At 46.3% G+C, this 57,671-nt stretch carries 48 protein-coding genes (2 of these 48 cut by a window edge); 46 read left to right on the plus strand and 2 right to left on the minus strand.

Going from position 1 to position 57,671, the window contains the following annotated elements:
- From B1728_RS30685 to B1728_RS30715, 7 genes are all read left to right on the plus strand, one after another.
- Positions 1 to 427, plus strand: the 3' portion of a protein-coding gene (locus B1728_RS30685) for a CDP-alcohol phosphatidyltransferase family protein (RefSeq protein ID WP_079914322.1). Its footprint begins 122 nt before the window's first position; 427 of the gene's 549 nt are visible here — the last part of the coding sequence; its start codon lies off the left edge, out of view; its stop codon occupies positions 425 to 427.
- 215 nt (positions 428 to 642) lie between these two features.
- Positions 643 to 1,080 (plus strand): 3-hydroxyacyl-ACP dehydratase FabZ, encoded by a 438-nt coding sequence (fabZ, locus tag B1728_RS30690; RefSeq protein ID WP_079914236.1) that lies wholly within the window; start codon positions 643 to 645, stop codon positions 1,078 to 1,080.
- 46 nt (positions 1,081 to 1,126) lie between these two features.
- The gene (locus B1728_RS30695) at positions 1,127 to 2,833 is read left to right on the plus strand and encodes a phospho-sugar mutase (protein ID WP_079914237.1); all 1,707 of its coding nucleotides are present in this window, start codon (positions 1,127 to 1,129) and stop codon (positions 2,831 to 2,833) included.
- Between the two features lie 19 nt (positions 2,834 to 2,852).
- Positions 2,853 to 4,910 carry a DUF5693 family protein gene (locus tag B1728_RS30700; RefSeq protein ID WP_079914238.1) on the plus strand — a complete coding sequence of 686 codons (2,058 nt, stop codon included), beginning with the start codon at positions 2,853 to 2,855 and terminating at the stop codon, positions 4,908 to 4,910.
- A complete protein-coding gene (csaB, locus tag B1728_RS30705) occupies positions 4,883 to 6,007 on the plus strand; it encodes a polysaccharide pyruvyl transferase CsaB (RefSeq protein WP_144028060.1) in 1,125 nt (374 codons plus the stop codon). Before B1728_RS30700 ends, csaB begins: the two co-directional genes overlap by 28 nt.
- Before the next feature lie 47 nt (positions 6,008 to 6,054).
- Positions 6,055 to 6,747 carry a WecB/TagA/CpsF family glycosyltransferase gene (locus tag B1728_RS30710; RefSeq protein ID WP_079914323.1) on the plus strand — a complete coding sequence of 231 codons (693 nt, stop codon included), beginning with the start codon at positions 6,055 to 6,057 and terminating at the stop codon, positions 6,745 to 6,747.
- Positions 6,748 to 6,875: 128 nt separating this feature from the next.
- The gene (locus B1728_RS30715; RefSeq protein ID WP_079914240.1) at positions 6,876 to 7,985 is read left to right on the plus strand and encodes an MraY family glycosyltransferase; all 1,110 of its coding nucleotides are present in this window, start codon (positions 6,876 to 6,878) and stop codon (positions 7,983 to 7,985) included.
- A 115-nt stretch (positions 7,986 to 8,100) separates the two neighbouring features.
- On the opposite strand, the gene B1728_RS30720 is transcribed toward B1728_RS30715, so the two are convergent.
- Positions 8,101 to 8,538 carry a hypothetical protein gene (locus tag B1728_RS30720; RefSeq protein WP_079914241.1) on the minus strand — a complete coding sequence of 146 codons (438 nt, stop codon included), beginning with the start codon at positions 8,536 to 8,538 and terminating at the stop codon, positions 8,101 to 8,103.
- Between the two features lie 384 nt (positions 8,539 to 8,922).
- Between B1728_RS30720 and B1728_RS30725 the strand changes: the two genes are divergently transcribed.
- The 39 genes from B1728_RS30725 to B1728_RS30915 all read left to right on the plus strand — a co-directional run bounded on the left by B1728_RS30725 (position 8,923) and on the right by B1728_RS30915 (position 57,009).
- Complete coding sequence (locus tag B1728_RS30725) at positions 8,923 to 12,789, plus strand: S-layer homology domain-containing protein (protein ID WP_079914242.1); 3,867 nt, start codon at positions 8,923 to 8,925, stop codon at positions 12,787 to 12,789.
- A gap of 469 nt (positions 12,790 to 13,258) precedes the next feature.
- Positions 13,259 to 16,627 carry an S-layer homology domain-containing protein gene (locus B1728_RS30730; RefSeq protein WP_179136270.1) on the plus strand — a complete coding sequence of 1,123 codons (3,369 nt, stop codon included), beginning with the start codon at positions 13,259 to 13,261 and terminating at the stop codon, positions 16,625 to 16,627.
- Between the two features lie 99 nt (positions 16,628 to 16,726).
- Positions 16,727 to 17,329 carry a hypothetical protein gene (locus tag B1728_RS30735; protein WP_079914244.1) on the plus strand — a complete coding sequence of 201 codons (603 nt, stop codon included), beginning with the start codon at positions 16,727 to 16,729 and terminating at the stop codon, positions 17,327 to 17,329.
- A gap of 87 nt (positions 17,330 to 17,416) precedes the next feature.
- The gene (locus B1728_RS30740; protein WP_079914245.1) at positions 17,417 to 17,683 is read left to right on the plus strand and encodes an alpha/beta-type small acid-soluble spore protein; all 267 of its coding nucleotides are present in this window, start codon (positions 17,417 to 17,419) and stop codon (positions 17,681 to 17,683) included.
- A 200-nt stretch (positions 17,684 to 17,883) separates the two neighbouring features.
- Entirely contained in the window at positions 17,884 to 19,089 is a 1,206-nt protein-coding gene (gene metK / locus B1728_RS30745; protein WP_079914246.1) for a methionine adenosyltransferase, read from the plus strand.
- Positions 19,090 to 19,390: 301 nt separating this feature from the next.
- Complete coding sequence (locus tag B1728_RS30750; protein WP_144028061.1) at positions 19,391 to 22,009, plus strand: stalk domain-containing protein; 2,619 nt, start codon at positions 19,391 to 19,393, stop codon at positions 22,007 to 22,009.
- A gap of 122 nt (positions 22,010 to 22,131) precedes the next feature.
- Positions 22,132 to 23,286 (plus strand): sensor histidine kinase, encoded by a 1,155-nt coding sequence (locus tag B1728_RS30755; RefSeq protein WP_079914247.1) that lies wholly within the window; start codon positions 22,132 to 22,134, stop codon positions 23,284 to 23,286.
- Positions 23,287 to 23,289: 3 nt separating this feature from the next.
- Positions 23,290 to 24,015 (plus strand): response regulator, encoded by a 726-nt coding sequence (locus tag B1728_RS30760; RefSeq protein WP_079914248.1) that lies wholly within the window; start codon positions 23,290 to 23,292, stop codon positions 24,013 to 24,015.
- A 55-nt stretch (positions 24,016 to 24,070) separates the two neighbouring features.
- Entirely contained in the window at positions 24,071 to 24,469 is a 399-nt protein-coding gene (locus B1728_RS30765) for a glycosyltransferase family 2 protein (protein ID WP_079914249.1), read from the plus strand.
- Positions 24,470 to 24,485: 16 nt separating this feature from the next.
- Positions 24,486 to 26,372 (plus strand): ATP-dependent helicase ComFA, encoded by a 1,887-nt coding sequence (locus B1728_RS30770; RefSeq protein ID WP_079914250.1) that lies wholly within the window; start codon positions 24,486 to 24,488, stop codon positions 26,370 to 26,372.
- Positions 26,369 to 27,166, plus strand: coding sequence for a ComFC family protein (locus B1728_RS30775; RefSeq protein ID WP_256865586.1), 798 nt, complete (start codon positions 26,369 to 26,371; stop codon positions 27,164 to 27,166). Before B1728_RS30770 ends, B1728_RS30775 begins: the two co-directional genes overlap by 4 nt.
- A gap of 120 nt (positions 27,167 to 27,286) precedes the next feature.
- On the plus strand, positions 27,287 to 27,712 hold the full coding sequence (locus tag B1728_RS30780; RefSeq protein WP_079914251.1) for a flagellar protein: 426 nt from the start codon (positions 27,287 to 27,289) through the stop codon (positions 27,710 to 27,712).
- 102 nt (positions 27,713 to 27,814) lie between these two features.
- Positions 27,815 to 28,087: a flagellar biosynthesis anti-sigma factor FlgM gene (gene flgM / locus B1728_RS30785; RefSeq protein WP_079914252.1), complete on the plus strand. Its 273-nt coding sequence runs from the start codon at positions 27,815 to 27,817 to the stop codon at positions 28,085 to 28,087.
- 30 nt (positions 28,088 to 28,117) lie between these two features.
- Entirely contained in the window at positions 28,118 to 28,618 is a 501-nt protein-coding gene (locus tag B1728_RS30790) for a flagellar protein FlgN (protein ID WP_079914253.1), read from the plus strand.
- Between the two features lie 33 nt (positions 28,619 to 28,651).
- Positions 28,652 to 30,223 (plus strand): flagellar hook-associated protein FlgK, encoded by a 1,572-nt coding sequence (flgK, locus tag B1728_RS30795; protein ID WP_079914254.1) that lies wholly within the window; start codon positions 28,652 to 28,654, stop codon positions 30,221 to 30,223.
- Positions 30,224 to 30,248: 25 nt separating this feature from the next.
- Positions 30,249 to 31,145 carry a flagellar hook-associated protein FlgL gene (gene flgL / locus B1728_RS30800; RefSeq protein ID WP_079914255.1) on the plus strand — a complete coding sequence of 299 codons (897 nt, stop codon included), beginning with the start codon at positions 30,249 to 30,251 and terminating at the stop codon, positions 31,143 to 31,145.
- 14 nt (positions 31,146 to 31,159) lie between these two features.
- Positions 31,160 to 31,732 (plus strand): DUF6470 family protein, encoded by a 573-nt coding sequence (locus B1728_RS30805; protein ID WP_079914256.1) that lies wholly within the window; start codon positions 31,160 to 31,162, stop codon positions 31,730 to 31,732.
- Positions 31,733 to 31,836: 104 nt separating this feature from the next.
- The gene (gene fliW, locus B1728_RS30810; RefSeq protein WP_179136271.1) at positions 31,837 to 32,268 is read left to right on the plus strand and encodes a flagellar assembly protein FliW; all 432 of its coding nucleotides are present in this window, start codon (positions 31,837 to 31,839) and stop codon (positions 32,266 to 32,268) included.
- Positions 32,269 to 32,300: 32 nt separating this feature from the next.
- Entirely contained in the window at positions 32,301 to 32,534 is a 234-nt protein-coding gene (csrA, locus tag B1728_RS30815; RefSeq protein ID WP_079914258.1) for a carbon storage regulator CsrA, read from the plus strand.
- Positions 32,535 to 32,743: 209 nt separating this feature from the next.
- Positions 32,744 to 33,520 carry a flagellin N-terminal helical domain-containing protein gene (locus tag B1728_RS30820; RefSeq protein WP_079914259.1) on the plus strand — a complete coding sequence of 259 codons (777 nt, stop codon included), beginning with the start codon at positions 32,744 to 32,746 and terminating at the stop codon, positions 33,518 to 33,520.
- Positions 33,471 to 35,522: a glycosyltransferase gene (locus B1728_RS30825; RefSeq protein WP_144028062.1), complete on the plus strand. Its 2,052-nt coding sequence runs from the start codon at positions 33,471 to 33,473 to the stop codon at positions 35,520 to 35,522. Before B1728_RS30820 ends, B1728_RS30825 begins: the two co-directional genes overlap by 50 nt.
- A 12-nt stretch (positions 35,523 to 35,534) precedes the next feature.
- Complete coding sequence (locus B1728_RS30830) at positions 35,535 to 37,418, plus strand: tetratricopeptide repeat-containing glycosyltransferase family 2 protein (protein WP_079914261.1); 1,884 nt, start codon at positions 35,535 to 35,537, stop codon at positions 37,416 to 37,418.
- 93 nt (positions 37,419 to 37,511) lie between these two features.
- Positions 37,512 to 37,889 (plus strand): flagellar protein FlaG, encoded by a 378-nt coding sequence (locus B1728_RS30835; protein ID WP_256865587.1) that lies wholly within the window; start codon positions 37,512 to 37,514, stop codon positions 37,887 to 37,889.
- An 18-nt stretch (positions 37,890 to 37,907) separates the two neighbouring features.
- On the plus strand, positions 37,908 to 39,356 hold the full coding sequence (fliD, locus tag B1728_RS30840) for a flagellar filament capping protein FliD (protein WP_079914262.1): 1,449 nt from the start codon (positions 37,908 to 37,910) through the stop codon (positions 39,354 to 39,356).
- Positions 39,357 to 39,380: 24 nt separating this feature from the next.
- Positions 39,381 to 39,776, plus strand: coding sequence for a flagellar export chaperone FliS (gene fliS, locus B1728_RS30845; protein WP_079914263.1), 396 nt, complete (start codon positions 39,381 to 39,383; stop codon positions 39,774 to 39,776).
- A complete protein-coding gene (gene fliT / locus B1728_RS30850; protein WP_079914264.1) occupies positions 39,769 to 40,107 on the plus strand; it encodes a flagellar protein FliT in 339 nt (112 codons plus the stop codon). The genes fliS and fliT overlap by 8 nt, the downstream gene beginning before the upstream one ends.
- A 346-nt stretch (positions 40,108 to 40,453) precedes the next feature.
- Complete coding sequence (locus tag B1728_RS30855; protein ID WP_079914265.1) at positions 40,454 to 40,651, plus strand: cold shock domain-containing protein; 198 nt, start codon at positions 40,454 to 40,456, stop codon at positions 40,649 to 40,651.
- Positions 40,652 to 41,022: 371 nt separating this feature from the next.
- On the plus strand, positions 41,023 to 41,565 hold the full coding sequence (gene hpf, locus B1728_RS30860; protein ID WP_079914266.1) for a ribosome hibernation-promoting factor, HPF/YfiA family: 543 nt from the start codon (positions 41,023 to 41,025) through the stop codon (positions 41,563 to 41,565).
- A gap of 164 nt (positions 41,566 to 41,729) precedes the next feature.
- Positions 41,730 to 44,243: a preprotein translocase subunit SecA gene (gene secA, locus B1728_RS30865; RefSeq protein ID WP_079914267.1), complete on the plus strand. Its 2,514-nt coding sequence runs from the start codon at positions 41,730 to 41,732 to the stop codon at positions 44,241 to 44,243.
- Between the two features lie 121 nt (positions 44,244 to 44,364).
- A protein-coding gene (gene prfB / locus B1728_RS30870; RefSeq protein WP_144028064.1) for a peptide chain release factor 2 occupies positions 44,365 to 45,481 on the plus strand; the annotation gives its coding sequence in 2 pieces (ribosomal slippage) (positions 44,365 to 44,436 and positions 44,438 to 45,481; 1,116 coding nt in all).
- A 416-nt stretch (positions 45,482 to 45,897) separates the two neighbouring features.
- Positions 45,898 to 46,788, plus strand: coding sequence for a YitT family protein (locus B1728_RS30875; RefSeq protein ID WP_079914269.1), 891 nt, complete (start codon positions 45,898 to 45,900; stop codon positions 46,786 to 46,788).
- Positions 46,789 to 46,982: 194 nt separating this feature from the next.
- On the plus strand, positions 46,983 to 48,032 hold the full coding sequence (gene argC / locus B1728_RS30880) for an N-acetyl-gamma-glutamyl-phosphate reductase (RefSeq protein WP_079914270.1): 1,050 nt from the start codon (positions 46,983 to 46,985) through the stop codon (positions 48,030 to 48,032).
- Between the two features lie 27 nt (positions 48,033 to 48,059).
- Complete coding sequence (gene argJ / locus B1728_RS30885) at positions 48,060 to 49,286, plus strand: bifunctional glutamate N-acetyltransferase/amino-acid acetyltransferase ArgJ (RefSeq protein ID WP_079914271.1); 1,227 nt, start codon at positions 48,060 to 48,062, stop codon at positions 49,284 to 49,286.
- Between the two features lie 99 nt (positions 49,287 to 49,385).
- The gene (gene argB / locus B1728_RS30890; RefSeq protein WP_079914272.1) at positions 49,386 to 50,168 is read left to right on the plus strand and encodes an acetylglutamate kinase; all 783 of its coding nucleotides are present in this window, start codon (positions 49,386 to 49,388) and stop codon (positions 50,166 to 50,168) included.
- A gap of 46 nt (positions 50,169 to 50,214) precedes the next feature.
- Positions 50,215 to 51,405 (plus strand): acetylornithine transaminase, encoded by a 1,191-nt coding sequence (locus B1728_RS30895; RefSeq protein ID WP_079914273.1) that lies wholly within the window; start codon positions 50,215 to 50,217, stop codon positions 51,403 to 51,405.
- A gap of 171 nt (positions 51,406 to 51,576) precedes the next feature.
- Positions 51,577 to 52,530: an ornithine carbamoyltransferase gene (argF, locus tag B1728_RS30900; RefSeq protein ID WP_079914327.1), complete on the plus strand. Its 954-nt coding sequence runs from the start codon at positions 51,577 to 51,579 to the stop codon at positions 52,528 to 52,530.
- An 89-nt stretch (positions 52,531 to 52,619) separates the two neighbouring features.
- Positions 52,620 to 53,858 (plus strand): argininosuccinate synthase, encoded by a 1,239-nt coding sequence (locus B1728_RS30905; protein WP_079914274.1) that lies wholly within the window; start codon positions 52,620 to 52,622, stop codon positions 53,856 to 53,858.
- 172 nt (positions 53,859 to 54,030) lie between these two features.
- Positions 54,031 to 55,446 carry an argininosuccinate lyase gene (gene argH / locus B1728_RS30910; RefSeq protein ID WP_079914275.1) on the plus strand — a complete coding sequence of 472 codons (1,416 nt, stop codon included), beginning with the start codon at positions 54,031 to 54,033 and terminating at the stop codon, positions 55,444 to 55,446.
- Positions 55,447 to 55,605: 159 nt separating this feature from the next.
- Positions 55,606 to 57,009: a YcdB/YcdC domain-containing protein gene (locus tag B1728_RS30915; protein ID WP_079914276.1), complete on the plus strand. Its 1,404-nt coding sequence runs from the start codon at positions 55,606 to 55,608 to the stop codon at positions 57,007 to 57,009.
- A 97-nt stretch (positions 57,010 to 57,106) separates the two neighbouring features.
- On the opposite strand, the gene B1728_RS30920 is transcribed toward B1728_RS30915, so the two are convergent.
- Positions 57,107 to 57,671, minus strand: the 3' portion of a protein-coding gene (locus B1728_RS30920; RefSeq protein WP_256865588.1) for a VanW family protein. Its footprint extends 992 nt past the window's final position; only the last 565 of its 1,557 coding nucleotides appear in the window; the start codon falls outside the window, past its right edge; its stop codon occupies positions 57,107 to 57,109.

Below are 57,671 nucleotides of genomic sequence, written 5' to 3' on the forward strand. Positions count from 1 at the left end.
GGATGTGCTGGACGGTTATATCGCGCGTAAAAAGAAGCTGGTCACCCAACTGGGCAGCATGCTCGATCCATTGGCGGACAAGATGATGATGATAACCGTCATTCTTTCCTTGGTGTGGTCTAGGATGATTTCGTGGGAGGCTGCCTTGGCCATGTTCTTGCGCGATGCTGGAATGATAGTGGGGTCAGCGATTTTTCACTTTCGCGGCAAACAGACGGTACCGGCTAATGCTATGGGTAAACTGACAACGGTTTTATACTATGCAGCCATTCTGCTTATTATTTTTCAGCTTCCTTATGCGAATGCCTATTTATGGTTTGTTATTATTGTTTCTTTCGTTACATCGACGATTTATGCCTTTCAATTTTACTTTCTCAATAAACCCGAAGATAAGGTGGCCGTTGAGCCGCAAAAGCCCAACATATGAAGAGGCCATGCCGCACTTCTGGAGCAAGAGTGGATGTGCAGCCTCGTTAACCCTTATACTGTAAAAAGAGCTTAGGCCCAAGCTGGCATACATCGGCAAGCCTGGACATAAGCTCCCTTATATCAACCTTCACTACTGCAGGTCATGAAGGGACAGTTATATTGTAAGTTGAAAGAAAAATTTTTATACCCAATCTTGAGAGGAGTCACATTACTGTGCTGGATGCTGTACAAATTCAAGAAATTATTCCTCATCGACACCCATTTTTGCTTGTAGACCGAATCTTAGAGGTGGAAGCCGGCGTCAAAGCGGTGGGTCTTAAAAATGTAACGATGAACGAGCCTTTTTTTGCAGGCCATTTCCCGGGATATCCGGTGATGCCAGGAGTCCTGATTGTTGAAGCGTTAGCTCAAGTCGGCTCAGTTGCAATGCTGCTGGTAGAAGCCAACCGGGGCAAGCTGGGGTTTTTCGCCGGCATTGATGAGTTTCGTTTCCGCGGCCAAGTTGTGCCTGGTGATACTTTGATCCTGGAAGTAGAGATTACACGCCTCAAGGGCTCCATTGGGAAAGGACAGGCCGTAGCCAAAGTAGGCGACAAGGTGGTTGCCGAAGGAACCCTTATGTTCGCTTTGTCCGACCCTGCCAAAAAGTAACGGTTTTATTTCTTACTATTATATAGGTCTAAAAAGGAGATGGATTATGAGCACGCAAAACCGAGTGGAAGAACAATACAAACTATGGTTGAACGATCCTGCCATCGATGAAGAGACGAAGAATGAATTGAAAAGCATCGCAGATCAGCCGAAGGAAATAGAGGACCGCTTTTACCGTGATCTCGAATTCGGAACCGGAGGACTTCGCGGTGTTATTGGAGCGGGAACGAACCGCATGAATAAATATACGGTGGGCCGGGCCACACAAGGCCTTGCACAATTTATTAATAAAAGAGGTTACACTAATCCGTCGGTAGTCATAGCTTATGATTCGCGGAATCAGTCGCCGGAGTTCTCTCTGGAGGCAGCCAAAGTGTTGGCCGGTAACGGAATTAAGGCTTATGTTTTTGAATCGCTGCGTCCTACGCCTGAGCTTTCCTTTGCCGTAAGAGCCTTGAAGGCATCCGCAGGCATCGTAGTGACAGCCAGTCACAACCCGCCTGAATACAATGGATACAAGGTATATGGCTCCGATGGCGGACAGCTGGTTCCTGATCAAGCGGAACAAGTGATCGGCGAGATTCAGCAGGTCCAGTCCTTCAGCGATGTGAAACGGGAAACGCGAGCCAACGCGGAAGCATCCGGTCTTCTGCAGTGGGTTGGAGAAGAACTGGATGAGCAGTATGTTCAGGCTGTTACGGCCGTCAGCTTGAATAAAGAAATCGTAAGAACAATGAGCGATAGCTTCCGCGTCGTGTACACTCCGCTTCATGGAGCTGGGAACTTATCGGTTCGAGCGGTCTTGAGCGCTGTTGGCTTTAATCATGTTGAGGTTGTGGCCGAGCAAGAGCTGCCGGATTCTAAATTCTCTACAGTCAAGTCCCCCAACCCGGAAGAAAAGGACGCTTTCACTTTGGCGATACGGCAAGCGAAGGAAGTCGATGCCGACATCATCATCGGTACCGACCCGGATTGCGACCGGATGGGTGCGGTAGTCAAGGATGCGAACGGGGAGTATTTTGTCCTGACAGGCAATCAGTCGGGTGCCATCATGGTTGATTATTTGTTAAGCAATCTGAAGGAGCGCGGCGAGCTGCCTTCCAACGGGGTTGTAGTTAAAACCATTGTTACCAGCGAGATGGGCGCCGTTATTGCCAAGCATTATGGCGTGGAAACCTTGAATACTTTAACCGGATTTAAGTACATCGGGGAGAAAATGACGCAGTTCGAAGCTTCTAAAGAAGCGGAATTTTTGTTCGGTTATGAGGAAAGCTATGGCTATCTGGCCGGCAACTACGCAAGAGATAAGGATGCGGTCATTGCTTCCATGCTTATTTGTGAAGCAGCCGCTTATTATAAGAATCAAGGAAAAACCTTGTACGAGGTTCTTCAGGAGCTTTATGAGCGCCACGGGTATTTCTTGGAATCGCTTGAGTCCCGGACTATGAAAGGCAAAGACGGCGTAGAGCAAATTCAGGGCATTATGAGAGACTGGCGTGAAAATCCACCTACTGAAGTGAACGGCCAAACGGTTGTCAAAGTCGAAGACTTCTCCCTCGGCTTGTATGGATTGCCGGTTGAAAATGTATTGAAATATACGTTAGCGGACAATTCGTGGTTCTGCTTGCGTCCATCCGGCACAGAGCCGAAGATTAAAGTATATTTTGCTGTCCGCGGCAATTCAGCGCAAGCAGCCTCCGACGCGATTCATGGCCTGGTTAACGCCGTCATGAGCCGGGTTGACCAAAAATAACGGTAGGAGTTGGAACGTGTTGACTGGGCGTTACTCGCACTGGAATCGGAAATGTATCAAATGGTTATGGTGGCTTGTTATTCTTGGGCTGTTGGCTTCGCTGCCCATTGCTTATGAAAGAAACGAAACCGAACAACAAACGGCGCGCAAGGTTGAAATTGTGTTTGATTATCGGGATTTGCTTGAAATTTCCGATACCCAGACAGATCCGCGTCAATTTGTTATGACTCAGCTTAAAGAGCTGAAAAGCGCAGGCGTACAATCCATGGCGGTCTATGAGTCTACGTTAAGCGAGCTTAGATTAAGCCGGAGGATAGAGGTGTTTTCATCTCATGAAGCGACTGCGCTGACCCAGAGCCCAATCTCACCGAACGAAAACTTTACTTATATTTTGTTTGCTGAGAAGGATGCTCAGGATAAGCTCCAGCCGCTGATTACCCAGACCTTTAACAGTCTGAATGTAAAAACACGCCCATGGAGCTTCAAAAACCAAAACGGTATGATTATCGAAATGGGACTGGATGAAGCGAACCTCAAGCCTATGGACCCGGATCCGATCACGCTTTCGATGCTGAAGGAGCAAGGATTCCAAATCGTTATGAGGATGTCCAACCGGAGACCGTTCGATGAAGCTCGGATGGACGGACTGCTCGGCCAGCTTCAACAGTTAGGTGTTAAGCGATTTATCATCGATGGAGAGACGGTTCCTGGCTACGTCAGTGAGACCAAGCCGGAAAACATCGAGATTATGGCTGAGCTGATGAAAAAGCATCATATGGGCCTGGCCAATATCGAGCTGCAGAAAACGCAGCAAAAAGGATTTAACCGGCTATCCAAGCTGATCGATTATAACGTCGTTCGTCTGCACTCCTTCACCGAGAAGGATGGAGAGAAGCTGACGGAGAACTTGACGGAGCAAGAATTGAAGGATCGCATTCAAGGTGTCTCGGATCGCTTTGTGTTGGCGGTCAAGGATCGCAATATCCGCATGGTTTTCCTAAATGCACGGGCAGTTAAGAATCTGGATAAAGGAAAAATTCTTAATCCGCTCGATTCCATCAAAGAAAGCTTGCGGGGCGAAGATGGAGCGATTCCTCGTATTAAGGAAGCAGGCTATACCATGGGGATAGCAGAACGCTTCTTCCCTTTCCATTCCGGATGGCAGAAGGCAGCCAAGGTCGTATTGTTCGTTGGAGCGATTGCTTTGGTTGCATTGACCGTATCGGCTTTTATTCCGGAGATAACCTTGTTTATCTTTATTATCGGCTTGATCGGTGCAGCAGGATTATACGTTCTCTCACCGAATTTGTTCGCTCAAGCTCTGGCTTTGGCCTCGGGAACTTGCGCCCCTACATTGGCCATTATTTACGCACTTCGTTCGGCAAAAGCCAAGTATCAGGCGCGCACAGGCAACCGTCTTGGCTATGCGATTTGGCTGCTGCTGCGAACTTCGGCTATCTCGGTTATTGGCGTATGCTTTATCGTGGGGCTGTTAAATCAGATCATTTACCCGCTGGTGTTAGACCAGTTCAGGGGCGTCAGCGTACTGCATTTGCTGCCGATTGTCCTGGTCGCACTTTACTGGCTGCTGTTTAATGAAGATTTATCTCATAAAGAAAAGCTGGCCAAAGGGAAAAAGCTGCTGTCATCGTACATTAGCGTATTGTGGGTTATCGGTGCCGCCGCCATTGTCGGTGCCGGGATGTACTACTTATCAAGAACGGGAAACGAAGGACAAGCTTCAGCGTTTGAACGTTTGTTCCGCTCATTCCTGGAGAACACTTTAGGCATTCGACCTAGAACCAAGGAATTCTTGATTGCCCATCCGCTATTCCTGCTTGGAGCTTACTTGTGCATGAAATATCGCAATGCACTGCTGCTTATCCTGGTAGGTGTCGTTGGTCAGGCTTCAATTGTCGATACCTTTGCTCATTTGCATACCCCGCTGATGATTTCGTCGATTCGAATCGTATACGGCTTGTCGTTCGGGATCCTAATCGGACTTGGTTACATTATTGTTTGGGAGATCGTAGTAAGGAGTTGGCGTCGTTGGACCCCGTTATTACTAAAAGAATAGTCTTATCCGGCTATTATGGCTTTGATAATAGCGGTGATGAAGCTGTACTCCAATCTATCTTGCTGGCATTGGATGAACAAGGAAGGGCGAACGGCGTAAGATTCGTGCCGGTCGTTCTTTCGATTCAGCCTGAGAAAACAAGCAGAATGTACGGAGTCGAATCCGTTCATCGGATGAAGCTCGGCCAAGTGATTAGCGCCATTCGCGGAGCGGATGGGCTTATCAGCGGCGGAGGCAGTCTTCTCCAGGATGCCACCAGCGCCAAAACGATTCCGTATTACCTGGCCATTCTGAAAATCGCGCAATGGTTTGGGAAACCAACCTTTATTTACTCGCAAGGAATCGGTCCGGTCAGCCGCGGTTTGTATTTTGGCTGGATCCGTTCTATTTTTAATAAAACGCAATATATATCGGTTCGAGACCAGGAATCTAGAGAATTGCTTCAGAGGATGAAGGTGTCGAAGGAAATCACCGTGGTACCGGATCCGGTGATGGGGATGCCGCTTGGCTCTTATGAAACGGAAGGGCACCGGTCAGAGGAAAAACCCGTTATCGGCGTGTCCGTTCGCTATTGGAACCAGGACCGTTCAGAGCTGAAGGCTCTTGCCGAGGCACTGCGCCTTATGTTGGAGCAAAGTGAAGCGGTTGTCAGATTTTTACCGTTTCACTTGCCATTAGATACGGATGCTTCCGACGAAGTTCGCAGTCTCATCGGGGACAAGTTTAGCTCCCGGATCACTACGGCAGAGAATGTTATTAACCCGCAGCACATGCTGGCTGAAGTCGGCCGGTGCCAGCTGTTAATAGGAATGAGACTTCATTCGCTGATCTATGCCGCTTCACAGGAAGTGCCTATGCTCGGAATTTCCTATGATCCAAAGATCGATCAATTTATGAAACGGCTGCAAATGCCGGTCGTTGCAACGACCAAGAGTATTCAGCCGGAACGAGTGGCTGAAGAAGGGCTGCAGCTGCTTGCCAATCGTTCTTCCTGGCGTGAAGAGAAAAAAGGGCTTATTAGTCAGCTGAAGAACGAAGCACAAAAGCCTGCACAATATATGGCTTCATTTTTCACCAAAGGAAGGGATTCCAAGTGACGATACCGAAAGTGTCCATATTCGGCGTACCGTTCTCCAAACTCAATATGAAGGATACGATCACACAAGTTGCTCGGATGATCGATTCCGGACACCCGCATCAAATCATTACGGCTAACCCGATTATGGTCATGTCAGCCTTGGAAAACACGGCTTATCTAGAGATGATGAAAAACGCCGACTTGATCGTCCCTGACGGGGCGGGGGTCGTATGGGCCTCTCAATATGTCGGCAACCCTGTGGCCGAACGGGTAACAGGCTTCGATCTGATACATCATCTTATGGATTTGGGGCAATCCAAAGGGTGGAAAGTATTTTTGCTCGGAGCATCCCCCGAAATTATTGAGGCTGCTGCGAACCGTTTAAAGGAGAAGTTTCCGAACCTCCAGCTAGTCGGATATAGGGATGGCTATTTCAAGCCGGAAGAGGATCAAAGTGTCATCGAGAATATTAGATCACATCATCCGGACATCCTATTGGTAGGAAGATCGGCGGATACCCAAGAGCCCTGGATCGCCAAGTACAAGGAACAGCTTCAGGTTCCGGTTATTATGGGGGTTGGGGGAAGCTTTGATGTCATGTCCGGCAAATTAAAGCGGGCACCGAAGTTGTTCCAAAAGCTGAAATTGGAATGGTTTTACCGGCTGCTTCAGGAACCTTGGCGGTACAAACGTATGCTTGTCCTGCCGAAGTTTGCTTTGAAAGTGATTAGAGAGAAGGATACCGTACAGAGACCTTGAAAAAAACTATGAAAACTTACTGATAACCGCCTGATTTCCTTAAAATTAGTGTGGTGTTGCGGTGTCAAACGGAGTATAATCTGAAGTGTTTGAGGTTTTTATAGATAAAAGGGGCTGTGAAAACAAAAATGAATGTATTATACGGAATTGGATTTGCTGTCGCATGCATAATTGCCCTTCTAATGACACCTTTGGTAAAAAAGTTTGCTTTCTGGGTAGGCGCTGTTGATGCACCCAATCATCGGAAAGTACATAGTCGCATCATGCCAAGGCTAGGCGGTTTGGCCATTTTTGTTGGATTTGTAGGCGCTTATTTCGTCATTTCTCCCGCCATTGACTCGTTGAACGGAGATGTAGCGCTGGGCTTGCTTATCGGAGGCGCTATTATTGTACTGGTTGGCGCTTTGGATGACCGGTTTGATTTGTCCCCCAAAGTGAAGCTGCTTGGGCAAATTCTCGCCGCGTGCGTTGTCGTTTATTCCGGAGTCGTGATTGATCTATTGAACGTTCCGTTTGGCGACACAACCATTTCGTTAACTTGGCTTGCTGTTCCACTGACTATTTTCTGGATTGTCGGAGTGACGAATGCGATTAACCTGATTGATGGTCTGGATGGATTATCTGCAGGCGTATCAGGGATCGCAACGACAACGATTCTTATCTTGGCCTTGATGATGGGGAACATAACCGTTGTTCTGCTCAGTATCATTTTGCTTGGCAGCATTGTCGGATTCTTATTTTATAATTTTCACCCTGCCAAAATCTTTATGGGCGATTCAGGCGCACTCTTCCTTGGGTTCAGCTTGGCAACGCTGTCTGTCCTAGGCTTTAAGCAGGCTACTGTCTTATCCTTACTGGTGCCTATCATGATACTTGGGGTACCTTTATCTGATACATTCTTTGCCATTTTGAGACGATGGGTTAATAATTTGCCTATCTCCAAACCGGACAAGAGCCATCTGCATCACTGCTTGCTGCAATTAGGCTTCAGTCACCGTGTAACCGTCTTGATAATTTACGGGGTAGCTTCCCTATTTGGGGGCGCGGCCGTTCTGCTCTCCTATATGTCCGAGCAGCAGGCGATATGGGGAATGGTTTTATTGATCGTCGTTCTTATCGCGGTCCTTGTACTAGGGGCGGAAGCGATAGGTATCATTAGTCAGACGAAGAAGCCTGTGCTTCAATTTATCCAAAAAGTCAAGATGCTGGTCAGCGCGAGGTCGCGCATGACGAAATAAAACAAAGTGGTGTCGGATTAACCGGCACCACTTTGTTATTTTTGAGTTCCAAAGCTAGGCTGAATGATAAAAACAGCCGGAACGGCTTGTACCATTTCCGGCTAGAAATAACACCTTATTTTATAGTGAAATTAAAAGTATAAGGGTTATAGTAATCATAATCCCCGAGGGATGAGATTCTTATAAAAAGAGTATCTCCGGGTTGAACAGCAGTCACGGTAAATCCGTCGATTTTTCCAGGACCGTTGTCATTTGCATATATGGTTTGCTCTGCAAAAGGAGTAACAAGAAATCCTCTAATATCATAGTTTTTGTTACCTGGCGAAGCTAATGAGGTTTGAATAGTTTTCGTACTTCCAGTATTGTTTGTCCATTTGAACCAATCTATATCGGAAGCCGTTTCTAATTTCCAAGTAATAGTTTGATTAAACTTTAATTCAACTGGATTGCTACGAGAATCACCCAAGCCAACTGTGGCGAAAGCAGACTGGGAAAATGCTAGCAAAGAAATAGATAGAGAGGCAACGAGAACTGTTTTTTTTAGTTTCAGCACTTTATCCTATCCTTTCATTTCTAAAAATATGATAAGATTAACGGCCGTTTAATCTACTTTAATATAACATAATAGGAAAATACTTACAAGTAATTTCTAAATATTGTAAGAATCATCTGTTATTTTTAGCTTTCATAACATTAGCCCCGTAGGTTAAGACATTCTGTCTTTACTATTGGGGCTTTTTGTTTATGCATTTTTTAGGATTCGGCTAAATTTTTTGCCTCGTATAACCGATAAATAAAAGTACACAAGACTTTTTAGGGGCCCAGTCACCAGGACTTGCAGCATTCCATGGATGGAGGAGGAGTTTTCATATTCGGTAGGTAAGCGACAACTTTCCAGAAATAAATTTAAGCATCATTATATAGGGAGGGAACCATTTTGAAACGACTCACTTACAAATGGACCAGCTTTTCCATTGTATTGGCTCTAGTTTTAAGTTTAGTGGCGCCATTAACGGCCTTCGCCGAAGTGACGTTGAGCGTTACAAGCTTGCAGTATCGTAATACAGATAAAGAGCCGGACGGAAATTCGATCGTTGACCAATTCACTACGAACCCGATTTCTATCACAGCTGATGTGAATGGTATTGGGGATGACGAGATCTCTAACATTTACTTCGAGGTAACGAACGTAAAGACAGGGAAATCGAATGTCGACAAGACCAGCAAGCCGATTAAAACGGGAAATAACGAAATTACTTTTTCTAATGTAGTTTTAACCGAAGGTCTTAACAAAATCGTCTTAAGATATGACGGAACCGTAAATACTGCATCCGCTCCAAGCTGGGCTTATTATGTTCCGGTTTCTACTATTAATAATCTCCTCATTAACGGGGACCAAATTATTGATGGTCAAATGTTCCCTAAGAAGGCGCCGTATTCCGGAGCGACTGTTACAGGGACAGCGGGAAATGCTACAAGTATAGAGGCTTACTTGAACAGAGGTACGACGGCTTATCATCCAGCCAATTTTACACGGGGTACTTTTACCTATATTACTAACACGGGCAGAACCAATGATATCAAATTTGTGCCGGGTGATAACGAAGTTAATTTTGTATCCAAGAATTCTACGAATACATACAACTTAAATAAGTCGTTTATTTATGACGATGGCAAAGCATTTGCTTATGGCGCTATGGTGGATCAGAAAACGACTAACGGGGCAGCACCAACCCAAAAGGTAAGCGCGGCACAAGTTCCGACCTTGCAGCAAAATTCAAGTACCAACAATAACGTGACTTTTTCTGCATCATTAAAGACGACCCGTTCAGGAAGCGTATCTGACTACGTTTATGCCGATATCGAAATGGTGGGTACAGGCGGAGCTTATAAGCTTCACTACAATTTCAGCGATAAGAAGCTTACTCTTCTTGATATCGATAATAATGTTGTAATGGATCCCACGGGTAAGTTAAACAATGGAGTTACACCAAACTTCATTCCAAATCTTAATACAGCAAATACTAATGTAACGATCGATACGGTAAGTGGTATTGAAATTCATAACATTCAAGTTGATTTGCCGGTTAATACGAGCCGGAGATTTCAACAAATTGATGTGACTTTTACCCATAAAAATATGATCGACACTACGAAATCCAGCTTTAATTTCAATTTCGTAGATGCTAATGCACCTTATGTAGATTTCGTTGAACGCATTATCTCAGGTGCCAGCACCAATCCTAAGCTTATTGAAACAGGAAGCAATCAGATTACCGAGTTTCCGGCTACTTTGAGAATCACAGCCAAACAATCATCGCAAGTATTGGTGAAGCTAAATGGCTCTCCTTACGATGATGGAGTAGCTGGGCACTCAGGCGGAATTTATCCTATTAATAGCGATACTGCGGACGTGCTGTTGCAAGGGCTTCGCGATGGTTTAACTAAATTGGAAATTATCCCTTATACAACAGGGGGTTCTCCGACTGATTTTCCTGCTGGTGCCAAATCCTATGATTTGCAGGTTTCTGCTGCTCCTTACATTATCGTAGATAATATTTATAATGGAATGGTTGTAAAAAGTATCAGTGAGATCGTTTGCGAAAGCGGAAATACTTGTATTACAGGTAGAGTGGCTAACTTAGGCGGAAATGGAGAACTGAAGGTATCCATAAACAATAAGCCGGTGGATCAGCCTGGAGAGGTTACGTTCTCTTCAGCTACCAAGTTTACTGTGAAGCCTACCACACGGGCTGAGTCTCTGTTTGGGAAAGAAGATGGAAGAAAGACGGTTCATTTTGAAATTTGGATTGATGGTCAAAAGGTATCAGAAGCCAACTATGACATTTTTGTATTTAGTCAAAATCTTCCGACCATCTTGAATTTTGCACCGGATTATGATCCAAAGGATGTTAAGTACACTAAAGATACAAAGCCGGATACGTATTACACAACTTCTAACGAGTTGAAAATAACAGGTTCTGCAGCAAATGCAAAACAAATTAAAGTGACTTATTTCAAGCCGGGCAGCACTTCATCTATTGATCTTAGCATATCGCCAACATCAGCAGGAGCTGTAGCAACCCCATTCCGAAATAGCGGCGACCCGATTAAGCTTAATGATTACGGCGCATATACATTCACTGTAGTCGTCACGAACGATAGCGGGGCTACAGTAACCAAGTCGTTCACAATCACTCGTGAGCCGACCCCTTATTTAATTCTGGAGCCGCAGCTTATTAAGAATGAAGCAGGTAAAGACCAAGCTAACATCAACAAGAACTTCCAGAAAATTAAAATCCTTGCTGAAAATGCGGACAGCGTAGTTTTTGGTAAAGACCAGGCAGTCAAATCTACAGATCCAACCCAACCTGATATTTATTATTATGAGGTTACAGGTTTAAAACCAGGGAAAAATGAAATTAAATTTACCATTAATCGTGCAGCAGGCAAGCTGAGCGGAAGCTTCATTCTGTTTAACGTGGACACTCCTATAGAAGGAAATCAGTACAAGTCGCTTCTGACCTCCAAAATGAAGGTGTTTAATGGAGATATTGAACTGAGCTTCCCTAAAGATACTAAGCTTATGCGCAACGATCGTGCAGCAGAGAAACAGTATATTTCAGCTGACCGCAAAATCCTGTTCGGTATTGCAAGCAATGACGACGGTCGGGTAGATAAAGAAATTGAAGACCGTGGCGGGAAGAACTTCCTTATTGAAACGTCGGGACGATTCAAACCGGCGAGCAAGCGATTCTGGATCGATGCGGGAACGATTGAGGAGATTAGAGGCTCTAATCAGGAAGCTAAACTGAAGGACGCGCTTCAAGGAAGCGGTCGTTTGCCGAATGAAGCTTCCGATTTTGGTTCCTCGAACGATGTTTTCTATAATAGGTATTTAAAAGACAATGTCATTCCTACCAAAAGAGGTACGTTGACATTGAAATATGATTCCAGCATTCGTGATGATGCATGGAAATACGTTACGGTATTTGAATTCAGCACCTTCTCCGATAATAACGGTATGCCGAATGATACAAGAGCAGAATGGAGAAACATCGGTGGTGTAGTAGACATAAGCAAAAACACCATTACCGTACCATTTGATTCCTTCGGTTACTATCAGGTTATGTATATGGATGACAGCTTCGATGATGTGACAGGGCATCCATGGGCAAGAGACTATTTGGATATTTTGTATTCCAAAGGGATGATGAACAACAAAACGTCCAGCCCTGAGAAATTCTCGCCCGATGAGTCTATAACCCGCGGGGAATTTGTCACTATGCTCGTCAAAATCTTCAATATTCCGTTGGACAACGAAGATACAAGTATGCCTATAGACAACAACGTTTACACAGATGGAACCTTCAAAGACGTTCAGAGAGGCGACTTGTACGGATCTGACGGCCTCTATGACTTCAAACACATTGAAGCGGCCGCAAGGGCTGGTATTGTTAGAGGAGGCAGCGATGGTTATTTTGGCCACCACGATGCGATATCTCGTCAGGATGCTGCGGTTATGATTGCTCGTGCTGCTGATCTGAAAATGGGCACTGATGACAAGAAGCTGCTGGCATCCCTTCAGAAGTCCTTTACAGACGGTGGAAGTATTGATTATTACGCCAGAGGGGCTGTTGAAGCGGCTACCAAAGCCGGTTTAATTGAAGGTATGCCGAATGTCCTTCTTGAGGGACAAAAGAAACAAACATATCGCTTTGCACCCAAAGATCCTTTCTCTCGTGCCGAAGCGGCAGCTGTAGCTATACGCGTACTGAAGCAACAAAAGAAAATACCTAAGTAAGCAGATGAAAAGACTCGCCAAAGTACTAATATGGCGAGTTTTTTCTTTAATTAACATTGGAAAATAATACGTGATGACGAAGCTGATATATCATTGTATACTAAGTTTCGTGAGCAAGCGAGTGTATGAAAAATGATATATATGTCTGATAGACAAGCTTGCTGAACAAACAATGAATACGAAAATAAATTTAAAAAACCGAAAAAAAGTTTTTCAAAGACCGCAACTTTTGATGCAACACTGCGTTTAATTCATTGAAACACAAATGATACACCATGAAGAGGCTGGTTTTGTTGGTTTTTTTTCACAAAATAACCTCTTTACCTTACTAGTTTTGCAGTGTATAATGTATAAGGGTATGCGACTATCTAGTTTTTTTACTTATGGTTTACTAGTTTCTGCAATCTTATTCATTGCAGACCTTTATAATAATAATTCGCTCAACTCTGGGAAGGGGGTGAATCGGCTAATGAGGGAATCGAGCTCTAATTTAAAACAAAACTCTCAACAACCGAAAGATATTCGAGGAGGAGAAAAAAAGGTTATGAAAAAAAGTTTATCCACAATCTTGTCCCTTGCTATGGCATTCTCGATGTTTTCTTCCGTAGCATTCGGTGAAGAAGCTGGCAAGACTTCCGCTAACTTTAGCGACCTGAAAGATCTTGACGCAGCTACTAAAGCTAAATTTGATGAAATGATTTCCGCTGGTATTTTTGATGGCGTGAAAGACGATACTTTTGGTTTGAAAGACAAAATGAACCGCGCTCAATTTGCTAAAGTTGCGGCTTTGGTTTTCAAATTGAAAGTTGACACTTCCTTGAAAACTTCCAGCTTCACGGACGTTAAAGCTGACGACCCGGCTAACGGCTATGCTCTTCCGTACATCGAAGCAGTTAAAGCTGCTGGTATTACTGATGGCTACGCTCCTGGCGAGTTCAACCCAGCTGGCGAAGTAACCAAAGAGCAATTGGCTACTTTCTTGATCCGTGGTCTGAACAAAGACTCCGAAGCTAAAGCAACTCCAGGCGTTAACGACAAAACTGTTTCCGACTGGGCTAAAGGCTATGTAGCTCTTGCACTTCAATTGAAATTGTTGGGCAACGGTACTGACGGTACTTTCGGTGGTACTACTGCAGCTACTCGTGACTTGTTGGTTCTTAGCTCCTATGAAGCTAAACAACAATACAAACCACAATTCAATGGTAAATACGCTATCGCATCTTTCAAAGCGACTGATGCTAACGAATTGACTCTTGAATTGAACGGTCCTGTAACTGACGAAGCTGCTAAAGCTTTGAAAATCGAAATCAAAAAAGACGGTAACGTATTGTCCTCCGGCTACACTACGAAGTGGAGCGATGACAAAACTAAAGCTGTTCTGACTTTTGATTCCAAATTCCAAGAGAACAAATTCGATGTTACTATTAGCGGTGTTTCCAACATCGACGACACAGCTAAAACTTCTTCCGTAACAACTACGAAAGAAAAAGTAACTAATATCGACTTCTTGACTGCATCTGACACAATTCCTCTTGCTGTTGATAAATACGAGCAACCAATTTACCCTGGTTACAAAGTGCGCATTGACTTCAAAGCGACTAACCAATATGGTAAAAAAGCTTCCTTCAACGCAAGTAACTTTGACATCCGTGTAAGTGATGGCGACGCTACTCCAATCGCTGGCGAGCAAGCTATTAACTTGACTCAGGATTCAAAACAAGAAAGAAACGATAGAATTTCTATCACAATCTTGCATGAAGACAGTGGCGTTCAAAAAAATAAAATCTTCACTGTTGGCGACAATCCAATTGTTTCCAAAATTGAAGTTGGTGACTTGTTGAACTCTGCTGGCAACAAAGTTGATGCTATCGAAGCTAACAACTATGCTTACCTTGATTTCAAAGCTTGGGACCAATACGGTCTTCGCGTTGAAAACAAAGGCTTGCTGAACGATACCGTTACTGTTAACACAACAGATCGCGACCTTACAGCTGGTGAAGATGAAAGAGGTAAAGACGCATTCGTTGACAACGCAGTTGGTGACAATGCTGCTGACCTGAAATTGGTTTCCCGTAACAATGAAGAGAAAACAATTAACGTTTCTATCTTTGCACGTGGCGGTCAATCCGTAAGTAAAGACGTAAAAGTTAGAGCTTCTAAAGTTCCTGCAACTGTAGAGTTCGGTTCTTACAACTATACTTTGGCTGAAGGCGACGAGCATACTGGTGACGAAGCAGTAGATAACAAATTCTACGTGCCGATCATCCTGAAAGACTCCAAAGGTGAACTGTTGTCCGCTCAAGACATCGTTGATGCATATGGCGATGGAAGAGACAAATTGGATATCCGTTCTTCCGGTGGTATCGTTCTTGCTGAATCGGGTGCAGAAATCCAAAAAACTGGTGCACACAAAGGTCAAATCGCTATTAAAAAAGCGGATAGAAAAGGTACAGCTTCCTTGAGCGTTACCTTGAGAGATATCCCAACACAAAGAGCAAGCTTCAACATTAGTGTTGGTGACCCTCGTGAGGCTCAAGAAATCAGATTCTCGACTACTCCTAAGAAACAAATGGTAGCTGGATCTGACAACGAGCTGAAATTCAAATTCTATGACCAACAAGGCGCTGAGTTGAAGTATGTTAACAACCCAGACTACACTTACTATGTAAAACTGTCTTACAAATTGAACTCCGTTGATAGCGGCGGAGACGCTGGTTTGACTTTCCTTGCTTCTAAAGAGAAAGATGCAAACAGCAAAAACGTTGATCAAAGAAAATATGTGTTTGCACCGAAAGCTGTAACTGACGATGTTTACCAAATCTTTGATCTTAAAGCTAACCCAGAAGCATTCCCAGGTCAATGGGATAACTTCTTCGATAAGTCCTTCAAAGTATACTCCAAAGCAGGAGCTCCTAAAGCTGCTTACACTGTAAAAGCTGAGCTCTTCAGAGTAGACAGAAAGAACGTAACTCAATTGGTTGATGATGTTAGCCAAGTAATCGAAGTTATCAACCCTAACGATTCCGCTAACAAATTGACTTATGAAGTATACCTTGATAAAGGTGTAAACAACACTATCCTTGCTTCTGGCGATTACCTGAACCTGGATAAAAACTACAACCAAGATGCAACTACAGGTAAAACTGTAAGTGACATCACTTATGTAGCTAATAACTATCCTAAACTGGGTAAAGAAGTTAAAGTTAGAGCGAAAAACAGCAGCGGTGAAGAAGTTAAAACTCCTGCTAAAGTTGATTCTATCTCTTCCAGCAACCCAAGCGTTGTAGGTATTGACAACACTAAATACGTTTACGGTCTTGATGCAGGTACTGCAACAATCAACGTTATTTATGTCAATGCTAAAGGCGAAAAAGGAACTGCAAGCGTGAACGTAACAACCAAAAACGAAGGACCGCTTGTTAGCAGCATCGCTCTTAAGAAAACTGGTAAGCAATATGCTAGCTTGACTGGCTTGGCTGGTAAGTATGTATGGGATCTGGCACTTGCAGAAAAAATCACTGTTAAAGACCAATACGGTGATGAGTTCGTAGCTGAGAACGCTCCAGGATCTACAGGCGAAGAGCTTGGCGAAACTGATAACTTCTTGGTTAAAGATGCGAACGGTTCTAAGAGCAAAAACCATAACTCTGTTTTGAATATCAGCTTCTATGCAAGTGATATTACTACCAACGGTGGTACTAACAACACTGTAGAAATTGATTCCAAAACTGGTAAAATCATCTCCGTCGGCAGCGACGTTACAGGCTTCACAATCAACGTTCTTGCTCCAGGCAGCGGCGTATCTACTTCCTTCTCCGTTGGTATCGGCAGCAAGTAATATAAGCTTTAAAGAAAGAGGACCCTTCGGGGTCTTCTTTTTTTTATCTTAACAAGCTATACTTACAATACATACCAAGCAAAATACAAGAGGTGAAGCATGAACAAGATACGAACGAAGATTATCATCAGTACCTTAATGCTATGGGCAGCAACCATTGTGGGCGCGAATGCGGACGGTACGAATACATCGGTGCAACCGGGTTCCGTAGATGATCCTGTCATAACAAAAAGCTATTTGGAACAAAATATTAAACAAAAAATAACGGACGAGCTGACCAAGCAATCCATTACTGAAGAAAAGGTACGACAAATCATCAGTTCGGAGCTGGGAAAAGGACAGGCTGATGGAAATTCCATCGGATCATCAAATAATGCTCCAGATACTTCTGGCTCATCCGGCAGCTCTTCCTTGGAAGTCATCAAATTAGAACAAGGGCAGATTTTATATGGAAGTGCCGGCACAGAGATAATTGTCCGGACCGGAAAGACGATAGCTGTCAGCAAAGACGACGGTATTGCTGATGTTACTTCGGGCAAAGATATCGTCGCAGGTGCGGCCGTTGAGAACAACCATCTGCTTATTATTCCAAGAGAAGGCCGTGGTATTAAGCCGGATCCGAAACAAAAGCAAGAAATATACGTCATGATTCGCGGCGACTATAAGTTAACCAATGCTGACGGTTCTAAGGTTACACCATAAATTTTACCCATAATGTAAACAGTTTATACGATTGCACCTTAAGTGAGTGGACAAACTAGGTTTACATCACTTATGGAGGTGGATCTTATGGCAAAAGCCAAGAAAGTGGTTCCGGAAAGCAAGCAGGCATTGGATGTATTGAAGTATGAGATTGCGGCTGAATTAGGTCTTCCTGTTGGGAAGAGTGCAGCCAATGCCAATGTAGAATTTGCGACAGAACTTGGTGCCATACCGGCACAATCAGTAAAAGAGGATTATTGGGGACATATTGCATCCAGAGATACTGGTGCTGTTGGCGGAGCCATTACAAGCCGTTTGATTCGCAAAGCAGAAGAAATGATGCTCAATCTATAGTGCCATTAATCAGGTAAACAACGGGGCATTCCAATTGTTAATTTTTGTAGGAACTCATGCAATTTTATTGACAGTCCTCGACAAATCCAGTAACATAGCATAAAGAAGGTCATGTAAACAAAACCTTTTCCTATAGGAAAAGGTTGATTTTTTGTATGTATACTTTTTATCTAATAAATACTCTTTAGGAGGTCGATACTATGTCCATTCCTCGCGGTCGTCGTTTATTTACATCCGAGTCCGTAACTGAAGGGCATCCGGATAAAATCTGTGACCAGATTTCCGATGCGGTACTTGACGCTTTTCTTAAGAATGATCCCAACGCCCGTGTAGCTTGCGAAGTATCCGTTGCTACAGGCTTGGTGCTTGTTATCGGTGAAATCACAAGCCAATCCGAGTATGTCGACATTCAAGCTATTGCCCGCAAAACCATTGAAGATATCGGATATACTCGTGCTAAATACGGATTTGACTCCAAAACTTGCGCTGTGCTTGTTTCATTGAACGAGCAGTCTCCTGACATTGCTCAAGGGGTAGACAAGGCTCTAGAAGCACGTGAAGGTCAAATGACAGACGAACAAATCGAGGCTATCGGAGCAGGCGACCAAGGGATGATGTTCGGGTTTGCCGTTAACGAAACTCCTGAGCTGATGCCTCTTCCTATCTCGATCTCCCACCAATTGTCCCGTAGATTGGCTGAAGTTCGTAAGAACGGTACCTTGCCTTACCTTCGTCCAGACGGAAAAACCCAAGTAACAGTTGAATACGATGGCGACACACCAGTACGTGTTGACACTATTGTTGTTTCAACTCAGCACAGTGAAGACGTTACTTTGGAGCAAATTCAAGCGGATATCAAAGAGCACGTTATCAAGCCAATCGTGCCTGAGAAATTCCTTGATGCCAGCACGAAGTATTTCATCAACCCAACGGGCCGTTTCGTTATCGGAGGACCACAAGGTGACGCAGGTTTGACTGGACGTAAAATTATCGTTGATACGTATGGCGGTTATGCTCGTCATGGCGGCGGCGCATTTTCCGGTAAAGATCCTACGAAAGTGGACCGTTCCGGTGCTTATGCAGCTCGTTACGTCGCTAAGAACGTGGTTGCAGCAGGACTTGCTGACAAATGTGAAGTTCAGCTCGCTTACGCTATCGGTGTGGCACAACCTGTATCGATCTCCGTTGACACTTTTGGAACGGGCAAAGTAGCTGAAGAGAAATTGGTTGAAGTGATCCGCAAGCATTTTGATCTGCGTCCTGCAGGCATCATCAAGCAATTGGATCTGCGCAGACCGATTTATAATCAAACCGCGGCTTACGGACATTTTGGTCGTACCGACGTGGATCTTCCATGGGAACGTACGGACAAAGCAGATCTGCTTAAACAAGACGCTTTGGCATAAACAGCCTAATCGAATACAGTTAGACAAACGATACCAAAGCCTGGTTCCTAGTGATCCGGGCTTTTTTTTGTTTTGGAGTGTAGCTCATCCCTTTCAAGAAGTAATAGATTGTGAGAAGTTGAGAGAATTTCCAATTGGCGAAGCGAGATTTTTTACCTAGTCTCTATCTTGTTCGATAAATGTTCAAATATGGCGGATAATGTCCTAAAATATCTGTTTTTCATTCTAGTAAAACGTAACTTTTTCCATAGTAATAGAGTCTAAATAAAAGGAGAGTGGGAAATAGAAGGGAGAAAGCAACGTGAGTAAGCATAAGGCTTGGATGAAAATGTCCTCTATCGTTTTATCTGCAATGATCTGTTTATCGCCTCTTATGTCAACGGCCCAAGTATATGCGGCATCCGAACCGACTGTGACGATGGTAAGTCAAGAGATATTAACGTCCGGTGCGGTTTTGAAAAAATATGTTTGGAAATCGACCCGTAATAAAAAAGATATATCTGTTAACGCGAATGTCGTTGAGGTAGATTTGACGAACCCCTATGTGAAATTGGATGTTATGACGGGAACGAACAATCAGTTCACAAAGAAGCAGAGTGTACTAGGGATGGCTACAGAGACGAAGGCTGTGGCCGGTGTAAACGGGGATTTCTACAATACGCAGGCGGAAGGGGTTCCAATGGGACCTGAAATCGCCAACGGGCAGCTGATGGCTACGCCTCCTTATTTACCAGGGTTTTATTCTTTTGCACTGACCAAGGATAACGTTCCTGTAGTAGATCTGTTTACGTTTCAAGGATCGGTAACGACCAAGGATGGCGCTAATTTCCCTCTTGGCGGGATCAATAAGACGTATTACTGGTTTGAGCCGGGCGGCGAGCATAGCCATGTAGACGCTATGTTCATGTACACCAATGCCTGGGGACAATCCGACCGATCGAATGATGGAGTTACGGTCCCAACGGAAGTACTGGTACAGAACGGTATTATTCAAAAGATTGCGGATAACACGATCATAGATATGATCGCTCCTAAAGACGGGTACATTCTTCGCGCATCAGGCAAGGCGGCCGATTTTGTACGTGCGCATATGAAGGTAGGAGACCCTCTTAAATACGACTATCAGATTCTTCCTCAAGATACTAGCAAAACGTATGATACGAAAAACTTTAAAATGATGATTGGCGGCCATACGATTCTGGTAGATGAGGGCAAGCCGGCGGAATTCTCAAGAGAAGTTGACAGCTTATGCTGCACCCGTTCGAGAACGGCTATCGGCTATTCCCAGGACCAAAAAACGGCTTACCTGGTAACTGCGGATTACAGCGGAGACAGTAAAGGCTTGAGTATGACCGAGCTGCAGCAGTTTATGATTCAAGTAGGCGTTTGGAAAGGTATGAACCTCGATGGAGGCGGCTCGACCCAGATGGTGGCCAGACCGCTGGGCGAGGAGTATCCGGTGCTAATCAATAAAACGGAAACAGGGATTCAACGTAAGGTAGTCAACGGTGTAGGGGTTTATTCGACGGCGCCGAAAGGGCAAGTGAAGGACCTTGTCATCCAGTCACCGGATTTCTTGTTTTTGAATGAGCAAGCTGCACTAAGATTTAGAGGCTATGATGAATACTATAATCCGATAGCTTCCGATGGTGTACAAGCGACTTGGGCTTCGCCTAATAATGCGGGGACCTTTAAAGATAATGTGTTCACGCCGACCCAATTAGGTACAGCCAAGGTAACGGCTACATCCGGCACCGGAACGCAAACGGCGGATATTCCCGTCATAGGCAGGGATCAGCTGGCCTCATTAACCATTGATGCAAGTAATATTGCTTTGTCCGAAGGGGGTTCTTACAAGCTTCCTGTCATCGCAACGACGAAATCAGGCAAATCAAGAGAGGTCCCTGCGGAATTGCTCCAATGGGAAGTTAACGGGATGAAGGCAGAGGTCAAAAACGGCGTTCTGACCGTAAATAGTTTGGCAGGCGCAACCCAGCTGCAGCTGATTGCCCGTTACGATGGCTACAGCACGATGCTGACCCTCCCAATCGGAAAAGACAACGTCTGGTATGATCTTGATAATAATGCGGTGATGACGAATTCTCGTCCGCTTCCGCAGGAGGTTACGACTTCCGTCTATATTCGCGAATCCGAAACGAAAAATAAGTACTTGGAATTAAATTATGATTTTACAAAAGCGACGGGCAGCAGATGGGCTTATGCTGATATGGATACAGGCATCCAAATCGAAGGCCAGCCGCAATTTATTAAAATGAGAGTGAACGGCGACGAAAGCCTGAATTCGCTTAGAACGGAGATCAAAGATAACAGCGGGAAGATCTACTATATTGAGCTGGCTCCTAATATCAACTGGAAAGGCTGGAAGCAAGTTTCGGCCGATTTATCGGAATATGATATGAAATTCCCGATTACCGTTAAGAGCGTTTATGTATACAACGATCAGGTTGGCCAGGATGAGCGTGCGGCCGTAGGCAAAATAGGCATCGATGATATTACCTTCACGTACAAAGGCCAGCTGCCGGCACTGCCGAACAATTCGGTGAACCTAACAGTCAATAAAACAGCCGTTTCGGTAAACGGCAAGACGATGACCTTGGAGCAAGCTCCTGTTATTGTCAGCGGAAACACGCTGCTTCCTATTCGTTTTGTAACAGATGCGTTGGGCGGAACGGTGCGCTGGGATGATAAAGAACGTAAAGTCACTGTTATTCGTGGGGATAAGATGATCGATCTCTGGATCGATAATCCGGATTTAATCGTTAACGGAAAGCGGATAACGGCTGAGGTGGCACCCAAAATTATGAAGGATGTTACTATGGTACCACTGCGCATTTTATCCGAAAATCTCGGCTGGAAAGTAACCTGGGACGCCAAAACCCAGCAGATCACTCTGCAATAATTAGTTCCATGCTCCTCTTACAAACTTGAATAAATATGGTACTATATTGCTAGGAGCCTGTCCGACACTCGGGGTCGTGCAGGCTTCCTGTATATGGAATCGTTGGAGAAGGGGCCTTACGTATGCAAGTGGACGCTTTGGACCGCATTATTAAGAATGCAATTGACGTCATGGAAAGCAGCAAATATCAAATATTTGAAATTTGTGAAAATGTCCGGTCAGAGCGTAGTGCGTTGAACAACGAGCTGCAGGAAGTAATGGACGAAACGCGAAAGACCATAGATATGGTTGACCACATTGAGTTGGAATATCGGAGGGCCCGTATTCGGCTGACCGAGGTTAGCCGCGATTTTAAACGCTTCAAAGAAGATGACATTCGGACGGCCTACGAATTTGCAACTCAAATGCAAACCCAGCTCGCTATGTATCGGGAGAAGGAGCTTCACCTGAAGGCAAGAAGGGATGATCTTGCGAAACGAATAAAAAATGTCGATAAACAATTAGAGAGAGCTGAAGCTGTCGTCTCCCAGGTCAATGTAGTTCTCGAGTACCTGTCCGGTGACTTGAATCAGGTAACCCGGCTGTTGGAATCGGCCAAAAACAGGCAGCTTCTAGGCCTGAAGATTATTTTGGCCCAGGAGGAAGAGCGCAAACGGATTGCCCGGGAAATACATGACGGTTTGGCTCAAACTATGGCGAATGTTGTACTGCGAACGGAAATTGCCGAAAGAATGCTGACCAAACAAGCCTATGCGTCTGTCAAAGAAGAGCTCGTGGACTTGAAGGGCCAAGTCAGAGGAGGGATTGAGGAGGTTCGCAAAATCATTTTCAATCTTAGGCCCATGGCATTAGACGACCTGGGGCTCATTCCTGCTTTGCGGAAATTTGTACAAGACTTTGAAGAAAAATCAAAAATCAACACGCAATTTGAATTTTCTGGTAAAGAAACAAGGCTTCCCTCCGGGATGGAGGTTGCGATTTACCGTCTTGTGCAGGAGGCGTTTTCCAATGTGGTCAAGCATGCCCAAGCCTCGCACGTTTCGCTGGAAGTGACTTACCGGCAGCAGATGGTGAAAATCACTGTTTCAGATAACGGCGTCGGTTTTCTTGTCGACAGTGTGGAGAAGAAGATCGAAAAAGGGAGCCATTACGGCATTATAGGGATGCGTGAACGCGTAGAGCTGCTGGAGGGCAGAATGGAGCTCACATCGACGAAAGGTGCGGGCACTAAAGTATCCATGTTGATACCCATCAAATTAGATTCGAAGGAGGACTAAGTAATGGACATCACGGGAAATGCAAAACGCAACATTAAACTGGTATTGGCGGATGATCATCAATTATTTCGTGAAGGGGTCAAACGCATTATCAATATGGAAAACGATCTGGAGGTCGTCGGCGAGTGTGGAGACGGCATTCAAGTTATTGAGCTGTGCAACACGTTGCATCCGGATATCGTACTTATGGATATTAATATGCCTATTGAGAACGGTGTAGTAGCTACAGAGAAGCTCAAGGGGATATTTCCGGATATCAAAGTCATTATCCTTTCTATTCATGATGATGAAAGCTATGTCTTTGAAACGCTGCGTAAAGGAGCATCCGGCTATCTCCTGAAGGATATGGAAGCGGAGTCGCTCATTAATGCTATCCGGTCCGTAGTTGCAGGACATGCCTATATTCATCCCAAAGTAACAGGCAAGCTAATCAATCAGCTGCGCAGAATGACCTACCTGGATGAAGTGGGTACGGCAGGAAACGGCACTCTAGCCAAGGATGCGGGAGTCAGATACGTTCATACGGACAATAGCCCGTTGACGCGCAGGGAAGCCGAAGTGCTTCGGCTGATGGCAGAAGGCAAAAGCAATAAAACCATTGGGGAATTTTTGTATATCAGCGAGAAAACTGTCAAAAATCATGTGAGCAGCATTTTGCAGAAGATGGAAGTCGATGACCGGACACAGGCGGTTATTATTTCCATCAAAAACGGCTGGGTCACGCTGTAAACAGGAACCAACCAACTCATTGCGGCATATACTGGTCTTAAGGGAGGGAGCCGCGATGATGTTAGGGTTACTGTGGATCTTTGGCAGCTATGCTGCAAGTATTGCCTTGGTGCATTGGTGTTATCGACGGCGCCGGAGAACGGGTCGGAATGAGACGCATTTTTTGCTCGTTACACATAACAATGAAAATCAGGTGGAGTGGTACATTCGTTCGCTGCTTTTTTTCTCGCGGTTTAAAGGCAGGGACGTCCACTTGACTATAGCCGATGAAGGCTCGACGGACGAAACGTTGGCTATCGCCGAACAATTCCGCAAGGAGCATAATCTGGAGATCCTCACCTTTGAGGGGCTGGAATCATGGGACGAATGGATTCGTCAGCATGAAGATAAGCAGGTTATAGTTGTTCGGCTAGCCAACCCAGAAGGTTTGGAAACCGCTTACAAAATGATGTGAGGATGAATGGATGTAGGTGAGAGCAGTTCTATATGCGGTCATTAACAAGCATGGCGCCAAGTGGCATGTATCGTTAGACATGCGGGTCGATTTGGCGTTCTGGTTCGGTCAGTATGCGGATTCGATTAGAATACGGATGCTGGAGCCGGCCATTTCGTTTGGACAAGCTGTAGTTCTAAGAGACAAACTGAATGCGATGGCATGGACAGCAAGAGAACTAGACCTGTCCTCGGTATGGACAAGGAAAATTTCGGAGCAAGCGTCATCCCTTGGGATCACCATGCTGGCTGCACACGATTCGGATAAGTGGCTGCTTATGGATTGTGAAAAGCGGCAGTGGGATGCCTATCAGCAGAAACCGGAAGCGGTAGTGACGCTGCAGGCGGACGAACTCATCCGGTTTGTAGAATTCATGCAGGGACGCAGCTTGTTATGCGATGAAGTGAAACAGCTGATGGAGCACCATGGGTTGCAGGCGGCGGCCTCAGCGCCGTTGGCTTACATACAAGCGGGCTTTTTATACGGGTATTTGATCATGGATCAAGGTATTAAAAAGCAGAAGGGCAAGGGCTGGAAGCGTACCAAGGAGAACTACCAATGCCATCGGTGCGGCGGCGATTCCGAGCGTATGGTCATGACAGATTGCATGTTCTGCGGTCAACCATGCCCCTACTGCGAACAATGTCTTACGATGGGAAGATCGCGGTTTTGTTCGGTTACCGTCCGTTCCTCCTATTATGCCGCTCAGGTACGGGAAGGAGTATCAGGTAGAAAGGAAGCATTGGAATCGTATCTTGCTCCATGGGGGTTAAGCGAGATTCAAGCCGAAGCTTCGGGACAAGCGTTGCATTTTTTGAAAGGAAATGAATTGAAGTCTTTAAACAAAAAACCAAATCATCCGTCTCAATTTCTTATTTGGGCTGTCACCGGAGCGGGAAAAACAGAAATGATTTTCCCCATGATCCACTATAAAGTATCCAAAGGCGGTCGTGTCGTTGTGGCAACCCCTAGAAGAGATGTCGTGCTGGAGCTGAAGCCCCGATTGGAAAAAGCGTTTGATCCTGTTCCCGTAGTTACGCTGTACGGGGGGAGCGAGCAGAGGTGGGACACCGCTCCGATAACGATTGCGACAACTCACCAGCTGCTGCGATTTGAACGAGCTTTTGATCTTGTAATCATCGATGAGCTGGATGCGTTTCCTTACCATAATAATCCCATGCTGCAGTATGCGGCAGAAAAGGTATGCAAAGCCGAAGGGGCAACGATCCTATTATCGGCTACGCCCCCGGTACCGCTTCAGAAGGCTGCAGCACGGCGTAAGCTGCCTCATGTCAAAGTAACGGCCCGTTATCATCGGCATCCGCTGCCAGTCCCCTCACTACTTGCTACGCCTCCGTTACGCCAGCAACTTCAGAAAGCTGCCCTATCCGGCAGCTTGGTACGCATCATGACGGAATCGATACAAAGAGGAGCACAGCTATTTGTGTTCGTACCCAAGATTTACATGGTAGAGCCTTTGACAGAGCTGCTTAACCGTACATTTCCGGAGGTGGCTACTGAGGGGACTTCCTCTAAGGATGAGCACCGGTCCCAGAAAGTGATGGATTTCCGCAGCAAGCAAACCCGCATTCTGGTTACAACCACAATACTTGAGCGAGGTGTAACGATCCCCAAATCGGATGTGCTGATTTTGGATGCGGACGAGCCTATCTTTGACGCTGCTGCCCTGGTTCAAATGGCGGGGAGGGCGGGGCGTTCTGCCGACGATCCTGCCGGTAACGTCTATTTTGCCGCGAAGGAGAAAACCCGGGCTCAAGTGGAAGCGATTCGTCAAATCAAAAGCATGAATGCGATGGCCAGAAAAAAAGGGTATTTGCGTACAAAGGGGACGGATGCTAAGTGAGGGCAAGCACAAGAACGGTGGATTGGATACAGCAAAAATGGACGCAGCTTCTGAAGACAGCTGAGGGGGTGCTTTCGCCTCAAAAGCTGATCTGTACGGCCTGCGGTCATGACTACAGCGTTCCAAAAGAGCTCCCGTTATGCGATAGCTGCTGGACAGCTATACCGTGGGTCTTAGAAGTCCATTGCAGCTGCTGCGGCCGGCCGGAGAACTGCACGGATTGCCAGCGGCGGCATGAGCAGTATTTTGTTCAGAACCGAAGCGCAGTCAGCTACAGCCCATTGATGAAGGAGTGGCTCGCGGTTTATAAATACAGGGGGCATGAAAAGCTCCGGGAGCTTCTCGGCACCATGCTGCTGCACGCTTATCATTTGCATCGCAAAAGTGAAGAAGTAAGGGAGGCAGAGGTACGCACTCCCGGTTTGGAGCTCATCACTTATGTTCCCGTGAGCCAGGCCAGACAGCTCGAAAGAGGCTTTAATCAGGCGGAGCAGCTGGCGCAGGAGCTGGGCAGAAGAGTGGGCCTTCCGGTTGTTCCGATTCTGGAAAGAGTCCGGCACACGGATAAACAAAGCTTTAAGACTCGCGGCGACCGGTTGGGGGATTTGCGGGGAGTCTTTGCCGTGCTTCCTGCAGCCAAAGATGTCTTGCGAGACCTGGCAGCCCGATCGAATATAAAGCTGTATATGGTTGACGATGTGTATACGACCGGAAGTACGCTGAATGAGTGCGCCAGAACGGTGCAGACCGAGCTCAAAGGGATTGAAATTTACGGGTTAAGCTGGGCAAGATGACATCTGATGTCGGATTTTGTTAAAATGAAGTATACAACATCATGCTACTTGCGATACACTATGACTAATTATCCTATTCAGCAAGTCGATCGAATGTTTAACAATGGGGGGAGCTCAGAAATGAGTCTGAATGTCGATAACTGTCAGCGCTGCGGCAAAATCTACGTCAAGAACAATTACGGCTTATGCGGCCAATGTCTCAAAGATATCGATCTGCAGTATGAGAAATGCTTGAAGTATTTGCGCGAGCAGCGTTCTTGTTCCATAACCGAGCTTAGCGAGGCAACGGAGGTCCCGGTGAAGCAGATTACCAAGTTTATTCGTGAAGGGCGTATATCCATCAAGAATAATCCCAATATGTCCTATTACTGTGAGGTATGCAACGCCCCTATCCGTGAACATACGATCTGTGAGTCGTGCAGACAGCGGCTTGCCAAGGATGCGAGCCATATGCAAGAGGACGAGCAGCGGAAGCAAGCTCTGCAAGAGGAAGCCAACCGAATGTCGTTCAATATTAAGGATCGTTTGAAGGACCGCCACAGCTAATGATATTATCAATTTAATATAAACTTTCATGATAACTCCACCGATAAAAGTAATAACGCTTATTCGGTGGGGTTATTTTAATGAATAAACGAGGTGATAGGCATGAAGATAAATGGTACCAATCGGGTCGGTGCGGTCAATCAATATATGAAATCCCAAGAGGCTTATGCTGCTGCGGGAAAGACCAAGACTCAGAAAAAGAAAGACCAAGTAGAAATATCCAGTGAGGCGAAGGAACTATTGGAGACGCAAAATCCGGCTGCGGCAGAGAAAGCCAGAGAAAAAGTAGAAGCTTTGAAATCATCGGTAGCTGCGGGTACCTATAAGGTCGATGCCAGGACGCTGGCGGAGAAGCTTTTTCCTTTTATTAAATGATTAACATTCTGAATACACGGGTGGATGAGCATGGCATTTGAGGCTTTGATACAAATCATGACGGCGCTGAACGACGTACACGAAAACTTACTTGAGCTGGCAGAACGGAAGAAGCAGGTGCTCATCCAGAACGATGTAGAGCAGTTAATGCAGATCGTTTCCAAGGAAAACAAGCTCGTCAAGCAGATCGGCGAACTGGACCAGCAGCGTGTAGAAGCCATCGGACAATTCATGATCGAGAAAGGCTATAAGCCGAATCCAAAAGTAACGGTTAGCGACTTGACGAAAATCATCTTCAATGTGGAAGATAAGAAAGCGCTTCTTGGGATGCAAAAGCAGCTATTGGGCAATATTCACAAGCTTAAAGAGCTGAATCAGTTAAATCAGCAGCTGATTGAGCACTCGCTGGCTTTTCTAGAATATTCTCTGGACCTTATTGCAGGCCCTCCGGAAGACGAATATACGTATAAAAATCCGCAAATGAATACCTACGGCTCGAAGCGGGCTGGATTATTTGATACTAAGGCTTAAAGCCTTAGAAAGCGACGGAGGGAGTTAAGAAAGATGCGATCTACTTTTGGCGGTATTGAGATTTCCAAGCGGGCTTTGTTTACGCAGCAGGCTGCTCTTTCAACAACAGGCCATAATATTGCTAATGCTAACACAGCAGGATATTCTCGTCAGGTCGTTAATATGGTTGCGGCCAGACCGATCGAAGCTCCAGGGCTAATGCGCAGCAATGTGCCGGGCCAAATGGGGCAAGGGGTAGAGTTTGATTCGGTCACGCGAATTCGCGAAAAGTTTTTGGACGATCAATTTTATAACGAAAATAAAGGCTTGGGCAGCTGGACCGTTCAGCAGGATACGCTGGAAAAATTAGAGGCCATCATTAATGAACCCTCCGATTCAGGCTTGCGATCGGTTGTAGATAAATTCTGGGCGTCCTGGTCCGATCTAAGTAAGGATCCTGAAAACATTACAGGAAGAAAGATCGTCCGGGAGAATGCCATGGCTCTGGTAGATTCTCTGAATTTAACGAGCAGACAGCTATCGGATTTGAGCAACGACCTGACGGAGAATATTTCCGTTAAAGTGGACCAGGTCAACTCTATTATTTCAACCGTAGCCGATTTAAATAGAGAGATTAAGCGGATTGAAGGCATGGGCGATAGCGCCAATGATCTGAGAGACCAGCGCGATCTGTTGGCAGATAATTTGTCCAAGATCGTAAATGTCAGGGTCCAAGAGACGGATACAGGCTATAACATAACTATGGGGAATACGGTTCTGGTAGATGGCAATACCGCTACCCTTACCTCCGTAGCCCAAGTTACAAGTGCGGCTGCATCAGGCGACCTTAATAGCGGCGAAATCTACGGAATGATTCAGTCCAGAGACCGGTATGTGGCGGATTATCAAAAGCAGCTGGATACATTGGCAAGCACGATTGCCAACGGGAAAATTACCGTAACGATTCCGAAGGGTTCAGTTCTCCCGGAAGGAACCATTTTTAACGATACGGTTTATAGTGGAGATAAGCGAACTTTGCAGGATGATCTTACCGTTACGGTAAATGGTCTGAATGGTCTCCATAAGCTGGGCTACCTTAACGATGATCCGACCAAAAAAGTAGGTGATTTCTTCACCTCCAAGGGTAACGGGACTATTACGGCAGCGAATATTCAGTTGAATCCAACGATTGCGGCTGATCCTAGCAATATAGCGACATCCATGAGAACGGCTATGAACACTGCGACTAACAAGGAAGAAGTCATTACGGGTAACAACACGCTTGCTATCCTGGTTTCCCAGCTTAAAGATACGAAGTTTGATTTTAATTCAACAGGCACTGCCGGGTCAGTCCTGCAGTCCGGTACGATTAATGATTTTCTGAGAGCAACCATTGGACAATTAGGGGTACAATCCACGGAAGCCAAGAGACAAGTCGATAATTCCAAATCTATTGTCGATCAGGTGGATGAGCGCAGACAGTCCGTCAGCGGGGTGTCCCTTGACGAAGAGATGGCGAATATGATCAAGTTTCAGCATGCCTATAACGCGGCGGCCAGATCGATGACGACCTTTGACGAGATGCTAGATAAAGTAATTAACGGTATGGGTGTAGTAGGAAGATAGTAAGCAGTAAATAGGAGGGGTTATTATGGCGCTTAGAGTTACCCAGAGCATGATGAGTATGCAGCTGATACGAAACCTGAATACCAACACGATGCGGATGAATAGCATGCAGGAGCAAATGTCGACAGGCCGCAGAATTAATAGGCCTTCCGATGATGCGGTGGGTATTACGTATTCCTTACGTTATCGCAGTGAGCTGGATGCGAACGATCAATATATCAAAAATGTGGATACCTCCAGATCGTGGCTCGATTTCAACGATACGATGCTGGACCAGGTGGACCAAGTGTTCTTGCGAGCTACGGATTTGGCAACACAAGGGGCAAATGGCACTAATTCGGAAGCTGCTTTGAAGAGTATAAAAGCTGAAGTAGACGAGTTATACAAACAATTGGTCACTATAGGAAACAGTAAGCTGAACGGCAAGTTTGTTTTTAATGGCCAGACCACGGACAAAGCCCCTTATACAGAGGAAGACGCCGGGAATGAGACAACGGATCCATATGAGGTGGCATTCGAAGTTGGGGCAGGCATTAAATTGCCTGTGAATCTGACGGGGAATGAAATTTTCGGATCTCGAACTGACCCGGATAATGCGTTTCAAATTTTAAAACAATTGAGCAGCGACCTGGAATTAGGCAATACAACCGGGGTATCGGCAGCGCTTGACAAGATTAGTTCAAGAATGAACACCATTGTCTCCACCCGTGCTGAAATTGGTGCCAGAGTCAACCGCTTGGAGTTTGTTGAAAACCGCTTAAAGGATATCGGTCTGAACATTGAAGGGCTGCAGTCCAAAGTGGAGGATGCTGATTACAGCAAGCTTATGGTAGATTCCAAGGTTAACGAGAATATATACCAGGCTTCCTTGTCGGTAGGCGCCAAAATTATATCTCCGACGTTAGTTGACTTCTTACGTTAAAAGGAGGCCGCGGCTTGATTCCATTCCCCCAGATCGATATGCGTCAGCAGTTTGGCCGAATCGGTATTGATGCGGATTTAGGGCATTATGAAATTCATCAGTCCAAGGCAACGTTAGATATCCAGACCACTCCATCCAGATATGAAGTTAACTCGCCTCAAGGCGAACTTCATATTAATCAAGACAGAGCATGGAGTGCATTAAATGGAGGCAAGCCTGCTGAATTCACCAATCGAATCTATTCCCAGATGGACGGTATTCTTTTACAGGCCATAGCCAAGATCGTACAGGATGGCAATCGTATGGCGGCACTGAACGTGCCCGGTAACCCATTAGCAGATATCGCGTTTGAGAATGCTTTCGAACCCCAGCCTTCTATCGAGTATATGGGAGAGGCTTCATATGATAACGTGGATATCGAGTACATCCCCCATAAGCCGGATATTCAATTTGTAGAAGGAAAGCTGAATATACAAAGTCAAGTGAATAAGCCGGAAATTAATTATGTGCGGGGAAAGCTGGATATTTATATGGAGCAGTCTCCCAAACTGGATATTATACCGCCTGTCATTGACACAAGGCTATAAACATTACAAACTATAGATTATTACAATCTGTAGTTTTTGTTTTTTACGTAAGAATAATGATAATTTTATAAAAGATAAGGTTAAAATGGAAAGGGATGTCCTTCATGATACTTGACTCTTCTAGGCTTGGCAAAATTACTGTTGATGAACAGGAATTTATTACATTTCCGACGGGAATCCCGGGATTCGAGGAACTGAAAACGTATGCGATCGTTACCCCGGATCCGGATTTGCCCTTATCCTACCTGCAATCGGTGGAGAATCCTGAGCTTTCCTTTATTATCGTGGACCCGTTCCTGTTTGAACCAAGCTATGAGTTTATCTTGTCGGAAACCGCAAAAGAGGAATTAAAGGCAAGCCTGGAACAAGACATTGTGGTGTGGAGTATCGTTTCAGTCCGGGATGATTTCAAAAACGCCACTCATAACTTATTGGCCCCATTGGTCATTAATATGAAGGAACGGTTAGGGAAGCAAGTGATTTTGCAAAATACTCCATACAAAACCAGACATAGGTTATTTGCTGCTAATGGATGAGATGGATAAAAGAATAGAGAGGTGAATAAGCTATGCTGGTTTTATCAAGAAAAAAGGGTGAATCGTTAATGATAGGCGACCAGATTGAGATCGTGGTTCTGGCTGCCGAAGGCGATACCATCAAACTAGGCATTCAGGCACCCCGAAATATCGAGGTTTTACGAAAAGAAGTATACGAGCTCATCCAGAATTCCAATGAAGAAGCGTCCTTACCTAGCCCTGATTTAGGGGAATTGAAGGAAATGATCAAAAAAAGAGGGAAATAAGAGATAATGGGATGAATTTAGGAGAAATATGCAGAAAATCGTTGATATTTGTCCAGATATGCCCGAAATTAAGCTGATTAACATCTATAAACGAAAAAACAATGGTACGATATATATAGTAAGCGGTTCAATAGGATCGGCCGAGCTATGGACCGCTATATTATAAACTCGCAAGGAAGCGGGTTTTCACTTCAAGGAGGAAGAATTCAATGATTATCAACCACAATATGAACGCATTGAACACTCATCGCCAAATGGGTACGAACAACGTAGCTGCCGGCAAAAACATGGAAAAATTGTCTTCCGGTCTTCGCATTAACCGTGCGGCTGACGATGCTGCTGGTTTGTCCATCTCCGAAAAAATGCGCGGTCAAATCCGTTCCATGGAGCAAGCTCAACGCAATGCTCAAGACGGTATCTCCCTGGTTCAAACAGCTGAGGGCGCTTTGACTGAAGTAAGTGATATGCTTGTTCGTATCAAAGAATTGTACACTCAAAAAGCTAACGGTACATACAACACTACTGACAAAGCGAACATTGATGAAGAGTTGAAAGCTCTGAAATCCGAGATCACGAACATTGGAACTAACACCAAGTTCAATGATATCGCGTTGTTGGATAGCAGCTTGTCTGTAGATATCCAAATCAACCATACTTCTTCGGATACTTTGAAAATTGCATTGGGCACTAACATTGCAAGTGTTGGTACAAGTGCTACTGACCTTGACAATGCAACCAAACAAATCGATGCAGTTGCAAAAGCTCGCGCTCAACTGGGTGCTCTTCAAAACCGTTTGGAACACACTTCCAACAACTTGGGTACTACAACTGAGAACCTGACTGCAGCTGAATCCCGTATCCGTGATACTGATATGGCTAAAGAAATGGTGAATTTGACGAAGAACAACATTCTTCTTCAAGCTTCCCAAGCTATGCTTGCTCAAGCCAACCAACAACCACAAGGCGTTCTGTCCTTGCTGCGTTAATCTTAAAGTCATTAAAGACTTCAGATTTCGATCTGAAGTCTTTTTTTCTCTCGGTGAAAGAGATATAGTGCTGTATATTTCAGGTGAATACATACTTAAGAGGAATGAGCTTATGAGACCTACCGTATCATTGTGCATGATTGTAAAGAATGAGGAACGATATCTTAGGAAATGCCTTGATAGTGTAAAGGGATTTGTGGATGAGATCATTATTGTGGATACCGGCTCTACGGACCGTACGCTGGAAATCGCCAATGAGTTCCATGCCAAGGTAAGTGCATTCGAATGGATCCATGATTTCTCTGCGGCCAGAAATTTCGCTATCCAGCAAGCAAGCTGCGATTATATCCTCCAATTGGATGCTGATGAGTATTTGGAGGACGGAGCTGCGCTGCAAGAAGACATAGCCTCCGACAAAGATTATTACAGTGTGACGATCAAAAATCACAAATCCGACGGGGGTTCCTTCGCTCATCAAGCCGTACGTCTCTTTAAAAATCGCGCAGAACTCCATTATATTGGAAAATTGCATGAGCATTTGAACATTCTCGACCCCTCATTGACTCTATCCTCCGGAGATGCGAGTTCGTTAATTAATCACCTCGGTTATCTGGATGACACCGTGCAGGAAAAAAATAAAATAGAACGTAACTATGAAATCATGCTCAAAGAGCTCGAAGTTAATCCATCCCCCTACAGCTTGTACAATATGGGGAAAGTGTGCATGTCGCAAAGGAAATATGAAGAAGCGCTCAATTACTTTAAAAAATCCTATGAACTAGCCGATAACATGTCCTACGTATATTATCTATTTTGCTATATGCTGACCTGTTTAAGATTCCTGCATCGCTACGAGGAAGGCATTTCCCTTGCCAAAGTACTTATCGATAGACAGCCTTTGTACCTGGATTTCCATTATGAATTGGCCAGATTGTATGAGGAATACGGATGTTTGCAGGATGCAGAGATTGTATTGCAGCACTGCTTGAGTGATCAGCCATGGTCCGAAAAGAAAGTAGCGAACGAAGGAGCCAACGGTTATTTATCTTTCTATAGGCTGGCATGCATTTATGATAAACAGGGAAGAAGCGGGGAGGCCTTCGAGGCTATCTTCGAGGCGATCCAAAGTAATCCAGTGTATCAGCCCGCCATTAAACTATATTTACGGCTTATGCTTAAAGCCAACATCAGTCATGAAGAAGTTATCACCCATTTGGAAAAGACCTACAGCGGTAAAGATGCAGAGACCATCAAGATGCTGCTTGTAGCAATATATGAAGCTCGTCATCCTATCATGGCACATTATTTTACGGAAAAGGATGGGCAACCTCTAGATAAAGAAATTAAAGCTGTCGTTGACCAATACGACCACAAATACGAACAATCCCGGGATTTATGGTTAGAGGTTCCAGACATAAAACCGGATAATATAGTCGATCTGCTCACCTTGTCCCTCATTCTTAAGGATACAGATCTAATGAATAAGTGCAGACCATTGGCTAACACGAGCCATCGGGACTGGAAATTAATCAAAGGTTTCATCAAGAGAGAGCCGTTAACTTCGGACCTGAAAGATTCCTGGATAGAACCACATTCGGTAAACATCGCAGAACAATTCATTGTTCTTGGGGAATTTGATATCTTTGAGTATATTTCGGCGTGTATCATGAGATGCTCTTTAGCCACGCAGATTAAACTTGCCATGCTTTTAGCAGATTACGGATTTAAGGATACGGCTGTGGATTTTCTATTAGAGCATTATAATGCCAACCCTAATCATCCAGATGTTCTTCAAGGCTTGTCTGCTATTTTGTATAGAACAGGTCATTATGAAGAGGCGGCAAGCCTATCCGAGCAGCTGGTGAAGCATAGAAACGATTTCCCATCGTATCAGCAATTGTATTTATGTTATATACACTTAGGAAATGGTGGCTCCGCTCAAAGAGTCGCGCAGGAAATGAAAAAGAAATATTCTTATTCCTCCTGGGTTCAATCCTTATAAAGGGGAGTCACAATGAAGAACACGGTATCGCTTTGTATGATCGTAAAGAACGAGGCTCTCTTTATAGAAAGGTGTCTAAAGAGTGTTAAGGACGAGGTTGATGAAATCATTATTGTAGACACGGGGTCGACGGATGATACCATAGCTCTTGCCGAACGATTTGGCGCCCGCATTTATCATTTTCCATGGAAGAATGACTTCGCGTCAGCCAGAAACTACTCCCTGCAGCAGGCAACCTGCCCATATATTTTAGTATTGGATGCGGACGAATATTTGGATGAAAGCAGTCATATTCAAGATATACTTCATTCACAAAAAAAAGGGTACTCGATCAGAGTCAGAAATCAGCTGGAAGATGGCATGGTCAAAACAACGTCTATCCTAAGGGTCTTTCAGTCCAGTCCGTCAATCCGGTTTACAGGACAGATTCATGAGCAAATTATGCTGGATTCCAGCGAAATCGAGGAAACGGGATTTTTGATCCATCATGTTGGCTATAGGAAGGATGTATATGCCCTCAAAAATAAAGCGGAACGCAATATCCGTATTCTACTTGAAGAGGTGGCCAGCTCTCCCTCGGCCTATGCCTATTACAATGTAGGCAAACAGTACCTTGTGGATGGGGAAAATGAGCTCGCGCTGGAATTTCTCATCAAAGCAAGAAACGAGATGAGCTATCAGGAAAGTATCGATGTTCTGGGAATGGAGATCGATTATAATCTGGCGGATTGTTATTACCGTCTGCATCAACCTGAATATGGAATTCCAGTGTTAAATCGTACAATACAGCAGTGGCCCGAGTATACGGATTTATACTTTATGCAAGCCAGGCTATTCGAGCAAATGGGGTATTGGAAGGATGCAGAGCAGTACTTTAAGAAATGCATTTCATTGGGAGATATGGATGGTGAAGTAGCAAGAGAGGGAGTAGGAGGGTATCTTGCCCATTTTTTACTATCCAGGTTGTACGAGAGTCAGGGAAACCTACAGGGGGCGTTAGAGCACGCGTTTCATGCCCTCCATTTAAAGAAAGACTATATGCCTTGTTTGGAAAATTATATTTCATTGGCCCAAAAGGCCGGGGTGGCTTTTGAGGTTCAAAAGGAATGCCTAAACTTCTGCTATCCTGTAAAAAAGGTAGATGAATTAACGACACTAATAGGTCTTCTATATAAATATAGACATCCGCTTTTGCAGGAATATATTACACAGTATGGCATTCATAACGATATCGCCCTAACCGCATGCGGATTACAATACAGCGGCCAGTATGAAGAAGCACGATTGAAATGGTGCGAGGTGGATGGACTTCACAAGAACAATCTTGAAGACGTTATTCTCCTTTCCTTGCTTATTGATGGAGAGAGGATGATGGAGAAGATTCGCACCATACCTCTTTTAACTGAACAGCAAATCAAAACGATTATCTCTGTTATCAAAAAGGAGAACCTAAGCCAAGATAGAGTGGATGCTTTCCTTGGGCAGGTACTCCTAACATTATGCGAGAGATGCATCAGATTAGGTGAATTTGATTGCTTTGAGTACGTATCGGGATTGATTCGATCGTGCGGGCTGGATATCCAATATCAGTTGGCCCTTCTATTAGACCAATCCGGATTTAAGGATGTGGCCTTTGACTTTATGGTTTCAGTCTTTGAGAGTCAAGAGAGGACTGCAGAAATCGAACAGTTTGTAGGAAGCCGATGTTTAGAGCGCGGCTATAGGGAGGACGCCAAGCATATTTTCCTGCAATTAGCTCATACTGCTCCTTCATACGATGTATATTTATCTTTGTACGAACTGCTGTTATTAGAGGAAGCCCCCTCTCAGGCAAGAGAGCTGTTAAGTGACATGAAGAACAGGTTCCCGCTTTCAGCCGTTATTCAGTCATTATGATGGTCCATGAGGCATTTTTCAATTATCTCTAAACAATAAGAAGCGTATATCCGATATAAATGGTAAATATCGTTCTGTCGGGGGTGTATTTCTGTGATATCGGATGTATCGCTTAACGGTAGTTCCTCCATTCCGCTTACGGGTAAAGAGACTGCTGTAAAAGCTGCGGAGCCTATAAGCAGCGCTCCAATTACTAATTCCAAGGACTTACATAAGGCCGAAATACAAGGAGCCCGCGTGTCGACGGGTGATGAGCAAATTGTAAAGGCCATTGAACGTGCATTGAAAGCACTGCAAGGTCCAACCACGATGGTAGAAGTGTCGGTTCATGAAGAAACAAAGCAAGTCATGGTTAAGGTGCTGGACCAGGATTCAGGCAAAGTCATCCGAGAAATCCCCCCTGAGAAAATGCTAGATCTTGTCGCCAACATGATGAAGGTTGCAGGGCTTTTAATAGATGAACGGAGATAAATAGTGGAGGTGTGACTTATGGTACAAAGAATTAGCGGCTTTGCATCCGGGATGGATATAGACCAGATTGTAAGTAATATTATGACGGCCAAGCGGGTTCCTCTGGATAAGCTGAAGCAGAAACAGCAGACGTTACAGTGGCAGAGGGAGAACTTTAGAGATATCAACTTAAAGCTGGTTGAGTTTAGAAAGAAAACGTTTGACAACTCGCTGGCAGGCTCCTTTCAAGCCCAAAAATCTACGGTAACCGGCGATACCAATGCCGTTACGGCTAAAGCAAGCAGCCAGGCTACATCCGGGAGTGTGAGCATCGAGGTTACAGAATTGGCCAAGACGGCGTCCGTTTCAAGTACTAACGCTTTGCTGGATACTAGCAGCAACAAACCCTATTCAGCTTCAACCACATTAACGGCTGCAGGTATTAGCGGGACTAAAATTACTATAAATGGATCTGAAATCAAGTTTGATACAGATGAGACGATAGGATCGTTGGTTACAAAAATAAATCAAAATAAGGCTGCCAACGCGAGCGCATATTATGACGAGGTTACGGGGAAATTATCCATCACCTCTAAGGTTTCCGGGAAAATCAATGGGGATGGAAAGATTGCCATTGGTGGTGATGGGAACTTTTCTGCGAAATTCGACCTCACCAATGTTACCGTCGGTGACGACGCCAAGCTTAAAATCAATGGAATTGAAACGACACGTCCTACCAACAGCTTTAATGTTAACGGAATTGATATTACGCTCAACGCTAAAACAACCAGTCCGTCTGTCATTACAACAGCGGTAGATACCGATCAGGTTATCGAGAAGATTAAGTCCTTTATCTCCGACTATAACGATTTGTTGTCAACCTTAAACACAAAAGTGAAGGAAAAGCATGACAGGAACTTTACGCCACTAACGGATGATCAGAAAAAGGCCATGAAGGATGATGAGGTCGAGAAGTGGGAGGAAAAGGCGAAGACGGGCTTGCTGTATAATGACAGCATATTAAATGACGCTATTTCCAAACTGCGGTCCAACATATCCTCCGTAGTCATGGTTAATGGTGAGAAAGCGATATTGGATCAAATAGGCATTACGACGGGGCAATGGTTCGAAGGCGGCAAACTGATTTTGAAGGACGAGTCCAAGCTTAGAGAAGCCATTGAAAAGGAACCGGATAAAGTAGCGGCATTAATTACGAGCAAAAATAAAGGCATGTATGACGACCTTAAGAAAACGCTGGATTCACTTACTGAAAGAGCAGGTACCTCCTTCGTTGCTACGTCCAAGGATGCGGTATTGAAAGAAGAGAGCACGATCGGGCGGCAGCTGAAAAGGTTGAACAACGATATCTTGAACCAAACCAGACTATTGAATGATATGGAAACAAGGTATTATAAACAGTTTACGGCTATGGAAACCGCTATGAATAAATTTCAATCCCAGTCGTCTTCGTTTTCCAGCTTTGGTTAAGAGAATAAGTAAGAGGTGAACCCAATGATCCAAACGCCATTCAATAAATATCGGGAGACTTCTGTCCAAACTATGACTCCTGCCCAGCTCTTAATTATGTTGTACGATGGAGCCATTCGTTTCGCCAAAAAGGGAGTCGAAGCCGTTAAACAGAAAAACTATCAAGAGGCTAACAACAGTTTTATTAGGGTCCAGGAAATTATAAATGAATTGGTGGCATCTCTTGATCATTCCTATCCTATTTCGAAAGATCTGCTGCACTTATATGATTATTTCCTCCGGAAAATGATTGAAGCTAACATCAAGAAAGATATTCAGCCTGCCTTGGAGGTTATAGATCATCTAGTAGAGCTTAAGGAAACGTGGATTCAGGCCTCGAAGCTTAGTGCATCCTCAGGGTCTGTGCGCAGCCATGGATAATAGCCTAGACGAGCTGCTGCAGCTTACCCACCAACTGGCTTCCAGACTGGAAACGGCAGACTACGAGGAAATGGTTGAATTTGTGGATACGCGGGAAGAGCTTGTACAAAACATCCGGCAGCAATATGAGCAGCATCATTTCGATAAAGCATATCTGGAGTCCGCACGGGCATCCATCCTCAGCTACGATACTCTGATTCTTCGCCGAATGCAGCAATTAAAGGATGAAGCCTCAGGGAATCTGAATAGAATGACCGCGGCCAAGCAGCAAAAATCGAGTTATGAAGCGAAGTATGCTCCGGAAAGCTTGTTTTTTGATAAAAAAAAATAGAGGAAGCTCCTTTCAAAACAACCTTCTGCCCCAAGCGAGGGTTGTTTGTTTTATATCTGAAGAAAAAAATCGGCAATCCCAGGCATGTGTACAAGCTTATTTTATATATCCACCATCCCTGTGGATAATGTGCATAACTTTGTGTATAACTTTATAGAAAATGTCGAAAAACCGCGTAATGATGCGGTTTTTCTTTGTGAATACTTTATTCACCTCATGTTAATACGTGAATTTTCAAAATATTTTGCTAAAAGCCGTGGATATAATTGACATCCGTGGAGAGGGGATGCTATATTCGATTTGTGGGCATGCCCACAGTTATTTGATAATGAAGGGAATGTTTTACATGCAAGGTAAAGTAAAATGGTTTAACGCAGAAAAAGGATACGGTTTCATCGAGCGCGAAGACGGCGGAGACGTATTTGTTCACTTCTCGGCAATTCAATCCGAAGGATTCAAAACGCTGGAAGAAGGTCAAGCGGTTGAATTCGATATTGTGGAAGGCGCTCGCGGACCACAAGCAGCTAACGTTATCAAACTATAATCATCCGGCTTCAATGCCCTAGTATAGATGGTTATTCGATACAATTAGCAGCGACAACACCCTGGAATAGATCCGGGGTGTTTTTTTATCTTTCGGGTCTCCACGCAAAGGCCTAAATCAGCTTCGAGATGAAGCATCCTTTATAAGGTTATTATATTTTTGTTAAGCTTTATGGAAGCAGAGGCACTTCCAGGAGCCCTATCATCCCGCGGAAAGCGAGCGATCTTCTCTTAAAACGCTGATTCTATGCGCTTTGTCACATCGTCACTAAATTGTTAGAATATTTTGAAAAATTGTCGATAAGTATGAAGGATTTTTGAAGGTGCCTATAGAATATAGTATAATAGGTACATGAAAGGAGGAGAAGTACAATGAAATTCAACATTCGCGGTGAACGTATTGAGGTTACTGAGGCACTTAAAGAGTATGTTGAGAAAAAGCTTAGCAAGCTGGAAAGGTACTTTGAAACTCCCCCTATGACTGAAGTGCATGTCACACTGAGTGTAGTCAAAGGATTACAAGCAGTCGAGGTGACGATCCCGCTGACAGGTGTCATGCTGCGGGCCGAGGAAAAGAGCAACGATATGTACGCTTCCATCGATATGGTGATCGATAAGCTGGAGCGGCAAATCCGTAAGCACAAAACAAAGGTGAATCGTAAAATCCGCCAAGAGGGCGGCATGAGGGATATATTGAGAGTGGATTCCCCTGCACAGTATGAAGATGAGGATGAATATGAACTGGTTAGGACCAAGCAGTTTATGCTTAAGCCGATGGACATTGATGAAGCTATCCTGCAAATGAATATGGTTGGTCATAGCTTTTTCGTTTTTGCCAATTCCAATACAGAGCAAGTGAATGTGGTATATAAACGCAATGACGGCAAATACGGCTTGATTGAACCGGCCAGATAATGGATGCGAAATTCGGGAGCTTGCCTGACAGGGCAGGCTCTTTAGCGTTTATTGAAGAAACTATTGACAGAAGATAATAAAAGGATACCCCGCAATTCTTGCGACTTGTGTCGCAAACTGCTACAATTTAAGGCAAACCGTTCTAAAAAAAGGGAGATGGGCCCATGCTAGGACTCGTTAAGAAAATATTCGGCGATTCAAATGAGCGTGAAGTGAAGCGGCTGTGGAAAACGGTCGAAGCAATTAATGAATTGGAACCCTCAATGGAGGGGTTGTCCGATGAGGAGCTTAGACATAAAACTGTAGAATTCCGCGAACGTCTGGAGCAGGGCGAGGATTTGGACGATCTGCTTCCTGAAGCCTTTGCTGTTGTGCGTGAAGCTTCCAAGCGCGTGCTTGGTAAACGTCATTATGATGTTCAGTTAATCGGCGGTATGGTGCTTCATGAGGGCCGTATTGCGGAAATGAGGACCGGGGAAGGGAAGACACTGGTTGGAACCCTGCCGGTATATTTGAATGCTTTATTAGGCAAAGGTGTTCACGTAGTTACCGTCAACGATTACCTGGCTCAACGTGACAGTGCAGAGATGGGAAGAGTGTATGAATTTCTCGGCATGACTGTCGGCGTAAACTTGAATTCACTAGAGCATGGCCAGAAGCAGGCTGCTTACGCTTGTGATATCACTTATGGAACGAACAATGAGTTCGGCTTTGACTACTTGCGTGACAACATGGTCGTATACAAAGAACAGATGGTACAGCGTCCGCTTTATTTCGCGGTAATTGACGAAGTGGACTCCATTCTGGTCGATGAAGCGAGAACGCCGCTCATTATTTCCGGACAAGCAGCTAAATCGACAGATTTGTATTACATGGCGGATCGTTTCGTAAGTAAGCTGAAGGAAGAAGAAGATTATATCGTAGATATTAAAATGCGCTCCGTATCCTTGACGGAGACCGGTGTGGCGAAAGCGGAAGAAGCGTTCGGCATCGAAAACCTGTTCGATCACGCGAACGTTACTTTGAACCATCACATTACTCAGGCCTTGAAAGCTCATGTCATTATGAAGCGGGACGTAGACTATGTCGTTCAAGATAACGAGGTTGTTATCGTAGACGAATTCACAGGGCGCTTAATGACAGGCCGCCGTTACAGCGAAGGCTTGCACCAGGCGATTGAAGCCAAAGAGCAGCTGCAGGTGCAAAATGAATCCATGACACTTGCCACGATTACATTCCAGAACTATTTCCGGATGTACCGCAAGCTGTCGGGGATGACGGGTACGGCGAAGACAGAGGAAGAAGAATTTAAGAAGATTTACGGCTTGGAGGTTATCGTCGTACCGACGAACCGCCCAATGATCCGTCAGGATCTTCCGGATGTCGTGTATAAATCTGTGAACAGCAAATTCCGGGCCGTTGTGGAGGAAATTGTGAAACGTCATCAGACCAAGCAGCCGGTGCTGGTCGGTACGGTTTCCATTGAGAACTCCGAGCGTTTGTCTGAAATGCTGAAGAGAAAAGGAATTCCACACAAGGTTCTGAATGCGAAATACCATGCGGAGGAAGCGGAGATCGTATCCCGTGCAGGACAGCCGGGTGCGGTAACCATCGCCACTAACATGGCGGGACGCGGAACCGACATTATGTTGGGTGAAGGTGTTCACGATGTTGGCGGTCTGCATATTATAGGTACAGAGCGCCATGAGAGCCGCCGGATCGATAACCAGCTCCGCGGCCGTGCCGGTCGTCAAGGGGACCCAGGCTCCTCACAGTTCTACTTGTCTATGGAGGATGATTTGATGCGCCGTTTTGGTGCGGAAAACATCATGGGCATGATGGATCGCCTTGGCTTCGAGGAAGATCAGCCGATCGAGAGCAAGCTGATCACCAAGGCCGTGGAATCTGCTCAGAAGCGGGTTGAGGGCAACAACTTTGACGTGCGTAAAGTCGTTCTTCAGTATGACGATGTGATGAACCAGCAGCGTGAAATTATTTACAAGCAGCGCCGCGAGGTGCTGGAATCGGAAAACATCCGCGATATTACCATCGGGATGCTGATGCCTGTCGTAGAGCGTCTTGTTGAAGCCCACTGTCCTGCGGATCTGGTTCCAGAGGAATGGGATCTACAAGCGATCGTCGATTATGCTAACGGCACCTTCCTTCATGAAGGCCAGTTAACAGCCGAAGAGCTGTGGGGCAAGGAGAAGGAAGAAATCACTGAGTACATGAAGGATCTTGTGATGCGTCTTTACGAAGAGCGCGAGCAGGCGATCGGCGAACCGATTATGCGCGAGCTCGAGAAGGTTATCGTACTGCGTGCGGTCGATTCCAAATGGATGGATCACATTGATGCGATGGATCAGCTCCGTCAAGGTATCCACTTGCGTGCTTACGGCGGTACAGATCCGCTTCGTGAATACCAATTTGAGGGCTTTGAGATGTTCCAGGAGATGATTCAAAGCATTCAAGAGGAAGTAGCTACGTATATTATGAAAGCCCACGTAGAAACGAACCTCGAGCGTCAGCCGGTGGTCGAAGCGGAAGCAATGAGCTCCAACGGAGAGCCGGCTCCGAAGAAGCCTGTCGTTAACAACGACGAGGATAGAGTAGGTCGTAACGATCTGTGTCCTTGCGGCAGCGGCAAAAAATATAAGCAATGCCATGGCGTTCAGTAAGATGAACCGGGTTTAAATAAGGGAAATTTGAACAAAGGGATCGTCGGTATTGTTACCGGCTCCCTTTTTTTGAAGACAACTGGTTAGACTGCTTGCAGTGAATATGGAGGAGTGACGGATAATGTTGGATCCAGAGGTAAAACAGGATTTACGAGAAACGGCTAAAAGGTTAGCTGAGCTTAGGGGGTCTCTTTGACTTAGATCTGAAGCTGGAGCAAATCGCGAACTATGAGGAAAAGATGGCGGCTCCCGATTTTTGGGACGATAACGAGCAAGCACAGAAAATTATTGCCGAGATGAATGCGATTAAGGGGAGCGTAGATGAATTTCAAGCGCTGTCCTCCGAGTTTGAGGATCTGGAAGTTATGGTCGAGCTGTTGCAGGAGGACCAGGATGATAGTATGGCTGCCGATATCGAGCAAGGTATCGCCTCCCTGGTAACGAAGCTGGAGAACTTCGAGCTGCAGCTGTTGCTAAGCCAGCCTTACGATAAATTGAACGCTATTCTGGAGCTTCATCCTGGAGCCGGAGGCACGGAGTCTCAGGATTGGGCGGAGATGCTGCTGCGCATGTATCGCCGTTGGGCGGAGAAACGGGACTTCAAGGTTGAGGTGCTGGACTATTTGCCGGGTGATGAAGCGGGAGTAAAAAGCGTAACGCTGTTAATCAAGGGCTATAACGCCTACGGTTACTTGAAAGCGGAGAAGGGCGTTCATCGGTTGGTACGGATCTCACCTTTTGACGCTTCGGGCCGGCGCCATACATCGTTTGTATCCTGCGACGTGATGCCGGAGATCGACGATGATGTGGAGGTAGAAATCCGCACGGAGGATTTGAAGGTGGATACGTACCGTTCCAGCGGCGCGGGCGGACAGCATATCAATACGACGGACTCTGCAGTCCGGATTACCCACATCCCGACCGGTGTCGTTGTAAGCTGCCAAACGGAGCGTTCGCAGATCAAGAACCGGGAGCGCGCCATGAAAATGCTGCGTTCCAAGCTGTATGAGAAAAAGATCGAAGAGCAAATGAAGCAGCTTGCCGAGATTCGCGGCGAGGTATCCGATATCGCCTGGGGCAGCCAAATTCGTTCCTATGTATTCCATCCATACAGCATGGTCAAGGATCACCGCACATCAGCGGAAACAGGAAACGTCGGGGCCGTTATGGACGGAGACCTCGATATGTTTATCGATGCCTACCTGCGTCTGCAAATCAAATCGGATGCGGCCGAATAATTCGGTGGAGTCTGTTGAAAAACCTGTAAAACTTGAAAAATAGCATCGGTACCCCGGTGAGGTATCCCCCTCCGGCCACTGTTGTTCCCAGAAAAATTTTGATTATATCGCTTACAGCGGGTATTTTCCGAGAACAAAGGCGGACGCTACCGCTCCTACGAGGGATACCCCACCTACCCCCTTTCGCATTTTTCTATATGAATAGGTTTTTCAACAACCTGCACGAATAATTCGGCGTTTTATAAATAAAAACATGGAAGCACATCCTACACATAAAGCCAAGTCTACAGAACGTTGGAAGAGGGGCGGCACGGGCCGTCCATGATCTTGCCTTGTTATTGTTGATACGGTTATGTCCGTGTAGGATGTTTTTTTGTTTGCGATGACATTGTTACGAAGGGTACGGAGGGATGCGTATGCAAAGCAGGAAGAAACGGCCGCGGAACCCGGCGATAGTGCAGCCTGGACCGGGACAGCGCGTCATGGAGTATGTGCTTTTGCTGCTGGGCTCACTGTTGATTGCGATCAGCTTCAATATGTTTTTGAGTCCGAATCAGGTTGCTTCCGGAGGGGTATCCGGCATCAGTATCATTGTGAATTCCTTATTTGGGATTGAGCCTGCCATTACGCAATGGGCACTGAATATTCCTTTATTCTTATTAGGAACCTGGGCTCTTGGAGGCCAGTTCGGGGTTAAAACGGCCATAGGCTCGGTCCTGCTGCCGATGCTTATTCTGCTAACGCGCGATCTTCCGCCATTGACGAATAACATTTTGCTGGCCAGTATTTATGGCGGCATTTTAATAGGTATGGGGCTTGGACTTGTTTTCCGCGGCAGAGGCTCAACGGGAGGGTTGGACTTGGCTGCCCAAATGATACATAGATTTACGGGGCTGAGCCTGGGGCTGGCTGTTGCAATGCTGGACGGGATGGTCATTTTGACCGCGGGCATCGTCTTGTCTCCGGAGAAAGCGCTCTACGCCTTGATCGGATTATTCGTAACGAGCAAAACCATCAACATTGTTCAGCTGGGTCTGAGCTACTCCAAAGTAGCCTTTATTATCTCTTCCGAGACAGCGCCAATTCGGGAAGCGATTTTGCATGATCTGGACCGCGGGGTCACCCAACTGCATGCTACGGGAGGCTATACCGGCGAAGAGAGGACGGTGCTGATGGTTGTAGTAGGACAATCAGAGGTTACCCGGTTGAAGCAGCTTGTGAAGGCATTGGATCCGGGGGCTTTTGTCATATTGAGCGATACGAATGAGGTGCTCGGAGAAGGCTTCAAATTTCATATTCCATCTTAAAAAAGTGAGTGTATGCAATTTGGGACAGATTAGGTAAAATGGGGAAGGCAGCAAGAAATTTTTGCCTCATAAAGTAAAAATTTATGCAGGAAAAATACATCGGGGAAGAAGCAAAATCGGGGGAAAAAATCCATTGAATTATTATACCTTCGAATGTATAATAATACATAGTTTTTCATGTGGAGGGAACGGTTATGTCTAATAAATTAAGAGCGGCAATTATCGGGGCAACAGGATACGGCGGAGTAGAGGTCATTAGGCTGCTTCTGGCGCATCCGAACGTGGAGATCACTTCGGTCATCTCTTCGTCCAGCGCGGGAACGCCGATTGCAGACGGATATCCGCATTTGAATGAAATTATGGTCGGCAACCTGGACGGCATCGACGTAGAACTGATGAAGCAAAAAGCGGATGTGGTATTCATGGCGACTCCGCATGGCGTAGCTGCAGAGCTGGCTCCGAAGCTGGTAGACGCAGGCTTAAAGGTCATTGATATCTCCGGCGATTTCCGGTTGAAGTCTGGAGAAGTGTACGAAAAATGGTATAAGCATAAGCCGGCGGATCCGGCCTATGTAGAAAAAGCGGTGTACGGTTTATCCGAAGTATTCGATGATGAAGTTCGCGATGCGACGTTTATTTCGAATCCGGGATGCTTTCCGACGGCGACGCTGCTCGGCTTGGTTCCTTTGGTCGACAAGGGCTGGGCAGATTTGTCCTCGATCATTATCGATGCCAAATCCGGAGTGTCCGGTGCAGGTCGCGGCTTGAATTTAGCTCATCATTATTCCGAAATTAACGAAAACTTCTTGGCATACAAAGTGAATAAGCACCAGCATACGCCGGAAATTGAGCAGGTTCTCAGCCGTGTAGCAGGTGAAGAGGTCGTTGTATCCTTTACCACTCATTTGGTGCCGATGACGCGCGGCATCTTGTCAACAATGTATGTCAAGCTGAATGGCACTCATTCGGAAGATGAGATCATTGAAATGTACCGTCAGTATTATGAAGGCCGCCGCTTCGTGAGAATTCGCCAGAAGGGCCAGTGGCCGGCGACGAAGCAGGTATGGGGCTCCAACTATTGCGATATCGGCTTCTCGCTGGATGAGCGTACGGGCCGTTTAACGATCATTTCAGTCATTGATAATGTTGTGAAAGGGGCAGCCGGTCAGGCCGTCCAAAACTTGAACTTGATGATGGGCTGGGAAGAATCGACCGGTTTGGCGTTCACCCCGGTGTATCCATAACAGTAACATGCCATGGGTGAGGAGAAGATGAAAGTGAAGGATCAATTTACCGTCGTGCCGGAAGGCTCGATCACAACACCGCAGGGCTTTCGTGCAGGAGGCTTGCATTGCGGCTTGAAGAAAACAAATCGTTTTGACCTCGGTGTCATTGTGTGTGAGGTTCCTGCCCAAGCTGCGGGTGTCTACACACTCAATGCCTTTCAGGCGGCGCCTCTGCGCGTGACGCAGGATAGCATTGCCGTAGACGGCAAGCTGCAAGCGATGATAGTTAACAGCGGCAATGCCAACGCCTGCACAGGTAAGCAGGGAGAGGACGACGCTCGCGAGATGCGTGCTGCAGCTGCAAAAGCTTTTGGCGTTGCGGAGCATCATGTCGGCGTTACCTCGACGGGCGTTATCGGAGAGCTGCTGCCAATGCCTAAAGTGCTGAGCGGGATCGAGAAGCTTCCTGCCGAAGTGAAACTGGACGGAGGAGAAGATTTCTGTCAGGCGATCCTCACGACCGATCTGGTGCAGAAGATGACCTGCGTCAAGCTGACGGTGAATGGCAAAACGGTACATATTGCCGGTGCAGCGAAAGGGTCGGGCATGATACATCCGAACATGGCAACGATGCTCGGCTTTATGACGACGGATGCCAACATTGAGAGCGCCCAGCTGCAAAAGCTGCTGAACGGCGTTACGGATTCCACCTTCAACATGATCACTGTGGATGGCGATACAAGCACTAACGACATGGTTGTCGTTATGGCGAGCGGCATGGCTGGCAATGACAGCCTGACGCCCGAGCATCCGGACTGGGCTTCGTTCGAAGCGGGCTTCCGCTATGTAGGCGAATATTTGGCCAAAGCCATTGCCCGCGACGGGGAAGGCGCTACGAAGCTCATCGAGGTCAATGTGGCAGGAGCTGAGACACAGGAAGCGGCTCGGGCGATTGCCAAGACGATCGTCGGCTCGAGCCTGGTGAAGTCGGCCTGCTACGGCGCAGACGCGAACTGGGGCCGTATCATTGCGGCAGTAGGCCGCGCTGGACAGCCGGTGAATACGGAAACCGTGGACATCCGTTTGGGGGATATCCTCGTACTGGAGCAGTCGCGTCCGGTGAAGTTCGATGAAGACCGGGCCGAGGAGTACTTAAAGGGCGAGCTGGTGCAAATTCACGTGAATTTGAACATGGGCTCGGAGACTGCAACCGCATGGGGCTGCGACTTGACCTATGATTATGTTCGCATCAACGCGGCGTACCGGACGTAAGAGAGATTTTAAACGAAAATAAGCTGAGCAAACGGAACGTCTGCCGGTACAGCACAAGGCTGTCAGCGGGCGAGCCGTGTATATAAAGGGGAACGAAGCATGAGCGCAATGTGTTTTGTGATGAAATGCGGCGGCAGCACGCTGGCGGCTCTGCCGGATTCATTTTTCTTGGATATGAAGAGGCTTCAGGATGAGGCCATCATTCCGGTCATCGTCCACGGGGGCGGTCCGGCGATTTCTTCAACGCTTGAGAAGCTCGGTATCGAAACCGAGTTCGTCAACGGTCTGCGGAAGACCAATGAAGCCGTGCTCGACGTGGTTGAGATGGTGCTGTCGGGTCAAATCAATAAAGAGATCGTACGCAAAATTCAGCTGTCCGGGGCTCGGGCTATGGGACTGTCCGGGGTAGACGGTCATCTCATTCAGGCAGAGCCGGTCGCTAACGCTCACGAAGTCGGTCTTGTCGGCGACGTAACGAAAGTCAACGCCGAGCTGATTCAAGGAATCGTGAAGATGGGTTATATGCCGGTTATTGCGCCTGTCGGACTTGGAGCCGATGGAGGCCAGCGGTATAATATTAATGCGGACACGGCCGCAGGCGCCGTTGCATCGCATCTGGGCGTTGAACGAATGATCGTTGTTACGGATGTGCCTGGCATCATGAACGGCGAGAAAAAAGTGCTGCCTTCCGTAACGGTGCAGGAGATCGACGCTATGATCGCCAGCGGGGAAATTTACGGCGGAATGATTCCGAAGGTTCGTGCGGCGGTTCAATGTATTCAAGGCAAAGTTCGTGAGGTTATCATCGTGAACGGTGCGGAGCCGGAAGTGTTGAGCAAGGTAATCAAAGGCGCTGCGATCGGAACACGAATCGTTAAATAAATGCAATTATCTGGATAGTTATTATAGGAAAAAGGAGTGATTCAGCATGGGAGAAGGAGCTAATTCATTGTTTCCGAATTACGGGCGCTACCCGCTAGCATTTGTGAAGGGGGAAGGCAGCCGTCTATGGGATGAGAATGGCAAGGAGTATCTCGATCTGATGTGCGGCTTGGCGGTTACCAACCTGGGGCATGCGCCCAAACAGGTCAAGGAACGCCTGAAGGATCAGGTTGACCAGCTGTGGCACACCAGCAACCTGTTTCATATTCCGAATCAGGAAAAGCTCGCGAAGCTGCTGACGGACAACAGCTGCGGCGATGCCGTATTTTTCTGCAACAGCGGTGCGGAGGCGAACGAAGCGGCCATCAAACTGGCACGCCGGTATTTCAACAAAGTACTCGGCAAGCCGGACCAATACGAAATTATTACCTTCCACCTGTCGTTCCATGGACGTACCTTGGCAACATTGACCGCGACCGGGCAGGATAAGGTCAAGGACGGCTTTGCGCCGCTTCCAGAAGGCTTCGTATACGCACCATACAATGATTCGGAAGCCCTGGAGCAAGCGATCGGACCGAAAACATGCGCTATCATGCTGGAGATGGTACAAGGTGAAGGCGGCGTTAATCCAGCTGATCCTGCATTCGTGGCCCGCATAGCGGAGCTGTGCAAGCAGCATGGGCTGCTGTTGATCATTGACGAAATCCAAACCGGTATCGGACGTACTGGTAAAATGTTTGCTTACGAGCATTACGGCGTGGAGCCGGACATTTTTACCCTGGCCAAAGGGTTGGGAAGCGGAATGCCGATCGGGGCGATGGTCGGTAAGGAGCATCTGCGCAGTGCATTCAGTGCAGGCAGCCACGGCTCCACCTTCGGAGGCAATTACTTGTCCACCGCAGCGGGTATCGCAACGATGGAAACGATGCTTGCCGAGAAGCTGTCGGATCGTGCGGCGGAGCTTGGGGATTACATCGTCAGTACGTTGAAGGAGAAGCTGGCAGGCAATCCGCTGGTGACGGAAATTCGCGGTCTCGGAATGCTGATTGGCATCGGCTGCACGCAGCCGGTAGCTGATTTGATTACAGCTATCCAGGAGCAAGCCGTGCTTGTTGTTTCGGCCGGGCCTAACGTTATTCGTCTTGCGCCAAGCTTGCTTATCTCCAAAGAAGACCTGGATCGCGGACTTGATGTAGTCTGCTCTGTATTAAGCAAACAAGCCGCAGCAGCGGTATAAGCATCTTTTAGACGACATTAAGCTATCGTTAAAATATATGAAGCCCGCTGAAAGCAGCTTAGAGGGTAGGAATGCTGTTATTTGCGGATCGGTATTGATTCCGGAGTTACAGCCTTGCCCTCCTGCTTGGCGGATAGTTACTTATACAACTTATTGAAAGGGGCGATTACATTGGCAGGAACCGAACAGCCTGTGGCCATCGACTTGAAAGGACGGGACTTCCTGGCCGTTGCCGATTATTCTCCGGAAGAGCTGAAATATTTGATTGACCTGGCTATTGAATTGAAACGGAAGCAAAAAGCCGGGGAGGTATACCAGCCTCTCAAAGGAAAAACGCTGGGGATGATCTTTGAAAAATCGTCAACTCGTACACGCGTATCATTTGAAGTAGGGATGTACCAATTGGGCGGTCAAGCTCTCTTCTTGAGCAAAAACGATCTTCAAATCGGGCGCGGAGAATCGATCTGGGATACGGCGCAAGTGATGTCCCGTTACTTGGACGGCATTATGATCCGTACCTACGAGCACCGCAAGGTCATTGACTTGGCGAGAGGCGCCACCATCCCGGTCATCAACGGCTTAACGGACCGTACGCACCCTTGCCAGGCATTGGCGGATTTCCAAACGATTTTGGAGCATAAAGGCACTTTAAAAGGCTTGAAGGTTGCTTATGTCGGGGACGGCAACAATATGCTGCATTCCTTGATGATGATGTCGGCTAAGCTGGGTGTTGATTTTGCTTCCGCATCGCCGGTCGGCTATGAGCCGGATAAAGGTATCGTGGAGTCCACGAAAGAAGTGGCGGCACAAACCGGCTCCAAGCTGTACGTCGGCAACGATCCTAAGGAAGCGGTAGCGGACGCGGACGTTATTTATACGGACGTATGGGCAAGCATGGGCTTTGAAGCCGAGCAAAAAGAGCGTGAGATCGCCTTTAAGGATTACCAAGTGAACGAAGAGCTGGCCAAGTATGCGAAGAAGGATTACTTGTTCATGCACTGCCTGCCGGCGCATCGCGGCGAAGAGGTTAGCGAAGGCGTTATCGACGGGGAGAACTCGATTATTTTTGATCAGGCGGAAAACCGTCTTCATGCGCAAAAAGCAATCATGGTTGCTGTTATGTAATTTTCACTATAGAGAGTCTGCTATGAAGCGGTGGGCATGAACCAGCTGCCCACTGTGTGCAGGCTTGACGAATAAAGGAGAGCGGGACAATGGCAAAGCAAAAAATCGTACTGGCCTATTCGGGCGGTTTGGATACATCGATCATTTTGAAATGGTTAAAAGAAACCTATGATGCAGAAATTATCGCATTTACTGCGGACATCGGGCAAAAGGAAGAGCTGGACGGTCTGGAAGCTAAAGCTTTGGCAACGGGCGCTTCCAAAATCTATATCGACGACCTCCGCGATGAATTTGCAAAAGACTTCATCTTCCCTATGTTCCAAGCGGGTGCGCTGTATGAAGGACAATATTTGCTCGGTACAAGTATCGCACGTCCTTTGATTGCCAAACGCATGGTAGAAATCGCGCGCAAAGAGGGCGCAACAGCTATCGCACACGGTGCGACAGGAAAAGGGAACGACCAAGTTCGCTTCGAGCTGACTGTAGCTGCTCTGGCTCCTGAGCTGGAGGTTATTGCTCCTTGGCGTTTGGATGAGTTCCGCGAAACCTTCCCTGGACGCGCAGAAATGATCGCATATGCCGAAAAGCACGGAATTCCGGTAACAGCTTCCGCTGCAAAGCCTTATTCGACAGACCGTAACCTGCTGCATATCAGCTTTGAGAGCGGCATGCTCGAGGATCCATGGTTCGATCCAAGTGCGCCGTCTAACAAGGATATGTTCGTCTTGAGTGTAGACCCTGAGGATGCACCGGACCAAGCAGAGTATGTGGAGCTGAATTTTGAAAAAGGGAACTGCGTCGGCTTGAACGGCGACCGCATGACTCCTCTGCAAGTAATGGAACGCCTGAATGAGCTGGGCGGCAAGCATGGCATCGGCCGTGTAGATATGGTAGAAAACCGTTTTGTCGGCATGAAGAGCCGCGGCGTATATGAGACTCCGGGCGGAACAATCCTGTTCACTGCTCACCGCAAAATGGAGTCCTTGACCATGGACCGTGAGGTTATGAACCTCCGTGACTCCCTAATCTCCCGTTATGCGACTCTTGTATATAACGGCTTCTGGTTCGCTCCGGAACGTCTTGCCCTGCAAGCGCTCGTGGATGAGAGCCAAAAGAATGTAACAGGTACGGTCCGTCTGAAGCTGTACAAAGGTAATGTTATCGGAGCCGGCGTACAAAGCCCTGTGAGCTTGTACAACCCTGACATCGCAACGATGGAAGCTGATCCTACACAAGCTTACAATCAAGGTGACGCAACAGGCTTTATCCGCCTGAACGCGCTTCGTTTGAAGGTATCTTCCGGCGTTCAACAAAACGCGAAGAAGTAAGGACAGAAGGCCGTGGGAATCGCGTCCTTTTCGTGAGACGGGCTTTCCTATGGATCTCCATAGGGAGGCCCTGCATCACGTATACAGAAAGAGCTTTCCTCAAGGAAAGCTCGTTAGTATTGCTTACGAAGTCAACTTTCCTACGGAAAGTTCTTAGAAAGGGGCAGCAGCCGTGTCAAAGCTTTGGGGTGGACGATTTACTAAAAAAACGGACCAGCTGGTGGAGGAGTATACGGCTTCCATCATGTTCGATAAAGAGCTGGCTGAAGAAGATATTCAAGGCAGCTTGGCTCACGTAACGATGCTTGGCAAATGCGGAATTTTGCCGCAGGAAGATGTGGAGACCATCAAGGACGGGTTATTGAAGGTGCAGGGCACGATCCGCCGCGGGGAAATGGAGTTCTCTGTCAGCGACGAGGACATCCACATGAACATTGAAAAAGCCCTGATCGAAGAAGTAGGGCCTGTAGGCGGCAAGCTGCACACGGGACGCAGCCGCAACGACCAGGTCGCTACCGACATGCACTTGTACTTGCGCAAACGTGTAGTGGAATTCGTTGGGCTGTTGAATAAGCTTCAGGAAGCATTGATCGAGCAGGCAAAGAACAACCTCGATACAATCATTCCTGGCTATACGCATCTTCAGCGCGCTCAGCCGATTTTGTTCGCCCATCATCTGATGGCCTATGTGTCGATGTTCCAGCGCGATATCGAGCGTTTGCAGGACAGCTACAAACGCATTAACGTGCTGCCGCTCGGAGCGGGAGCTCTGGCGGGAACTACATTCCCGATCGATCGTCATTTCGTGGCTCAGCAGCTGGGCTTCGACGGTGTGTACGAGAATTCCCTGGACGCTGTCAGCGACCGTGATTTTATCATTGAGTTTCTGTCCAATGCTTCCATGATTATGATGCACCTGTCCCGCTTGAGCGAAGAATTCATTCTTTGGTCTTCGACAGAATTCCATTTCATCGAGCTTGACGATGCATTTTGTACGGGAAGCAGCATCATGCCTCAGAAGAAAAATCCGGACGTACCGGAGCTTGTTCGCGGAAAAACCGGCCGTGTATACGGCAACCTGTTCGGCTTGTTGACGGTCCTTAAGTCGCTGCCTCTTGCCTATAACAAGGACATGCAGGAGGATAAAGAAGGCATGCTGGACACGGTTCGTACGCTTCAAGGTGCCCTTCAGCTGTATGCCCCGATGGTTAGCACTATGAAGGTTAATAAGGATCGCATGCGTCAAGCGGTTAACCAGGACTTCTCTAATGCAACGGATATTGCGGACTACTTGGTTAACAAGGGCCTGCCTTTCCGCCAAGCACATGAAGTTATCGGTAAAACCGTACTCTACTGTATCCAAAACGGCAAATTCCTGCTCGATCTGAAGCTGGAGGAATTCCACCAGTTCTCAACCCTTTTCGAGCAGGATATCTATAAAGTGTTGCAGCCGGAGCAGGTCGTTAACGCCCGTAACGTTTACGGCGGTACGGCAAGCAATCAGGTTAGCGAAGCTATTGCTCGTGCTGAGGTAGTGATCAACCATACGAACGAATGGTTCGAGCAGTACAGTAACAAAAGCCAATAATCTATATGGGAAATTGCCCGTTGTTTGAGAAACTCTTCTCGGCAGCGGGTTTTTTATTGGGTTCCAAAGAAAATTTTGAAAATCACGAAGAGATATGAAACAAAGTGTAACGGGGATGCGTCTTATTGTTGAAAATATTGCCATAACTGGGAGGCGTGTATGAAGAAGAGACGCGATGTCGTATCCGTTATCACTTTACTATTAATCCTATTGCTGATAGGTACTGCCGTTCCTTACGCAGAGGCTGAGGAATCACCCGTTTTGTTAAGCAGCTTGACCCAAGCTCAAGACTTTGCTGCGAAATTTATTGAAAAGGAATATCCTTTTGCGAAGGGCAGCTTTGTTGTTGAAGATTCGAGAGTAGTATCAATGCCGCCTAATGAAAACCATTATTATTTTCAATTTAAAAGAGTTATCGATGGAATACCTTACCCGAATAATTTCATTAACCTGGATATAGATCAAAGGGGAACTATAATAAGCAAGCAAATTTTTTGGAACAAAGAGCTGAAGCTTCCTAAGACGGAAAATGTTCTGAACATAGAAAATGCCAAGCTGAAGCTGATAGAGCAAATGAAACCGTATGTTTCAGCTGAGTACCCGGATAGAATCAATCACGGTGAACAGAAAACGGGGTTTTATAGTTATCGGCTGGCACAAGAAACGGCAATTGATGCCATTACCGGAGAGCTGATTGAGGATGAAGAGGGACTGCGTCTTGCGACACAAAAGCCAATTATCGAGCATCCTATCGATAACGCAATTCTACCTGTTCCTACAGCGGAAGAAGCTTTAAAAAGAGCGTCGTCATTCGCTATGATCCCATCAGGTTCGGAAAAACCGAATGTGTTCTCGGAATCGGTTGGTTTCAATAATGCTTTTAGCGGCCCTTTCTGGAGGGTTAACTGGGTTAAAAAAGTGGGAGATACTTACTGCTCATCTTACGTGCAGCTTCAACAAGGCACAGGTGAACTGATCTATTACTTTAACGATTGCAAGATAGAAGGACATAGCCCGATAAATGAGGAAGAGGCTAAGAAAATTGCGATTGAATTTATCAAACAATATGTACCCCGTCATGCGCATCAGCTTGTTTTATCAGAAGTACGACAAAATAAAGTTACGATTCAAGAACGCAGGGGTGCTGAGGAATATTCGGTTTATTTTACACAAAATGTCCCCGGGGCTAGAGGGGGATACGTGATAATAGGAATAGATAAGGAATCTGGTAAGGTTTCTTTGTACTCTAATAGTCTGCACGAATTGAATTATGATGATATGCCTTACTTCAATGAAGATAGCTTAAAAATGATGCTCATGAAAAAATATGATCTGCAGCTCAGTTACAGGCATGATACTGATAAGAGCAGTATTTCCAAGGCGTGGAAGGAAGGGACTCTGCAAGTAGTGAATAATGAGCCAGTGGAGGCAAGGCTAGTATATGGTCTGGTTAACAAAGACAAATATCTTGACTACTTTCTGGATGCGAAGGATGCCGTATGGAGACATAGCTTGACATCGGAGGTAACTTCAGAGGAAAAGATTAAATCCGCGCAACGATAGTGGTAGAGAAAACCTCATAGCTTTAAGGATCATAGAAAAGAGAAGCTGGATAAAGAAGCAGCCCCGCTAATTCCTATTAGCAGGAGCTGCTTCTTTGTCAACGGAAAGTCGGCCCCTTCACGCCGTCCTCTATAAGTGGGGCTTCCGGCTGCCGGTTGTTCGGTTCTGCGGCACTGCCTTGGTTGGTAGCAATGATGGTAGGTTGAGCGGCATATGTGTCATGAGAAATCCTTTCCCTGCTTATTTCGACTCCATTTTGCATTTTGATCCGGTATGTATCGACGACGTAGCCGGTTTTTCCTGTGCTGATGGTCTGTTTTTTTCCTTTGGAGAGCGTCGGGTTTAAGATGTATTTGATGGAAGGCTGCAGCTTTTCGATAGTAGTCGACTCGATGGCGTAGGTAATATCCGTTGGCGTTTGTCCGAATAATTTGACGGTAATCTGGCGGTCGTCCGTATAGGTACGAATCAGTAGGTGCTTCTCCGTATTGTTGCGGAATTTGAAGTTGATATGGCCGCTTGCGAAGGTGGCGTCCTGCCCTAGTGGAACATAGCTGACCGGAAGCGAGTGGTTGCGTCGCTCGACGATTTGCAGGCCTGCGCGAAGCACGGCATTGTACAGAGTGGACGAAACCTGACAGATCCCGCCTCCGATACCCGGC

The sequence above is a fragment of the Paenibacillus sp. 32352 genome, assembly GCF_002042965.1.
In the GTDB taxonomy this organism is placed as follows: domain Bacteria; phylum Bacillota; class Bacilli; order Paenibacillales; family NBRC-103111; genus Paenibacillus_S; species Paenibacillus_S vulneris.

Bases quoted from the DNA above. Each gene is read 5' to 3' on its own strand.
- B1728_RS30695 (WP_079914237.1), top strand. From the start codon at position 1,127: ATGAGCACGCAAAACCGAGTGGAAGAACAATACAAACTATGGTTGAAC.
- B1728_RS30710 (WP_079914323.1), top strand. From the start codon at position 6,055: ATGAAGGATACGATCACACAAGTTGCTCGGATGATCGATTCCGGACAC.
- B1728_RS30715 (WP_079914240.1), top strand. From the start codon at position 6,876: ATGAATGTATTATACGGAATTGGATTTGCTGTCGCATGCATAATTGCC.
- B1728_RS30730 (WP_179136270.1), top strand. From the start codon at position 13,259: ATGAGGGAATCGAGCTCTAATTTAAAACAAAACTCTCAACAACCGAAA.
- B1728_RS30735 (WP_079914244.1), top strand. From the start codon at position 16,727: ATGAACAAGATACGAACGAAGATTATCATCAGTACCTTAATGCTATGG.
- B1728_RS30740 (WP_079914245.1), top strand. From the start codon at position 17,417: ATGGCAAAAGCCAAGAAAGTGGTTCCGGAAAGCAAGCAGGCATTGGAT.
- metK (WP_079914246.1), top strand. From the start codon at position 17,884: ATGTCCATTCCTCGCGGTCGTCGTTTATTTACATCCGAGTCCGTAACT.
- B1728_RS30755 (WP_079914247.1), top strand. From the start codon at position 22,132: ATGCAAGTGGACGCTTTGGACCGCATTATTAAGAATGCAATTGACGTC.
- B1728_RS30760 (WP_079914248.1), top strand. From the start codon at position 23,290: ATGGACATCACGGGAAATGCAAAACGCAACATTAAACTGGTATTGGCG.
- B1728_RS30765 (WP_079914249.1), top strand. From the start codon at position 24,071: ATGATGTTAGGGTTACTGTGGATCTTTGGCAGCTATGCTGCAAGTATT.
- B1728_RS30780 (WP_079914251.1), top strand. From the start codon at position 27,287: ATGAGTCTGAATGTCGATAACTGTCAGCGCTGCGGCAAAATCTACGTC.
- flgM (WP_079914252.1), top strand. From the start codon at position 27,815: ATGAAGATAAATGGTACCAATCGGGTCGGTGCGGTCAATCAATATATG.
- B1728_RS30790 (WP_079914253.1), top strand. From the start codon at position 28,118: ATGGCATTTGAGGCTTTGATACAAATCATGACGGCGCTGAACGACGTA.
- flgK (WP_079914254.1), top strand. From the start codon at position 28,652: ATGCGATCTACTTTTGGCGGTATTGAGATTTCCAAGCGGGCTTTGTTT.
- flgL (WP_079914255.1), top strand. From the start codon at position 30,249: ATGGCGCTTAGAGTTACCCAGAGCATGATGAGTATGCAGCTGATACGA.
- fliW (WP_179136271.1), top strand. From the start codon at position 31,837: ATGATACTTGACTCTTCTAGGCTTGGCAAAATTACTGTTGATGAACAG.
- csrA (WP_079914258.1), top strand. From the start codon at position 32,301: ATGCTGGTTTTATCAAGAAAAAAGGGTGAATCGTTAATGATAGGCGAC.
- B1728_RS30820 (WP_079914259.1), top strand. From the start codon at position 32,744: ATGATTATCAACCACAATATGAACGCATTGAACACTCATCGCCAAATG.
- B1728_RS30830 (WP_079914261.1), top strand. From the start codon at position 35,535: ATGAAGAACACGGTATCGCTTTGTATGATCGTAAAGAACGAGGCTCTC.
- fliD (WP_079914262.1), top strand. From the start codon at position 37,908: ATGGTACAAAGAATTAGCGGCTTTGCATCCGGGATGGATATAGACCAG.
- fliS (WP_079914263.1), top strand. From the start codon at position 39,381: ATGATCCAAACGCCATTCAATAAATATCGGGAGACTTCTGTCCAAACT.
- fliT (WP_079914264.1), top strand. From the start codon at position 39,769: ATGGATAATAGCCTAGACGAGCTGCTGCAGCTTACCCACCAACTGGCT.
- B1728_RS30855 (WP_079914265.1), top strand. From the start codon at position 40,454: ATGCAAGGTAAAGTAAAATGGTTTAACGCAGAAAAAGGATACGGTTTC.
- hpf (WP_079914266.1), top strand. From the start codon at position 41,023: ATGAAATTCAACATTCGCGGTGAACGTATTGAGGTTACTGAGGCACTT.
- secA (WP_079914267.1), top strand. From the start codon at position 41,730: ATGCTAGGACTCGTTAAGAAAATATTCGGCGATTCAAATGAGCGTGAA.
- B1728_RS30875 (WP_079914269.1), top strand. From the start codon at position 45,898: ATGCAAAGCAGGAAGAAACGGCCGCGGAACCCGGCGATAGTGCAGCCT.
- argC (WP_079914270.1), top strand. From the start codon at position 46,983: ATGTCTAATAAATTAAGAGCGGCAATTATCGGGGCAACAGGATACGGC.
- argJ (WP_079914271.1), top strand. From the start codon at position 48,060: ATGAAAGTGAAGGATCAATTTACCGTCGTGCCGGAAGGCTCGATCACA.
- argB (WP_079914272.1), top strand. From the start codon at position 49,386: ATGAGCGCAATGTGTTTTGTGATGAAATGCGGCGGCAGCACGCTGGCG.
- B1728_RS30895 (WP_079914273.1), top strand. From the start codon at position 50,215: ATGGGAGAAGGAGCTAATTCATTGTTTCCGAATTACGGGCGCTACCCG.
- B1728_RS30905 (WP_079914274.1), top strand. From the start codon at position 52,620: ATGGCAAAGCAAAAAATCGTACTGGCCTATTCGGGCGGTTTGGATACA.
- B1728_RS30915 (WP_079914276.1), top strand. From the start codon at position 55,606: ATGAAGAAGAGACGCGATGTCGTATCCGTTATCACTTTACTATTAATC.